This window comes from Pedobacter psychroterrae (assembly GCF_004331695.1).
GTDB classification, from domain to species: domain Bacteria; phylum Bacteroidota; class Bacteroidia; order Sphingobacteriales; family Sphingobacteriaceae; genus Pedobacter; species Pedobacter psychroterrae.
The window spans coordinates 1-57,671 of sequence record NZ_SJSL01000004.1 but is presented as its reverse complement, the minus strand read 5'-3'; the positions used below and the strand labels follow the sequence as shown (position 1 = coordinate 57,671).

49 protein-coding genes and 1 pseudogene are annotated in these 57,671 nt (G+C 42.8%); 15 read left to right on the top strand and 35 right to left on the bottom strand.

Annotated features, from left to right (window positions below; genetic code table 11):
• Positions 1-186: 186 nt before the first annotated feature.
• Positions 187-1,707, bottom strand: coding sequence for a malate:quinone oxidoreductase (locus EZ437_RS15330; RefSeq protein WP_225869598.1), 1,521 nt, complete (start codon positions 1,705-1,707; stop codon positions 187-189).
• 104 nt (positions 1,708-1,811) lie between these two features.
• Here EZ437_RS15330 and EZ437_RS15325 point away from each other — a divergent pair, with 104 nt between their 5' ends.
• The 3 genes from EZ437_RS15325 (at position 1,812) to EZ437_RS15315 (ending at position 3,422) form a co-directional block, all read left to right on the top strand.
• Positions 1,812-2,285, top strand: a complete 474-nt coding sequence (locus tag EZ437_RS15325; RefSeq protein ID WP_131596942.1) for a DinB family protein — start codon at positions 1,812-1,814, stop codon at positions 2,283-2,285.
• Between the two features lie 93 nt (positions 2,286-2,378).
• Positions 2,379-2,906: a superoxide dismutase family protein gene (locus EZ437_RS15320; RefSeq protein WP_131596941.1), complete on the top strand. Its 528-nt coding sequence runs from the start codon at positions 2,379-2,381 to the stop codon at positions 2,904-2,906.
• Between the two features lie 57 nt (positions 2,907-2,963).
• Complete coding sequence (locus tag EZ437_RS15315; RefSeq protein WP_131596940.1) at positions 2,964-3,422, top strand: ferritin-like domain-containing protein; 459 nt, start codon at positions 2,964-2,966, stop codon at positions 3,420-3,422.
• A 24-nt stretch (positions 3,423-3,446) separates the two neighbouring features.
• Here the strand turns inward: EZ437_RS15315 and EZ437_RS15310 are convergent, their stop codons facing one another.
• Entirely contained in the window at positions 3,447-3,650 is a 204-nt protein-coding gene (locus EZ437_RS15310; protein ID WP_131596939.1) for a KTSC domain-containing protein, read from the bottom strand.
• A 92-nt stretch (positions 3,651-3,742) separates the two neighbouring features.
• Between EZ437_RS15310 and EZ437_RS15305 the strand changes: the two genes are divergently transcribed.
• A complete protein-coding gene (locus tag EZ437_RS15305; protein WP_131596938.1) occupies positions 3,743-4,360 on the top strand; it encodes a hypothetical protein in 618 nt (205 codons plus the stop codon).
• 46 nt (positions 4,361-4,406) lie between these two features.
• On the opposite strand, the gene EZ437_RS15300 is transcribed toward EZ437_RS15305, so the two are convergent.
• From EZ437_RS15300 to EZ437_RS15275, 6 genes are read right to left on the bottom strand one after another with little or no spacing between them, the layout of a single operon-like run.
• Entirely contained in the window at positions 4,407-6,392 is a 1,986-nt protein-coding gene (locus EZ437_RS15300) for a sialate O-acetylesterase (RefSeq protein WP_131596937.1), read from the bottom strand.
• Between the two features lie 29 nt (positions 6,393-6,421).
• Positions 6,422-8,629, bottom strand: a complete 2,208-nt coding sequence (locus tag EZ437_RS15295) for an alpha-galactosidase (protein ID WP_225869597.1) — start codon at positions 8,627-8,629, stop codon at positions 6,422-6,424.
• Positions 8,630-8,672: 43 nt separating this feature from the next.
• Positions 8,673-12,008, bottom strand: a complete 3,336-nt coding sequence (locus EZ437_RS15290) for a DUF5107 domain-containing protein (protein ID WP_131596936.1) — start codon at positions 12,006-12,008, stop codon at positions 8,673-8,675.
• Between the two features lie 19 nt (positions 12,009-12,027).
• The gene (locus tag EZ437_RS15285; protein WP_131596935.1) at positions 12,028-13,374 is read right to left on the bottom strand and encodes a sugar porter family MFS transporter; all 1,347 of its coding nucleotides are present in this window, start codon (positions 13,372-13,374) and stop codon (positions 12,028-12,030) included.
• Between the two features lie 60 nt (positions 13,375-13,434).
• A complete protein-coding gene (locus tag EZ437_RS15280) occupies positions 13,435-15,372 on the bottom strand; it encodes a glycoside hydrolase family 97 protein (protein WP_165500436.1) in 1,938 nt (645 codons plus the stop codon).
• A 4-nt stretch (positions 15,373-15,376) separates the two neighbouring features.
• Positions 15,377-16,405 carry an aldose epimerase family protein gene (locus tag EZ437_RS15275; protein ID WP_131596933.1) on the bottom strand — a complete coding sequence of 343 codons (1,029 nt, stop codon included), beginning with the start codon at positions 16,403-16,405 and terminating at the stop codon, positions 15,377-15,379.
• A gap of 165 nt (positions 16,406-16,570) precedes the next feature.
• On the opposite strand from EZ437_RS15275, the gene EZ437_RS15270 reads away from it, so the two are divergent.
• The gene (locus tag EZ437_RS15270) at positions 16,571-17,455 is read left to right on the top strand and encodes an AraC family transcriptional regulator (RefSeq protein WP_131596932.1); all 885 of its coding nucleotides are present in this window, start codon (positions 16,571-16,573) and stop codon (positions 17,453-17,455) included.
• Here EZ437_RS15270 and EZ437_RS15265 read toward each other — a convergent pair whose 3' ends face one another.
• From EZ437_RS15265 to EZ437_RS15165, 21 genes are all read right to left on the bottom strand, one after another.
• A complete protein-coding gene (locus tag EZ437_RS15265; RefSeq protein ID WP_165500435.1) occupies positions 17,456-18,673 on the bottom strand; it encodes a DUF5000 domain-containing lipoprotein in 1,218 nt (405 codons plus the stop codon).
• Between the two features lie 33 nt (positions 18,674-18,706).
• Complete coding sequence (locus EZ437_RS15260) at positions 18,707-19,930, bottom strand: DUF4959 domain-containing protein (RefSeq protein WP_131596930.1); 1,224 nt, start codon at positions 19,928-19,930, stop codon at positions 18,707-18,709.
• 42 nt (positions 19,931-19,972) lie between these two features.
• Complete coding sequence (locus EZ437_RS15255; RefSeq protein WP_225869596.1) at positions 19,973-21,862, bottom strand: RagB/SusD family nutrient uptake outer membrane protein; 1,890 nt, start codon at positions 21,860-21,862, stop codon at positions 19,973-19,975.
• Between the two features lie 45 nt (positions 21,863-21,907).
• Positions 21,908-25,198 carry a SusC/RagA family TonB-linked outer membrane protein gene (locus EZ437_RS15250; RefSeq protein ID WP_131596928.1) on the bottom strand — a complete coding sequence of 1,097 codons (3,291 nt, stop codon included), beginning with the start codon at positions 25,196-25,198 and terminating at the stop codon, positions 21,908-21,910.
• A 204-nt stretch (positions 25,199-25,402) separates the two neighbouring features.
• A complete protein-coding gene (locus EZ437_RS15245; protein WP_131596927.1) occupies positions 25,403-26,425 on the bottom strand; it encodes an Rpn family recombination-promoting nuclease/putative transposase in 1,023 nt (340 codons plus the stop codon).
• Positions 26,426-26,911: 486 nt separating this feature from the next.
• The gene (arsB, locus tag EZ437_RS15240) at positions 26,912-27,982 is read right to left on the bottom strand and encodes an ACR3 family arsenite efflux transporter (protein WP_131596926.1); all 1,071 of its coding nucleotides are present in this window, start codon (positions 27,980-27,982) and stop codon (positions 26,912-26,914) included.
• A 1-nt stretch (position 27,983) separates the two neighbouring features.
• Complete coding sequence (locus EZ437_RS15235; RefSeq protein WP_131596925.1) at positions 27,984-28,403, bottom strand: arsenate reductase ArsC; 420 nt, start codon at positions 28,401-28,403, stop codon at positions 27,984-27,986.
• Positions 28,404-28,429: 26 nt separating this feature from the next.
• Positions 28,430-28,999, bottom strand: a complete 570-nt coding sequence (locus EZ437_RS15230) for a DUF6428 family protein (RefSeq protein WP_131596924.1) — start codon at positions 28,997-28,999, stop codon at positions 28,430-28,432.
• A gap of 38 nt (positions 29,000-29,037) precedes the next feature.
• Entirely contained in the window at positions 29,038-29,367 is a 330-nt protein-coding gene (locus tag EZ437_RS15225; protein WP_131596923.1) for an ArsR/SmtB family transcription factor, read from the bottom strand.
• Positions 29,368-29,584: 217 nt separating this feature from the next.
• Positions 29,585-30,550, bottom strand: a complete 966-nt coding sequence (locus tag EZ437_RS15220) for a 2-dehydro-3-deoxygalactonokinase (protein WP_131596922.1) — start codon at positions 30,548-30,550, stop codon at positions 29,585-29,587.
• Positions 30,547-31,851 (bottom strand): MFS transporter, encoded by a 1,305-nt coding sequence (locus EZ437_RS15215; protein WP_131596921.1) that lies wholly within the window; start codon positions 31,849-31,851, stop codon positions 30,547-30,549. Before EZ437_RS15215 ends, EZ437_RS15220 begins: the two co-directional genes overlap by 4 nt.
• A gap of 11 nt (positions 31,852-31,862) precedes the next feature.
• The gene (dgoD, locus tag EZ437_RS15210) at positions 31,863-33,011 is read right to left on the bottom strand and encodes a galactonate dehydratase (protein WP_131596920.1); all 1,149 of its coding nucleotides are present in this window, start codon (positions 33,009-33,011) and stop codon (positions 31,863-31,865) included.
• Positions 33,012-33,036: 25 nt separating this feature from the next.
• Positions 33,037-33,690, bottom strand: a complete 654-nt coding sequence (locus tag EZ437_RS15205; protein ID WP_131596919.1) for a bifunctional 4-hydroxy-2-oxoglutarate aldolase/2-dehydro-3-deoxy-phosphogluconate aldolase — start codon at positions 33,688-33,690, stop codon at positions 33,037-33,039.
• A 20-nt stretch (positions 33,691-33,710) separates the two neighbouring features.
• Entirely contained in the window at positions 33,711-34,727 is a 1,017-nt protein-coding gene (locus tag EZ437_RS15200) for an SMP-30/gluconolactonase/LRE family protein (protein ID WP_131596918.1), read from the bottom strand.
• A 22-nt stretch (positions 34,728-34,749) separates the two neighbouring features.
• Positions 34,750-35,388: a hypothetical protein gene (locus tag EZ437_RS15195; RefSeq protein WP_131596917.1), complete on the bottom strand. Its 639-nt coding sequence runs from the start codon at positions 35,386-35,388 to the stop codon at positions 34,750-34,752.
• Positions 35,389-35,461: 73 nt separating this feature from the next.
• Positions 35,462-35,740, bottom strand: coding sequence for a sigma-70 family RNA polymerase sigma factor (locus EZ437_RS15190; RefSeq protein WP_131596916.1), 279 nt, complete (start codon positions 35,738-35,740; stop codon positions 35,462-35,464).
• Positions 35,741-35,886: 146 nt separating this feature from the next.
• Positions 35,887-36,405: a DUF805 domain-containing protein gene (locus EZ437_RS15185; protein WP_205942728.1), complete on the bottom strand. Its 519-nt coding sequence runs from the start codon at positions 36,403-36,405 to the stop codon at positions 35,887-35,889.
• Positions 36,406-36,564: 159 nt separating this feature from the next.
• Complete coding sequence (locus EZ437_RS15180) at positions 36,565-37,740, bottom strand: DUF4185 domain-containing protein (protein ID WP_131596915.1); 1,176 nt, start codon at positions 37,738-37,740, stop codon at positions 36,565-36,567.
• A 40-nt stretch (positions 37,741-37,780) separates the two neighbouring features.
• Positions 37,781-39,979 carry an outer membrane beta-barrel family protein gene (locus EZ437_RS15175; RefSeq protein ID WP_131596914.1) on the bottom strand — a complete coding sequence of 733 codons (2,199 nt, stop codon included), beginning with the start codon at positions 39,977-39,979 and terminating at the stop codon, positions 37,781-37,783.
• A gap of 38 nt (positions 39,980-40,017) precedes the next feature.
• A complete protein-coding gene (locus tag EZ437_RS21970) occupies positions 40,018-41,814 on the bottom strand; it encodes a M56 family metallopeptidase (RefSeq protein ID WP_131596913.1) in 1,797 nt (598 codons plus the stop codon).
• Positions 41,815-41,817: 3 nt separating this feature from the next.
• Positions 41,818-42,210 (bottom strand): BlaI/MecI/CopY family transcriptional regulator, encoded by a 393-nt coding sequence (locus EZ437_RS15165; RefSeq protein ID WP_131596912.1) that lies wholly within the window; start codon positions 42,208-42,210, stop codon positions 41,818-41,820.
• 159 nt (positions 42,211-42,369) lie between these two features.
• Between EZ437_RS15165 and EZ437_RS15160 the strand changes: the two genes are divergently transcribed.
• From EZ437_RS15160 to EZ437_RS15150, 3 genes are all read left to right on the top strand, one after another.
• Positions 42,370-43,623 (top strand): murein hydrolase activator EnvC family protein, encoded by a 1,254-nt coding sequence (locus tag EZ437_RS15160; protein WP_131596911.1) that lies wholly within the window; start codon positions 42,370-42,372, stop codon positions 43,621-43,623.
• A gap of 27 nt (positions 43,624-43,650) precedes the next feature.
• Positions 43,651-43,866, top strand: coding sequence for a DUF6965 family protein (locus tag EZ437_RS15155; protein WP_131596910.1), 216 nt, complete (start codon positions 43,651-43,653; stop codon positions 43,864-43,866).
• 592 nt (positions 43,867-44,458) lie between these two features.
• Entirely contained in the window at positions 44,459-44,788 is a 330-nt protein-coding gene (locus EZ437_RS15150) for a hypothetical protein (RefSeq protein WP_131596909.1), read from the top strand.
• Positions 44,789-45,219: 431 nt separating this feature from the next.
• On the opposite strand, the gene EZ437_RS15145 is transcribed toward EZ437_RS15150, so the two are convergent.
• Entirely contained in the window at positions 45,220-45,813 is a 594-nt protein-coding gene (locus EZ437_RS15145; RefSeq protein WP_165500434.1) for a hypothetical protein, read from the bottom strand.
• A gap of 309 nt (positions 45,814-46,122) precedes the next feature.
• On the opposite strand from EZ437_RS15145, the gene EZ437_RS15140 reads away from it, so the two are divergent.
• On the top strand, positions 46,123-46,569 hold the full coding sequence (locus EZ437_RS15140; protein ID WP_131596907.1) for a hypothetical protein: 447 nt from the start codon (positions 46,123-46,125) through the stop codon (positions 46,567-46,569).
• Positions 46,570-46,595: 26 nt separating this feature from the next.
• Here the strand turns inward: EZ437_RS15140 and EZ437_RS15135 are convergent, their stop codons facing one another.
• From EZ437_RS15135 to EZ437_RS15120, 4 genes are all read right to left on the bottom strand, one after another.
• A complete protein-coding gene (locus EZ437_RS15135; RefSeq protein ID WP_131596906.1) occupies positions 46,596-46,964 on the bottom strand; it encodes a DUF6717 family protein in 369 nt (122 codons plus the stop codon).
• Positions 46,964-49,630: a DNA ligase D gene (ligD, locus tag EZ437_RS15130; RefSeq protein ID WP_131596905.1), complete on the bottom strand. Its 2,667-nt coding sequence runs from the start codon at positions 49,628-49,630 to the stop codon at positions 46,964-46,966. Before ligD ends, EZ437_RS15135 begins: the two co-directional genes overlap by 1 nt.
• 409 nt (positions 49,631-50,039) lie before the next feature.
• On the bottom strand, positions 50,040-50,723 hold the full coding sequence (locus tag EZ437_RS15125) for an AbiV family abortive infection protein (RefSeq protein ID WP_131596904.1): 684 nt from the start codon (positions 50,721-50,723) through the stop codon (positions 50,040-50,042).
• Positions 50,724-50,777: 54 nt separating this feature from the next.
• A complete protein-coding gene (locus EZ437_RS15120; protein ID WP_205942727.1) occupies positions 50,778-51,653 on the bottom strand; it encodes an energy transducer TonB in 876 nt (291 codons plus the stop codon).
• A 333-nt stretch (positions 51,654-51,986) separates the two neighbouring features.
• Here EZ437_RS15120 and EZ437_RS15115 point away from each other — a divergent pair, with 333 nt between their 5' ends.
• From EZ437_RS15115 to EZ437_RS15105, 3 genes are all read left to right on the top strand, one after another.
• Positions 51,987-53,576, top strand: a complete 1,590-nt coding sequence (locus EZ437_RS15115; protein ID WP_131596903.1) for a LamG-like jellyroll fold domain-containing protein — start codon at positions 51,987-51,989, stop codon at positions 53,574-53,576.
• A gap of 52 nt (positions 53,577-53,628) precedes the next feature.
• Positions 53,629-55,176 (top strand): glycoside hydrolase family 76 protein, encoded by a 1,548-nt coding sequence (locus EZ437_RS15110; RefSeq protein ID WP_131596902.1) that lies wholly within the window; start codon positions 53,629-53,631, stop codon positions 55,174-55,176.
• Positions 55,177-55,351: 175 nt separating this feature from the next.
• Positions 55,352-56,341: an SH3 domain-containing protein gene (locus tag EZ437_RS15105; protein ID WP_131596901.1), complete on the top strand. Its 990-nt coding sequence runs from the start codon at positions 55,352-55,354 to the stop codon at positions 56,339-56,341.
• A 90-nt stretch (positions 56,342-56,431) separates the two neighbouring features.
• On the opposite strand, the gene EZ437_RS21645 is transcribed toward EZ437_RS15105, so the two are convergent.
• Positions 56,432-56,575 carry a hypothetical protein gene (locus EZ437_RS21645; RefSeq protein ID WP_165500433.1) on the bottom strand — a complete coding sequence of 48 codons (144 nt, stop codon included), beginning with the start codon at positions 56,573-56,575 and terminating at the stop codon, positions 56,432-56,434.
• Between the two features lie 114 nt (positions 56,576-56,689).
• Between EZ437_RS21645 and EZ437_RS15100 the strand changes: the two genes are divergently transcribed.
• The 3 genes and pseudogenes from EZ437_RS15100 to EZ437_RS15090 form a co-directional block, all read left to right on the top strand.
• The gene (locus tag EZ437_RS15100; RefSeq protein ID WP_131596900.1) at positions 56,690-56,926 is read left to right on the top strand and encodes a transposase; all 237 of its coding nucleotides are present in this window, start codon (positions 56,690-56,692) and stop codon (positions 56,924-56,926) included.
• Between the two features lie 35 nt (positions 56,927-56,961).
• Positions 56,962-57,411 carry a hypothetical protein gene (locus EZ437_RS15095; RefSeq protein ID WP_165500432.1) on the top strand — a complete coding sequence of 150 codons (450 nt, stop codon included), beginning with the start codon at positions 56,962-56,964 and terminating at the stop codon, positions 57,409-57,411.
• A 20-nt stretch (positions 57,412-57,431) separates the two neighbouring features.
• A pseudogene (locus tag EZ437_RS15090) lies at positions 57,432-57,671 on the top strand (hypothetical protein); the annotation flags it as partial.

The following is a 57,671-nucleotide window of genomic DNA, read 5'->3' as shown; positions in this document are numbered from 1 at the left end:
ACTTGGGACAGATTAACCTTAAGGCAATATTGAGTTCTGAGGCATCACGTTCTCCACACGCTTTCAACGCGCTCTTTACCCGCTTTTAACACGTTTCTATACCTGGTGAAATAGTGTCGAAATCTGTTAACTAACAATTAACCTTCCAGGCACCTATAAACCCAATATGAGGCCATTCAGAGCCTACTATACAGCCTTAAGCTTCAACGATATGGTTGTTTCATTCCTGATCTGTTCTGCCAGGCTGGCATTTTCATTTAACTTCTGGCCATAGGAAGGAATCATCTGACGTAGTTTTCGCTGCCACTGAGCACTGTTAGCCTGTTCGCCAAAACAGCGGTTCAGCAAACTAAGCATAATAGATACTGCCGTAGACGCACCAGGTGATGCACCAAGTAAAGCAGCTATGGAACCATCTTCAGCAGTTACTACCTCAGTTCCGAATTCAAGTATTCCGCCGTGCTCATCATCTTTCTTGATCACCTGCACACGCTGGCCCGCAGTCTCCAGTTCCCAATCTTCCATTTTCGCAGTAGGCAGGTACTCTTTTAATGCTTCCAGCCTGTCTTCTGGCGATTGTCTGACCTGTTCTATCAGATATTTGGTGAGCTGAATGTTGTCAAGACCGGCAGCGATCATTGGCCTGATATTGCCTATTTTAATGGACAACGGCAGGTCCATCAGTGAGCCGTGTTTTAAAAATCTTGTGGAGAACCCGGCATAGGGACCAAACAGTAATGCTTTTTTCCCATCTATCATTCGTGTGTCCAGATGAGGTACAGACATCGGTGGGGCACCTACAGAAGCCTTGCCGTATACTTTGGCATTGTGTTTTGCTATTACTTCAGGATTGGTACATTTAAGCCATTGTCCGCTTACAGGAAAACCGCCAAATCCCTTTCCTTCGGGAATGCCTGATTTCTCAAGCAGTGGTAAAGATCCTCCACCAGCACCTATGAACACAAATTTGGCTGAAACGACCCGCTTTACACCGGTTTTCTGATTCTTTACTTTCACATCCCAAAGGCCGTTCTTTTGTTTCAGCTTACGTACTTCATGATGAAAATGGAGTGATACGTCTTCCCGGCTTTTAAGGTCACCGAACATCATTCTTGTCAGTGAGCCAAAGTTCACATCCGTACCTAATGTCATATTGGTAGCTGCCACTTTTTCAGACGCTTGTCTTCCTTTCATCACAAGGGGCATCCAGTCTGCCAGTTTCAATGGCTCTTCAGAATATTCCATACCTTTAAAAAGCACGCTTTGCTGGAGTTTTGAATGTCTTTCCCGTAAAAAATCTACGTTTTCTTCTCCCCATACAAAACTCATGTGGGGAATGCACTTGATAAAAGTTTCAGGAGCACCTACCAGTCCCTGTTTTATCAAATAAGACCAGAATTGCTTGGATACCTCAAATGATTCGGCAATTGATACTGCTTTTTGTGTATCTACACAACCATCAGCCAGTTGCGGTGTATAATTTAATTCACAAAATGCAGAATGCCCTGTTCCTGCATTGTTCCATGCATCTGAACTTTCAGCAGCCACTACATCCAATCTTTCAAAAATTTCTATACTAAGGTCTGGTTGTAATTCTTTGAGCAACACTCCCAGGGTGGCGCTCATAATGCCTGCACCAATCAATACTACGTCTACAATTTTATCAGAATTACTAGAATTACAGGTCATTTTTGAAATTTTGTGCAAAAGTACGATTCCTCTTACACTTTTCTAGCTATACACTCAGTTCTATTTTGATTATATTGCGTTTTGTTTACAAATAACCGGGAATCTAAAAAATCTAACTAAAAATGAACCCTGCTTACATTTATAAAATACAGTCTCTTAAAAAAATCAGATCCATAGGCCTTCAGATTATGCAGGATCTGTCTCTTGAACAGTTGAATTATGTGCCGCCAGGGATCAACAACAACATTATCTGGAACGCCGGGCACCTGATAGCAGCCCAGCAAGGAGTTTGCTATTTGAGGGCGGGCTTGCCAACGATGATCAGTACTGATTTTTATAGTGCATATAAGCCCGGAACCCAGCCCGTCGCAGCTCTTGGCGAGGAGGAAGTTGGCTATATCAAAGAATTGCTGCTTACATCAATTGACCAGTTTGAAGCCGACCTTGAAAAAGAATTGTTTGGTAACTACATGCCCTGGACTACCAGATATGGCGTGGAGCTAAAGAATATCGATGAAGCGGTAGATTTCATACCTTTTCATGAAGGCATGCATTTGGGGTATATGATGGCACTCAGGCGCTTGAGCACTAAATAGCATGCCAGGCGGAGGATGGTAGTTCGGGTACCTTCTCTCAAACTTAATCGCGTGTATTTTGTTCATATGGATATAAAACTTAAATATAATCGTATGAAAAATTATTTAGCAATTGCAGTGCTGATTGTTTCAGCAGCAATGACATCCTGCTCGCCCGGCAAAGGAAAACAGGTGGCTCATGCACCCTTGGCTACTACTGCCGACGGGAAAGAAATTGGCTCAGCGCAATTTTTTCTGCTTGATGACGGAAAGATCAAAATGGATCTGGAGATCAATTTCCCAGCCCGTGCTGATAGTACAGTAGCCGTTCATTTCCACGAACATGGTGATTGCGGTAATATGGGTGAAAATACTCACGGTCATTGGAATCCCACCAAAGAAGCACATGGGAAATGGGGATCTGCGGCTTATCACTCCGGAGATATAGGCAATATAACGCTCGATAGTAAAGGTCATGGCACTGTCTCCGTAACGACAGACAGGTGGAGCATTACTGAAAATGAGGTAAATAACATTATTGGACGTGGCATCATTGTTCACGGCGGAACGGATGATTACACCACACAGCCTACTGGAAACTCTGGTCCGCGTGTTGGTTGTGGCGTTATTGTAAAAGATTAGAAATCAAAAACTTTTCATTTTTTTCCGTGTTAACTTATCACATCAATAACTACAAACATGGAAAACAACGCAGTAAACAGAGAAATCCTGAACGACCTTATCGAGATTAACAATGATAGAGTTGCAGGTTACGAAAAAGCAATTGAAGAATTAAAAACGGAAGACAGTGATCTGAAACCGCTATTTGTGGAAATGGTTGGACAAAGCCACAAGCTTAAAGCAGCATTGGCACAGGAAGTACAGGTGCTGGGTGGAGAAGCTGAAACAGGCACTACGACATCTGGTAAGATATACCGCGCATGGATGGATGTTAAAGCAGTATTTACTGGCCACGACCGTGAAACAGTTTTAAACAACTGTGAGTTTGGAGAAGACGCAGCGCAAAAGGCCTATAGAATGGCTTTAGCTACAGAAGGTTTGTCAGCACACCTTAATTCGCTTGTGTCTGAGCAAAAAGCAGATTTAAGAACTTCACATGACCGCGTAAAAGCACTGAGAGATCAGGTTGCTAATTAAATTATTGACCTGCAGTGGATGTATCTACTGCAGGTTTATTTCCTCAAATTCGTAATTCCCCTTAATGTACTTATTGAAATAACCGCCCTTTGATCTTGCGGTATTTAAAGTTAAATACACTCCCTTAGGTACATCCATATAATAATAGATCTTTCCCGACTGAAACTCAATCATCAGGATTTTGTTCTCTTCATCATACGCAATTTTAGCTATTACTGTAGAAGGCATGCTGTTGTACTTAGTTACCGAAAATTATCGCTAAATTTAATCACAACTAAATGATTATTTGGCTGTTTATATAATTAACTAATCTCAATGTCATGAAAAATAGAACGTTAATAGGAAGTCTGATGCTTACCATCTTTATGATAAGCGGATGCAGCAATACCAAACTGCTCACTTCGTGGAAAGCACCTGATGAATCCGCTACCGCTTTCAAAAAGGTTCTGGTGATTGCATTGATGACTGATAAAGACAGGAAGCTCAGAGAGAACGTAGAAAACGTGATTGTAAAAGATCTTCAGGCCCACGGAATTAATGCAGGTTCCGCCCTGGCAGAATATGGCCCTAAAGCTTTTGATAGCAAGGATGAAAGTGCTGCGATAAAAACAATCAGTGACAGGGGATATGACGGTACATTTACGATTGCGCTGCTTGATAAGCGTAAAGAAAAAAGGCATAATCCGGGTATGATTACTTACAGACCTGTCAGGTTTTGGGGTTACTATAATTCTATGTATGCCCGGGTATACCAGCCAGCCTATCAGTCGGTAAGTAACCAGTTTATCCTGGAGGGTAACTTTTATAACATAAATCCCGATAAACTGATTTATTCGGCACAGACTAAAACCGTTGATCCTTCCAGTCCGCTTTCTCTGGCAACAATATTCAGCGCTAAGCTTTTCAACGATATGAAAAGCAAGGGACTGATTAAATGATTTCAGATGTAATAAAGAAGGGGAATCAATTGATTCCCCTTCTTTATTATTTTGCTGTGATATCTCTCCAGTTGTCTGTCTTAAAAGGCGAAGCCGGCAGATCTGCGCCATTGTATAAAGTACTTGGTGGGTTATTTGCCCATGCGTACCTTACTGCTACGGGACTTGCCACCTCATCGCTGCTTACAATGACCTTATTGCCCTGTATGGTTGCGTTGGCCCAGTGAAACTTCTGGTCCGCCCCTGCTATTTCAAATCCTTTCAGTTCAGTCCCGTTTTTAATTTTTAATCCCCCGTCAGTAGAAGTAAAGCTTAAGGTGATAGTCTTTCCGCTGATCTGCTGCGATTGATATACCGGGCCTGAAAATGGAATTTTGAGGCCATAAGTTTTAGCCAGTGCAGCATAGGCCAAACGTATTCCAACATCCTGTTTGTTTTTAGGATGGATGTCTTTTTCTTCACCGGCATCAATGATCACGGCCATGCCTGTGTTTTTCAAGCTAAGGGTTTGCTTTTGTGCATCTCTCAGTTCTGCCCATTCTGAATTTACAGGTTGCGCCGTGGGTGCCATAAAATTGGCCAGTTGTACAAAATAGAAAGGAAAATCACCGATACCCCATTTAGTCCGCCAATCAGTAATCATGGCAGGAAAAAGTGTACGGTACTGGTTGGCCCGTCCTGCATTGCTCTCTCCCTGGTACCAGATTGCTCCCTTGATCGGAAACTGGATATAAGGATGGATCATTGCGTTGTATAATACCGTAGTCCTGTTAGGGCCGTCGCTTGCCGCAGGCGGAGGAGGCACATCTTTCATGCTCAAGCCTATCTGATATTTCCAATCCCCGTTCAGTGAAATGACCGGTCCATCCTCAGCTACAATGGACATGTTATTGTTATCAGGGTAAATTCCCCCACTACCAGCGCCATCAAATATCCTTACTACCAGTGCATATGTACCTGCTTTTACTTTATTGCCAGAAATGGTATAGCTACGCGGCACGTTAAAGCCTTCAGTATTTCCAATCTTTTCTCCGTCAAAGAAGGTGACATCATTGTCGTCAATTGCACCGAGGTTGACTTTCACCGATTTTCCTTCCCAGGACTGTGGAATGGTAATGTTTTTTCTAAACCAAACTACCCCGTCGAAGTCTGACATGCCTGCATCTTCCCATAGTACCGGAAGCGACATCGTTTTCCATGAAGCAACATCTGTGGAACTGGCTACCCATAACGGTTTGCCTTGTACAATTCCTGCATCTTTTGCCATTACCTGTTGACTCCAGGCCGCCAATTTCTGCTCCATGGTGCCAGTGCCTTTATCGGCATTCTGAATCTGCTTTACGGCTTCTACAAAATCAGGAAGCTTATTTAATGTCTCTGCACTTGTCCAGGCTTCAGCAATTGTACCGCCCCATGAGGTATGGATCAGTCCGATGGGAATGCCTGTCTTTTTAGTGACTTCTCTTGCAAAGAAGTAAGCCACAGCCGAAAACTCAGCTATATATTTAGGGTTGCATTCTGTCCAGCCGCCGTTCGTCACCTTCGCATCGTCCAATGGCGTATTGCTGGTCACATGTACCCCTTGCAGCAACCTGATCTTTGGATAATTTGCATCCTTGATTTCCTGCTCATAATTGATGACCTTGCCCCAGCCCGCCAGTGGTTGTTCCATATTGGACTGGCCTGAACATATCCATACATCTCCTATCAGTACATTGTTTAGCGTGGTCGTTTCTCCATCTGAGATGGTTACACTATACGGCCCTCCATACGCTGGTGTGGCCAGCATGACTTTAAAATTTCCATTAGCATCAGCTTTGCCGGTATAGGTCTTTCCATTCCAGGAAGACTTGATCGTAATGGTTTTTCCGGCATCAGCCTTGCCCCATATAGGCGCATTGGTTTTCTGCTGAAAGACCATATTGTCGCTGAATACAGAAGGTAAGACTACCTTGGCTTCAGCAAGTGTATGGAGAAATAATGAGCCCAGCAATAGCCCGCCCGATAAGAGTTTAGTGCGTTTGATGTTCATACAAAATAAGGTTTACGGATATAAACTTACTATTTTATTTCATCTATTTGCAATATCACACTTGTTCTTCCGGAGCTAATTTGCGGATTAAAGCCAATTTTCATTAGAAAATCACCTGTATATGTTTTAGTTGCATCAATGGAAGAATTGGTTCCCGGATATAAATTCACTTCTTTGATCTGGTATTTCTTAGCTGCATCCAATCCTTTTAGTTTAATCGGAAACTTGCTGCTTTCATCATAGCGATTGTTTACCAGGTAGTTAAAGATCACTCCGTTAGATTTTGAGTCGTTCAAATATAAGATCGAAGCCACACTGCCTTCCCTCGGACTGGCAAGCCTGTACTGATCGCCCTGCCAGATGATCGGCTTTAGGGTGTTATAGGTGTTTATGGCACCCTGCACATACTTAAGGTCATTTTCTTTTAAATGGCTCACTACAATATCAAAGCCCAGTTTGCCCATCATGGCTACATCAGTACGGTATTTGATTGGCTGTTTGCCCCAGTCAGTCACGTGGTTTGAGCTGCTGATGGCCGGATAGAAATAGGAATATTCCCACTGCATAAATATGCGCTCCAGCGGATCTGTATTGTCACTAGGCCAGAACTCAGTAAAATACTTTAGCGCTGCATAGTCTACACGACCACCGCCACCTGAACACAACATCATCGGTACGGTAGGATATTTGGCACGGATCTTTTCGAGTACCTTATATAAACCGCGCATGTATTCTATATAGAAATGGTTTTGGTTTTTAAGATAGGAAGAATGCGCATTGTAAATTACCGCATTACAATCCCATTTTATGTAGGCCAGTTCAGGGTTTTTGGTAAACAGATCGTCTACCACACCAAATACGAAATCCTGTACTTTAGGATTGCTCAGATCCAGCACCAATTGGTTTCTGAAATAGTATTCCTCTCTTTTATCTTGTTTTACAACCCAATCAGGATGTTTTTCGTACAACTGACTTTTTGGATTGACCATTTCAGGCTCTATCCAGATACCAAATTTTACTTCGTTGTTCTTTGCTTCTTTAACTAAAGATGAGATACCGTTGGGTAATTTGGTTTTGTTTTCCTCCCAGTCGCCCAGCCCAGCTACATCACCATTACGGGGATACTTATTGGCAAACCATCCATCGTCCAAAAGGAATAAATCAACACCTAGTTTCTTCGTGTCTTTCAGCAATTCAAATAGTTTTGTTTCATTGAAATCGAAATAAGTAGCCTCCCAGTTATTGAGTAAAGTCAGGCGGTTTCCTTTTCCGTCAAGGAGCTTATAGTTCCTGGCCCAGGTATGCATATTTCTGCTGGCAGTACCTTTACCTGTGCTGGACAGGGTATACAAGAATGCCGGTGTCTCAAATTCTTCATTGGGCTTTAGCGTATAGGCAGAAGCGTAATTATTGATCCCGGAGATGATCCTCAGGTTATTCTGATAGTCGAGCTCCAGATCTGTTTTGAAGTTGCCGCTGTACTCCAATGAACCATACAATACGGTTCCTTCATCTTCTGTGGCGGGCTTGTCCAGTGACACCATAAACACCGAAGGCATGAACAAATTTGTTCTTGTACCCAGTTTGGTATCCAAAGTCTTGATGCCATGTGTAATCTTTGATTCTTCAGGCTGCATTTCTTTAGCCCAGTCGCCGTGATATTGTGTCAACCAAAAACCATTTCCAGCCTTGAGATGAAGGTTGGCCGACGCATATTTTTGCAGCAGCACATTGCCTTTTTCTTTGTGTTTGATCACACTCCACTGCTCTACTACATCTTCCTTAAAGAAAGTCTTGTAGTATAGGGTTACGGTAAAGTCATAAACAGGATCTTTGAGCACCACAGTCAATAAAGATACGTTTGCATCTATTTTATTGAGGTTGTGACTTACATACTTGAGGTCCAATGAATTGTTGCCATCCGCATGGGTAACAGTAATGGCAGGTTCCATTAAATTTCTGGAACCGGAAGTGGTGTAGGCCGAATTTAGCTGGTTAGTATAATCACTTGTTTGCTTGTACGTAGCAGGAATCTGCTCGTATTCAGCAGCATTGCCCAGTTTTTTTCCAAAATAGATGACACTTAGGTTTTTATTGGCATCTGCCTGTAATACTACAGCATTGCTGCTGGTTTCAACTGGGATTGTCTGCGCCCAAACATTACCGGAGGCAAGCAGCAAGCAGCAAAGGGCAGAATAGCGTCGTAAAGTAGTGGTCATTGATTTTTCAAACTTCATCTTAAATTTATATTTAGGCCAAAGCCAAATTTAGCTTATTGTATTAAACTTTTTTATATTGAATTGGCATAATGCTATGGATTTTTGCCCCAAGGTGTTCAGCATCCAATTGCAGTGTCTCTGAAAATGCTTTATCAGCAGCCTCATGCTGTTCCAATCCTAAATATCCCAGTCCTTTCATAAACGAGCAATGCGCTTTATTTCTAATGTCGAGGTCATCTTCAAAAATCAGCATATTGGGCAGTGAGACAGCAAAGTAATCGATTTTGATGGCATCGTCGATGTGCTGCTCGCCATAGTTGACCAGCTTATTGAAAATCGATGCGGCTTTATCAGGCCTGTCCATTTTATTCCATGCCAGGCCCTGATAGAAGATCTTGTCGGGCTGCTGGTCATTGTAGAACACCGCTGCCGATGGCTCATCAAGTCCTTCACTTGCTTTGACAAAATAGCTATTTGCTGTTTCTGGTTCTCCAAGCCCTTCATAAGCAGATCCTAGCCAGTAAAAGATCTCATTTTCCTGAGCTCCAAACAGCTTACCTTCGCCGAGGTTATGCGGATAACTTTGCGCAGCATTTAAAGCTTCTATTGCATCGTTAAAGTCATTAGACTGGATTTTCTCTTTCGCAATTTCCACAAGACTAAATACGTATTGCCCGGATGCCTTTCCCTCTCCCCCTTCCCAGGGATGAAACTGTCTTTTGCTGATCAGTTCAAGCGCCTTATGATGCTCACCAAGAAAATTGTGTATCGCCACCCATTCCAGGTATACATCATCCCGCTCAAGTGCAGTTTCAAGGTTTGCATGTAAAAATGCTTTTCTTTTTTCTGGACTGTAATTCAGTCTTTTGTACAACTGATGCAGTTCCATGCACAACCTGTCGTCTGTTGGGTCCAGCTCAAAAGCTTTTTCAAAACAGGTCAATGCTTTTTGTTCGTCGTTGCGCTTATTAAAAAAAGCGATCCCTAAGTTGCGTAAAGCGGTCGGGAAATTGCCGTCCAGCTGTGCCGACAGCTCCCAATACGCGATTGCATCATCATACTGACGCTTGTCATAAAACAGGTTTCCAAGATAGTAAGGCGCTTTGGCATCTTCCGGATTTAAGCTGATGGCCAGCTTCAATACATTGATTTCTTCCAGTCTGTTTGGAAAGCAAAGATAAGAATCAGCAGCAGCTGCCAGTTTAAATTGTGCAGTTGCCGTTGTCTGATCATTCATTTTATAGTTCAGCCAGCCTAAATAGTAGTGAACCAAAGGATGCGTTCCTGTAGGTTTCACCCCATGTGCCAACAGGTCTGCTGCTTCTTTATATAATCCTGCTGCTGCATAGTCCAGTGCGTATTCTATAAAGTTTTGTTCATATCCTCTGGAAAGCTTCAGAAGCTCGCTTAATGCCGATGCGCTTTGTTCATTTTCATTTTGCATTGCATAGGCGGCAGACAGTTCATATAATGCTCCAAGATTAAACGGATCTCTTTCCAGTGCCTGTTTTGAAATGGTGACAGACTGGGCTGACTGACCCAGGTTGCGGTATGCGGCAGACTTCAGTACATATGATTTGCTGTTGCTTGCATTGCTGTCAATTGCCAGTGTAATGTGTTCCAGTGCAAGCTGATAATCAGCCCTGCTCAGATCTATCTGTGAAACGGCAAAGAAACCAGAATCTTTCCATGCCCTGCCCCAGGTAGCTTTATAAAATGACTGGTAAGCTTCTTCGTGCTTGTCCTGAAACTTAAGACATAAGCCCAGATTGTAATAAGGTTCCGTGTCGTACGGATTGGGATTGCGCTGTATACTGGTCTCAATGGCCTTTCTAAAATACCCTTCGCTCTTCGCGAACTGACCTCTTCTCAGGTACCATAGGCCCAGCGCATTGTTGCAGCGAAAGTCTTTGTCGTCTCTTCTTAGCGCTTCTTCATAGTACGGGACCGGACTGTAAGTAGCATGACGATATTGTTCCAGATGCTGGGCGGTAAGAAACAGTTGCTCGTTATTTTCCGTGTTCTCCGGACTCAATGCCGGCTTTGCAGGGGAAGGAATTTCGTTCTTTTTATTAGACGAAGGATCATACTTTATCAGCTCCTTGCCATTGGCTGCACTCATAGATAAAACCAGTTGATCTTCAGTAACATCCTGCTCAATAGCCAGTTCTTTGACGTACACTTCCTTAGGATCAATGCTCAATTGCTCACTATAAATCGTTTTATCGCCATGTTTTAAATGGAGCGTGATGTCTTTTTGGACAGAAGTCACATAAACTTTTATAATTACTTTATCACCGGTTTTATTGATGGCCAGCAAGATATCTTTCGTAGCATTTTTTACTACGCCAAGTTCCCTGTAGGGTAAGAAATACTGCGTAAATGACTTCTCCTCATTCGGCATCAGCCAGGTAAAATCGGGCTGGTTGTCGGTAAACATACCCGTCATCAGTTCTATATACGGGCCGTCTTCGTCGGTGAGGTTTCTATCCCATGCCTGTCCAAAATCACTATGTCCCCAGGTCCATTGTTTCTTGCCCGGTGATACATGGTGATTGGCTACATGTAACAGTCCGCCTTGCGTATCGTGCTCATATCCGCCTACGAAATCATAATCAGAATTGATGGCCATGTAGGAAGTCGGCACCGGAATGTTTTTATACATCGATATATCAGTGCCCGGTGAATAATCTACTTTATAATAAGTGCCGGTGGCAATTGGAAACGTAGATACATCCCGCTTGCCGTGGTCAAACACCGCATTTACATCAGGTGGAAATACAGACTGGTAATGGTCGTTCACTTTCACCGCAGGGTTGGCCCACCATAAAAATGTCTGCGGCAGGGCCGATCTGTTGAGCAGTTTAGCCTTGATCTCGATATAAGCCTTATCAGGATGCAGGGTAAAACCCGCCATGCCCTTTGTATGAAACATTTGCTCTACCTCGTTCACCCAGACTGTTTTACTACCGTCTTCATTTTCTTCAATCTTATAATCTACTGGATCAAAAGTACTCGGACGATGGTGCTGAGGCCAGTTGAACTCAATACCCCCTGATATCCAGGGACCAGTTAGCCCCACCAATGCAGGTTTGATGACCTGGTTATAATAGATAAAATGCCTGTCCTTGATCTTATCATAAGCCATCTGGATCCTTCCGCCCAGTTCAGGCAGGATCATGATCTTCAGGTATTCGTTTTCTATAAACAGTCCTGTATAGTCTTTATCAGTCTTTTCGTCCAGTATTTTCTCAATTACAGGGTTGGGATACACCACACCGCTGCTTCCCTGATAGATTCTTTTTTCAAAGAACATTGGGTTTTTGTTTGGCTTACCAATACCATAAGTTGGTATAGAAACCTGCGCTTCCCACACTTTTACGGGCATATTGTTCATCAGTGATACTATATTAAATTTAATGTCTAATTAATGTTTGTTCCAGCTCTTCCAGGGTCTGGCCTTTTGTTTCTTTAACCTTGCCTTTAATGAATAAGAAGCCAAGGAAACATATTCCTGCATACAGGTAAAAAGGACCGAACGTACCTAGTTTTTCTGCAAGTATGGGAAAGGTAAATACGAGTATGAAATAAGCTCCCCACAGGGAAATTACCGCCACAGATGATGCAGCACCCCTTATCTTGTTGGGAAAGATCTCAGAGATCAGTACCCATGTAACTGGAGCTATTGAGATCGCGTACATGCTGATCGCCAGCAATACAAAGATCGAAACCATACCTGCAGGATAATGATTTTGTAATAGGAAGGCGAGTATGAGGTACACTACAGACAGCCCCAATGAACCGATCAGCATCAATGGCTTACGGCCAAGTTTATCTACCTGCCACATCGCCACGATGGTAAATACCAGGTTGACCACTCCTATCGCTACGGTTTCAAAAAGCTGACGGTCCAGATTTGCCCCAACAGATTCGAAGATGGTGGATGTGTAGTTGAACACCACATTGATCCCGCAAAATTGCTGAAATACTGCCAATGTGATCCCAACCACCACTGCCGGCCTGACGCTTTTCTCAAAAACCGCTTTGTACGATAGTTTCTTAACCCCTACCAGCGACTTCTCTATCTCGGTAAACGTGGTGTTGACGAATGATTCAGAACCTAATTTATGTAATACCCTTCTTGCCTCTTCTTCTTTACCGGCTTTCAATAACCATCTTGGACTTTCCGGCAACCATAGCACGCCTACAAGAAATACGATAGAAGGCACTACGCCCAGGCCAAACATCCAGCGCCAGGCATCGGGTCCGGTATCGGCGATGAAGTAATTGACCAGATTGGTTACCAATATTCCTATTACTACTGTTAGCTGATTGATGGCCACGTTACGGCCCCTAACCTTTGCTGGTGAGATCTCGGCGATGTACATAGGACAAAGCATCGAGGCCATCCCTACTCCTATCCCTGCGGCAAAACGCATGATCACGAAGAGCGACAAGCTGGACGAAAAGGCAATACCCAGTGAAGAGAGCGCAAAGATGATAGCAGCAATCATTAAACCTGGTTTACGACCATATCTGTCTGCAATATTCCCTGCTACCAGGCATCCGGCAATACAGCCCAATGCCAGTGATCCGGTCAGGAAGCCCTCCCACCACGCATCAAGCATGAATTGTGTCCTTAAAAAAGGCAAGGCTCCTGATATTACAGCAAAGTCAAATCCGAATAAATAACCGCCCAGTGCGGAGATAAACGAGATACCAATGATGTACTTGTGATTAAAACTTAGTTGTTCTACACTCATTTAGTTTATATTTTGGTTTAATTTAAAGATGTCGGTTTTTTACCTGTGACAAATAGATTATTATTTCTTAAAGATGGACTTTTTTATCATTATTGCAAAGCCTCCGCCCGGCGCCATTTTGACCTTCATTTTAGTCCGGTTGGTTACTTCAATGGTCTGATGCACGTATTGCTCAGCATTGGTTGCAGCATCCGGGCCATCCGTATAGATGTCGGCTGTATAAGTGATGCCGGGTTTCAGGAAACTTAGGTCCAGTTCCAGGTCTTTCGGTTCCCAATTGGTCATTGCCCCTGCGTACCAGTCCTCGCCTTTTCTTTTGGCAACTATCGCATATTCGCCAATCTTAGCTGCCAGCACTTTCGTTTCATCATACACAGTAGGCACAGCAGAAAGGAACTGCATGATATCGGGATATTTCATGTACTCCACGGGTGAATCGGCCAGCATGGCAAATGGCTGGTCGTACAATACAAACATGGCCAGTTCATGGGCACGTGTGCCTTGTCCGGATGGTAATCCCGGATCAATGGGCTTGAATGCCGCTTTGGTTTTATTCCTCATCGCTCCCGGCGTATAGTCCATCGGCCCTGCCAGCATCCTGATAAATGGCATCAGCAGGTGATGGGCAGGATCGATGGTATAATCCCATTTGTCGGACTCCGCCCCCCTTACTGCTTCATAATTTACGATATTCGGATAGGTCTTTTCCATCCCTGTAGGCTTGCTGCAACCATGAAAATTGACCATCAGTTTTCTTTTGGCTGCTTCCTTTGCGATTGTTTCAATCCACTGCATCGCCAACTGGTCATCCCGGTCGAAAAAATCAACCTTAATGCCTACTGCCCCGATTGAAGCCAGGAAATCAAGATTCTTGTCCAAGTCTTTTAATAAGGTGGTCCCCACACACCATAAAAACACGCCGACGTTTTTTTCCTTTGCGCGTTTGATCACCCCCCTTACATCATTTTTCGGGTTGATCTTAGTCAGGTCATAATTGTCAGACCAGCCGGCATCGATCATCAGGTATTCCAGCTTGTTCTCTGCTGCAAAGTCCACATAGTAGTTGTACAGTGCTGTATTTCTGTTGGGCATGCCCGATGGGATATCCGCACCCGGCAACAAGGCATCATGCCACCATTCCCAGGTTGCTTTTCCCGGTTTAATCCAGCTGGTGTCTTTAAGTATAGACGGACTCGCCAACTTACGCACCAGGTGATTGTTTAGCAGGTCGCGGTCATCCACAGAGACCATGACTATTCTCCATGGAAAAGTTCTTTTTCCAGTGGTGCTGGCAAGAAAACCTGCGCGTTCCTTTACTACAGAAACGAAGTTGCCCCAACTGCCCAGTTCTGTTTTAGTTGGATATTGTGCCCAGTTGCCGTTATACTGATCCCCATTTTTCTGAACGTACATTCCCGGGTAATCAAACAAGTCAGATTCTGCAATCACTAGCTCTACACCCGAATCGTGATAGCTAAACAGCGCAGGTGTAGTGGCCCGTTTTCCATTAGCGATCAGTTCCGTAGACACGTACTTCACATATGGGCCTTCCCAGCTGGTATAATTGTCCGTTTCCTGAAGAAAAGCCGCGGGTGATTTAAGTAAATTAAACACTGCTTGTTCGCTGATCACTTTTACTGAGTCTTTAATATTTGTGATGAACCGGTATGCAAACCCTTCTTTATAAACCCTAAATACCATCGCATAATCGCCTTTAATACTTAGCGTTAATTCATTAAATTCCTTTCCGGAACTAGCAGCAGCTTTATTGATGGTTACCTTTTTTCCTAATTCAATATTTTGCAGTTTCATTGAAATAGCTGAAGTCAGCACAACATTCAATCCTTTATAAGCTACACTATAAGTGGTACTATCGCCTGTTAGTATACTGACTGAAAGCTTTTTATCCGGCGATTTAAGTTCATATTTCTTATCAATAGCCTGCGTATTAATACCCGCAAAGCAAATCAGGCAAAGTATCCCTGTTTTCAAGTTCATTTGGTTATTTTTTGGTGTTAAAAGCATAAGTAATCGTTTCTTCAAATACTTCTCCGGGCAGTAAAACAGTAGAAGGAAAATCAGGTTGGTTGGGGCTATCCGGAAAATACTGGCATTCCAGGCATAGTCCGTCAAATGGCTGATAGGTCACATGCCGGTTTCCCGGTACCTTACTATCGAGATAAGCGCCTGTATATAGCATTATTCCTGGATAGGTTGTATAAACAGCCAGTTCCCTGCCAGAATAGTGCTCAGTCAGCACAGCGGCAAGCTGCTGTTTTTTAGGTTCGTAGCAATCCAATACATAGCATACATTCAGGCCTTTTATGTGGGATTGCACTGCTGTCATCCGGTCCACTATCCGCGTATTTTGAAACGACAGCTGTCCTGCGTCAATGATCCGGCCTGTAGGGATATAGTCCGCGCCCGCTTCCACTATTGAACCGGATTGAATGGTTAACCGGTGGTCAAAGATCTTTTGTGCAGTGCCGGCAAGGTTAAAATAACAATGATTGGTAAAGTTTACTACTGTTTTTCTATCGGTGCACGCTTTAAATATTATCCGCAACTCGTTACCAGCTGTCCACTGGTAACTTATTTCGAAGTCAAGATTACCTGGATAACCACCGAACATATCCGGACTTAAATATTTGAATACAAGGCATCCATCTGTATAATTATAATTAAATACTTTATCATTAAACCCTGCCGAAGCACTGTGATTGGTATGCACGCCATCGTTAGGTTCCAGTAAATAATTTACCCCATCCAATGTAAACCTGGCATTTGCTATCCTGTTGGCAAATCTCCCTACCGTAGCTCCTATATAGCAATTGTCCTGAAGATAGCCTGCCAAAGAATTAAAGCCCAGGACTACGTTTTGCAGCTTTCCTTGCTTATCCGGCACATAAACAGACACTACTGTAGCACCGTAATTGGTCAGTTCCACATAGCTTCCATTGGAATTATCCAATCTAAACAGGTGGATCTCCTGTCCGTCCACACTACCCCAACGCTTTTTAGTTATATTCATTGTCAATATTTGGTCTTCATTCGTTTGTGAAATATAAAACTACGCTGAAAACCTCAGCGATAAAATGGATTATCCTTTGGAATGCATGGACTATATCTTCTTTTTGTTACTTATTCCGCTTCATTAAATTACTATCTTCGCTGTACCAACAGATCAGCAATATACATGGAAGAGCAGAAAAAGATTAAAGAGGGCTTTCTTGGTCAAAGAATGATCGTCCTGACCCCAAACATCCGGAAGAGCATTAAAAACAACCCATTAATCAACTCTTTCTACCTTACGGCTATAGGTTACTACCCCCATGCAGTAGGGCACGACAGGGAAAGGAAGACCGGATCTGCAGAGTTCATTTTGCTATACTGCATAGACGGAGAAGGATACATAGAGATGGATCATACTACCTATAATCTAAAAGCCAATACCTTCTTTATTATTCCTAAAAATATACCCCACCGCTATTACAGTTCCACAAAGAACCCATGGAGTATTTACTGGCTGCATTTTAGCGGCACAAACTCCAGAATGATCTATGAGCGTTCGCTGGTCGACAACCAGCACCAGGTACACGCCATTCCATTTGAAGAATACCGCATCCAGTTGTTCAACCAGATCTATTCCATACTGGAACACAGCTTTAGCGCAAAGGAAATGGAGATCATGAACTTCAGGCTGCTTTATTTTGTGACCTCACTGATCTATTATAAAGAAATAAACCCGACTGTATACAGTCAGGACGCGGTGAGTAATTCTATTACCTTCATGAAAGAAAACCTGAGTAAGCGACTGTCTATAAACGAACTAGCCGAGCAACAAAAAATCTCACTTTCGCATTATTTAAGGATCTTTAAGAATAAGACGGGCATATCCCCCATAGCTTATTACAATCAGCTTAAAATTCAGCATTCCTGTCAGTATCTGTACTTTACAGACAAGAGCATCAAGGAGATCTGTTTATTGCTCGGCATAGACGATCAATATTATTTCTCCCGGTTATTCAGTAAGCTGATCGGAACCTCGCCTTCTGAATACCGGAAGAAACATAAAAAATAATTACTCTTTCTTATAAAATGTAAGTTCCATTAAGTGCATGTAACCCTGTACACCCCATGTTTCTAACACCTTAAACCGTACATATCTGTAATTGGGTAAACCTGCCGGGAAGGTAAACTGCTCACCCGCTGCTGCAAAAGCGATGTCTGCCGCGCTGTTCTGTCCGGCTGGCTGGCCTGAAGGCTTGAATGAATTGAATGTGGTCAGTTTGGTCCAGCTTTCCCAGCTTCCGTCCGTATTCGGATTGTTGCTGCCCCACACTTCAAACCGTTTCAAATTGCCCACATTGTACAATGCAGACGACCTTTGCCATAGCCTAAAGCTGTTTAACGTAGTCTGCGCACCCAGGTCAATGCCGAACCATTGCGGCATGCCCGAGCCGCCGGTATGGAAGCCTGCACCCTGTGATTCTTCCTTCTTATTGTCCCACAGATACCTTAATTCCCAACCGTACTCAGAGCGGATGTCAGTAGGAAATGACAGCGCCTGAAACTTGGATTTATCCATTTCTACGATCCTGAAGATCTCAGGAAATTCGCTATAACTGTTTACAAAGAACGCGTCAGCCGCTGTTCTCTCTGGCTTAAAGGACGATTTATACTGGACTGCGGTGCCAAGCTTATAATTGGGGATGTTGATCGACATGGCATCTGACAGCAGCACCCGCTCCTCAGTAGCACCAGACACATTGGTGTATTTAATAACAGTAGAATAATTAGTGCTATCTGCCTTGGTAAAGTTCAGTTTAAGCGATCCGTCGCTGTTAAATTCAAACGGAGTAGATGGATCGTGCGGTCTGTTGGTCAGGCTGGCAGCAAAAGCCGGTCCGTAGACGCGGACATTGTTCAACTCCTGCCCTACAGATTTGTTGCCCGCTGCATCACGCGCCACGATTTTAAAGCTGTATACATATTCCATCAAACCGGGAACAGAAACACTCATCTTTACCGCAGGGTCATTGCTGGTAGCATTTACTACCATCGAGTCCACCCCATTGTTCCAGGTGATCAGGTAGCTTTTTACACTTGGGTCCGGACTTGGGTTCCAAAACAATACCGTTCTTAAATTACCGGCATGGTAGCCCACTTTGGTGGCCAGGCCCGGATAGGTGATTTCTTTATTGTCCAGATAGTCTTTATAATCCTCATTGTATTTCTTACAGCCAAGCACCGCAAGGCAGATACAAGAGATCACAGCAACGTTTATAGTGGTTTTCATTTTTGTCATTTTTAATTAACGATATACTGTTTTTTATAAAGGATTACCATATAAGGAGATCTCCATTGCATTTACATAGTCCTGTCCGCCCCATGTCTGCGTCACTTCAAAGCGCAGGTACTTCACAGCTGGCGCTATCCTTGGCATCGTAAAGTTGACCCCTTTGGCTACCAGCTCTTTGTCAGCTGCATTGGCCTGATTGGCAGGCAAGCCCGATTGTGGATTAGGAAACACAAAGTTGCCCATATTCACCCAGTCGCCCGCTACCGTGCCCGGCGCAGAGCCTACAGGCAGGTTCACATCAGCAGGATTGTCTTTTGTAGCACCCCACATGGTAAATTTCCTGGTATTCTGAAAGCCGAAAAAATCAGAAGGTCTCTGCCAAACCACAAAGCGGCTGATCTTGGCAGTTAGCCCTAAGCCAAATGTGCCGATCGTTTTTGGTGAGCTGATCGTATGCCAGCCATTGCCTTCGAGGCTCCCGTCAAAGAAATAACGAAATTCCCAACCATAGCCAATGGTTCCGTCGCTAGGCAACTTGTAAACAAAAAACTTACTTTTGTCCAGCATTGACTCAGATAAAGGCGTTACCGTCTTGAGCACCGTATCAGACTTGTTTCCAAACCTATCCATGGTATACACCCCTACTTTTTGAGGCGTTGGCGGTAAGCCCCTTACAGATACATCTATAGTGTCACCACTTATGTATTCCGGTTCATTTTCTTCATATGCCTTCGTAGTTTCATTGTAAACCAGGATGTGAAGCGAAACAGGCACTTTGTTTCCGTTCAATCCATAAAAGTTAGCCCCGCCAAAGTCAGGCGTAATCGCCAGGTTGGTGTTGATCAACTGGTAATTTGGGGTAGTTGGGCTTACCTTCACCGTCACCGGATCAGACTTTACATTGGCACGGCTTACCGCATACAGTGTCACTTCATACTCCTGCGCCCTTGCAAAACCGTCTACGGTAATGGTATCGGTATAATAGCTGGCTTTAGTTTCCCTGGTCCTGTTGTCGTTGATGTTGTACTGCGCCAGCACATATAGCAGGTTTTTGGAATCAGGCAGTTTGTACGTGATCTTAGCCCCGCCGTTAAAATTCTCTACACTTACATTGGTCACTACTTCTGGTTTGGTCAGGTCATCAGATATCACCTCGATATTCGGATCGCCTTTTTTACAGGAAGCCATTACCAGCAACGCAAACATCGGGGCCAGTAAGTAAACCAGGTATTTTCTGGAATTAATATGTTTCATCTTAATATTTTTAAATAATTAATTATCAAATGATTAAAGTCGTTACCAGAACGGATTTTGCACCAGGTTCTCATTAACCACTACCTCTGTATTTGAAATTGGCCATAGGTAATCTTTCACGCCAAACACCGGAATAAGTACCGTCTGCGGGCGATAATAATCTACCGCATTCCCCTCCTGCACATTCCATCCCTGCAATGGCCTGCTCAGCACTTCCTGCAGTTCCTTCCACCTGCGAAGGTCCCAGCCCAACTGGCCTTCAAACATCAGTTCTATCCTTCTTTCATGGTGGATGATGGCACGTAATTTAGCCTTATCAGCAGGATCGTTCGGGTTCTTTGCGTAGGCAGCCCAGGCCTGTCTTACACCGAGCAATCCGGCACGCTGTCTTACTTTATCAATATAGGTATACACTTCTTCCGTTGGCGCCCCCAGGCTTTCGTTCAATGCTTCTGCGTACAGCAGGTACAGTCCGCTCAGGCGGATAATCGGCATTCTATAAGGCTGATACACCTGACTTTCATCCAGTACCGAAAGATAATTTGCCAGTTTCTTAGGCCAGTATCCAGTTACGTTCGTTGCAAACGTACTTTTTGGTCCCGCTATCGCAAACGCTCCGCGAGCCTGTACGTAGTACGAGTCGCTCTCATTCCTTTTACCATTCCCAAACCACAGACCACCGTCAAATGCTACGTCTGCATAAAACCTCCGCTCCCTGTTGAAATGCCCTTTGGCAGTTTGGTATCCGCTCTGGATATACGATTTGGTCGCATCAGTTCCTGTCTGCGGGGTATTTCTGCCGGCATAATCCCAAGTTTTATCTTCATTGATAGGCACGCCATTATTGGTATAAAACAACTCAACTGTGGAAATCGGAACAGCAAAGTTAGAGGGATGCTCATTACTGAACGCGATCGCTTTGGTACTCAGTTTAGGGATCACATATCCCTGGTAGTCAAAAGTGAACTGCGATGCCATGATCAGTTCAGGGTTCTCTTCCCATTTCTGGGTAATCACTGCCCGGAGTGTCAGTTCTTTTTTGATATCATCAGAAACATTTTCTACCTGATCTGCCGGAACCGCAGTGTATAGTCTCCCGCCATGCGACTCAAACTCAAGGATCGCTGCCTTACATGCTTCAGCAGCTTTTGTCCATTTAAGCGGATCGTAGGTAGTAGAAAACAGGTTGTTGCCGGCTTTATCTTTAAAAGAAGCGTAGTCAGAATTGCCGTTAAACAGCGGACTGGCAGCTGTAGTCAATACTTCAGCTTTCACGGCCATCCCCATAGATTTGGTGATCCGGCCAAATTCATTGATGCGGTTATCAATTACCGGTGGAAGATCAGGAATGGCCTCATCCAGCAGGCTAACCACATAGTCAAATGACTCATCTACTGTAGAGCGCTTTGCTTTGGTAGCTTCAATTGGTCCGTCAACCGCCCGGTTCTCTTTCATCAGCACAATTGGCCCGTATAGACGGATCAAGTAATAATGATAATAAGCTTTCAGGAATTTCGTCTCCGCTATCCACCGCTTCTTTTCCGTTTCCGTCAGGTCTATCGGCTTATCGATGTTCTCCAGCATGATGTTACAGCGTCGAATGGCCTTGTAGATTTCCTGCCCGCCGTTGGTGCCATTCCAGTGGTTCAGCAGCGGATTGGATGAATTTTGCAAGCCCCTGATCAGCGAAAAGCCCGGCGAGGTAATCTTGTTGAAGGGATTGCCTTCAAAATTGGGATAGATGATCTCTGCAGAGGTGGTGAAGCCAGGATTGCCGACTACCTCCCTGCACAGGTTTTGAAAAGTACTGTAGCATCCGTAGAGGTAGTTTTCTGCTTCATTTCTATTAGAAAAGGCATAATCAAGCGTACCCACATTGTTGGGCACCACATCCAAAAATTTCTTACACGATAAGCTCGTTATGCTAAGCACAAGCAAACAAATCAATTTATAATAGCATCTCATATCTTTTTATAATTATAAATTCACATTTAGGCCCACGTTGAATACCTTCTGGATCGGGTAGGAAAATCCATTGCCCCCCAGTTCAGGGTCCCACAGCTTGAAAGGGCTCCAGGTCAGCAAGTTCATCCCGTTAAAGTATAACCTGGCATTGGCCAGTTTCAATGATTTAGCAATCCTTGAAGGCAGCGTATAGCCTACCTCCAGCGATTTTAACCTGATGAAGCTGGCATCTCTCAACCACCAGGTGCTTGGCTGTAAATTGTTTGCAATCATTGCATTGCTCACACCCAGTCTTGGGTAAGCAGCATAGAGGTCCTGGTTTTCCTCCGACCAGTGGCTATCTGCAAATTCCTTCAATACCTGAGTATTGCCATCTATGTAGGCTACATTACGCTCCACAAAAGGACTTATTTTTCTCGGATCCATAAAGAATGATACCCTTCCCTGTCCCTGGAAGAAAGCCGAAAGGTCAAATCCCTTAAAGCCTGAAGAGAAGCCAAATCCGTAAACAATTTCAGGAGTTTCAGGATACCCTAAAAACACCATATCCAGATCATCTATCCTTCCGTCACCGTTTACATCCCTGTATTTGATATCGCCGCCCTGTGGCAGGATTCCGTTAATGTTGTTTCCGTATGCATCCTGCGTAGTCATCACTTGCCTTGGCGAATTGCGGGCCTCGTTGTCATCCACAAATAACCTTTCGGCGATGTAACCAAAACCGCGACCGATAGGCTGACCCATAAAATGTCTCCAGCTCTCCGCATAATTTGGCTCTTCTATATAAGTGTATTTATTGGTAGAATAAGTAAAATTTCCCCTAACTGAAGCCCAAAGGTCATTGCTAAAGGTCTGTTTATAATCGGCCGACAAGTCAAGGCCCTTTGAGTCAACTACCCCAAGATTGGTGCTTACAGAAGTTTCAAATCCTTCCGTAGCCGGAATGTTTCTTTCACGTAAGATATCATAACGGTGGTTGGTGTATACCTCAGCTACGATGTTCAGGCTTTTCAGGAAGGTAACCTCCGCTGCCAGGTTGGTCTGTCTGGAAGTCTCCCAGGTGATATTTGAATTGGCATAACTCCTGATTGTCACGCCATTGAGCTGGTTTTGGTTGTTGACCCCAAACTGTGCATAGTTGCCTCCGTTCAGGTTTACGTCACTCAGGTAGAAGAAACGCTGACTACCAATCGCATCGTTACCCACCAAACCATGGCTGGCGCGGATCTTCAGGCGGTCTACAACACCATTTGGCTTCCAGAAGCTTTCATTAGAAGCTACCCATGATACCCCAACGGTAGGGAAAAATCCGTACCTATGGTCAATAGAGAAACGCTCAGAACCATTATAACCAAAGTTGAACTCTGCAAAATACCTGCTCTTATAAGAATAGGTAGCCCTTCCTGCCAGGCCTAAGTTTCTGAATGGCAATGAATATGGTAAAGTCGTCGTTTGTGTTCTCGGATCTTTCGCACTTGAATAGAGCGTTTGCTGAGCCGTACCGATAAAGGTAGCATTGATGTTGTGGTCGCCCAGTTGCTTATTATAATCCAGAGCTCCCTGCAGGTAATAGAATGAATTGGCATTAGGCTCATTCCTGTTGTACACCAGATATTCAGTCGGCACATTGTTGGCCACATTGTTTCTTGGGTTTAGCCAGGTTAGCGAATATTCATTCGTCAGCTTATCATACCCTGTAGCACTGTAGAAATAAGGCGAATACGCCAGTTGCGAATCAAAGTACGAATACCTGTTGGTGTTGAATATCCCTCTCATTTTCAATCCCTCAGTGATGAAACCAAAATCCTGGTTCAGCTCTACCTGGGCCGACATACGCGACTCTGACGAGTTTTTATGTCCCCTTAGCAACTGTGCATAAGGATTTCCAGAGGGATACCTGATGCTGTTGTTTGCCGTACCATCTGGTCCGCCCACGTTACCAAACAAGATGTGGTTGGCCCTGGCGTTTGCAGCATCAGCAGGATAATATGCCGGAAATAAAACCGGACTGGCATGCATGGCCACATTGTACAAATCAGAAGCAAACGATCCATCTGCCGTGATGGGCCCATTGTATTCGCTGAAAGTACCGGATAGCCTCACGATCATTTCCGTAGTTTTTGAGAGGTTGATGTTTACATTCGAGCGCAACTGGTAATTCTTGAAATTAACGTTGTTGTCGTTGTTGTTTCTGATATCGGTTTTCAATACGCCATTGTCGATGTTATATGATCCTGCTACATAATATTTGGCAGTGGCACCACCACCGCTTATACTCAGGTTATTGCGCTGTGTACTGGCCCTGTCTTTAAACAGCATATCCAGCCAGTCTACCGCCGGGTACACATATTCATTGCTGCCTGGCGCACCCGCCATCGTAGCCCTGGTATTATTGATCTTAGTCTGCGTAAAAGGCAAAGGCAACTTAGGATCCCGCGTCAGTGAAGCCTCATTGTACAGGTCCATGTACTGTAGCGGATCTACCAGTTCGAGTGTGCTGGTAGATTGCGACATAGAGTACTCAGTCCGGAAGTTGATTTTCGCACTGCCCTCTTTACCTTCTTTAGTACTCACCAAAATAACCCCATTCGCACCCCTTGCCCCATACAACGCAGTGGCGCTGGCATCCTTAAGGATCACGAAGCTGGCGATATCATCCACCTGCAACCGCGCCAGGTCATTTGCAGTCAGCTCCACATTGTCTATCAGGATCAGGGGCTCTCTTTTGTAGCCGAACGTGGTTACCCCCCTGATAAAGAAGGAAGCATTGTCCTGTCCAGGCTGCCCACTTCTTTGATATGCAATGATACCGGCCGCCTGTCCGGCCAATGAAGCCGTCAGGTTACTGGCAGGGATTTTTAAGTTGCCGGGTGTAATGCTAGTTACCGAGCCTACCAGTGCTTCTTTTCTTTCCTTCTTACCAAAAGCGGTAATCACCACCTCACTCGCCTGAATGCTGTTTTCACTCAGCACTATGTTTAGTGTTTTAGTATCAGCAGTTACGGTTACCGTTTTCTCCAAATATCCGATATAGGATATTTTCAGTAAAGTCCCCGGTGCAACATCGATCACAAATTTTCCATTGTTTCCTGTTATAGCACCATTCTTTGCGTCATTTGCCGCAACAATACTTGCTCCCGGAATGACTACTCCGGTAGAATCTGTTACTGTACCTGTTACTGTGATTTTGGGCTGTGTCTGCGCATGGGTGTCATTACTTATTGCTATAAATAGTATAACTAACAATGCACTTAGCAGGGGTAGAACTCTGCCCGTTTTTTTTCGGGTAAAAAATTTTCTCATACTTAAGTTATAATTGGTTATGTAAACTTAGCGTTATGAGAAATGCTTAAAAATGGATAAAAATAAAAAATAAATGGACAATACTATCATTATTGATGGGCATTCAAGCTACCGGTATATACACTGTCTGCCACTTCATTATCGGGTGTAGAAATAAAAGAAATATAGGTTTCCATGTGTTGTCTCTGTAATACTGCAGCTATACTAGATCAATGCATCAATTTGTTCCTTTGAGAGCTTAGTATACTTGACGATCCTTTCAATATTAACCCCATCTTGTTTCATTTGCAAGGCAATCTCCTTTTTCTCAGCTAAAGCCTTTAATCGTTCTTCTTCACGACCTTCTTCACGACCTTCTTTAAGACCTTCTTTAAGACCTTCTTGACGGCCTTCTTGAGAGGCGCTTTCTCGTGCCTTTTCTATTTGAAAATCCATTACATTTTGGTTATCCCATTTTACTTGTTGTGCAGTTCTGTACATATTTCTTTCCTCCTTAGTTAAGCTGGCGTATTTAGCCAAATAAAAAAAATTAGATAATTCTGGTGCCGTCAAAAAATCCGGTTTTGCGCTCATTTCTGCGGCATGTTTTAATGCATAAATCCACTGATCAAGTGCTGACTTCAGATCAGCTTCTTTTTTAGCAAATTTCTTGACCTCGATATAGATGAAATGGAGTTTGTCATAAAAAGGCGCTCCTGTTTTAGTATAGCATAGTGAAACATTATGCATGTAAGCACCACCTTCTATATCCGGTAGGCAAAATTGTTCCAATAGAGAAATGGAATATATTTCTTTCAGATTATACTTCCATTCTTTATTTCCTTTTGGGGCTTGATCACTGATCAACCTACTGGTATAAAACAGCGATCGTTCTTTAAAATACTTTTGTTCCTGCCTTTGTACCTCCACCAAAAAAGCTGTACCATCTACATCGGTACAAAGAAAATCAAATACGGCAGTGGCATCCTCTTTTATTTCCCCAGGATATTCGTTCTTACCATAGCTGATAGTTTCGATCTGTCTTTTACCCGCTAAAATTTCATTAAGAAAAGCCTTTACAACTTCCTTGCTCGTTTCCGAAGCAAAAATCCTTTTAAAAGCCCAGTCTTCAAATGGATTGATATAAGTTTCGGGCAAACCAATGGCTTTACTTTCATATACACCAGACGGCTCTTTAACGACGACATCTAATAGATCTTCTTCTGATTTTCCAAGACTTTGCTCCATGACTCATTTCCAAATAATAAGTTAAACCAAATATAGCAACAATAATCAAAACAACCAATATTATCTCTTAAATAAAATATAATATCAAAATACAATATTTTGATATTATTTGCAATATTTTGAACAACCTTTAGCTCCCTCCCCTCAATCTACTTATATACACTTCCGTAACCCCAAAGTAATCTGCCAGTTGCTTTTGCGAGTATACAATTGGTCAATGCCTCTGCCTCATGCGCAGTCACTTTCAATGTCAGGAAATCTGCTTTAAAAAAAGGAATATCACCGAGCCTTTGATAAAATGCAATAATTTAAATGCGGAAAATGCCTATTGCATTTCTGATGGCTTCCTCTACCGGGCTGCACGATCCGCTGCCACGGATATCAAACCCACTCCTGATTAATAGCGGCGGTTGTGCCATAAACTTAGGCACCTTGCCACGGTGCAGCTGCGTAGCATGACAGATATATAAACTTACCTGTGATCTACTAAGGTTTTAACAGAAAGTATTTTTTGCGGAACCAGAAGGCAACGTTAACGAGCGCAATCAATGCTGGTACTTCTACCAACGGTCCGATGACACCGACGAATGCCTGGCCCGAGTTGATTCCGAACACACCAATAGCAACTGCAATTGCCAGTTCAAAGTTATTACCGGCAGCGGTAAAGGCAATCGAAGTGCTTTGGGAATAATCGGCACCCATTTTCTTGCCTGCAAAAAAGCTAACAAGGAACATCAGCGCAAAGTAGATTACCAGCGGTATTGCAATTCGGACTACATCCATTGGTATTTGCACAATAAGCTCACCTTTCAGGCCGAACATGACCACAATAGTAAAGAGCAATGCAATTAAGGTGATTGGAGAAACAAAAGGAATAAACTTCTGCTGGAACCAGTTCTCGCCTTTCAATTTGATTAAAGCGAACCTGCTGATGAATCCGGCAGCGAAAGGAACACCAAGATATAGACCTACACTTTTAGCAATTTCTCCAATGGTGATATCCACATCCAGTCCCTTGATACCAAATAGCGGCGGTAATACGGTAATAAAAAAATAAGCATAAATGCTGTAGAGCAACACCTGGAAGATGCTGTTCAGTGCAATAAGTCCGGCAGCATACTCCCTGTTACCTTCGGCAAGTTCATTCCATACCACTACCATCGCGATACAACGGGCAAGGCCGATGAGTATCAGGCCAATCATATATTCCGGATAATTGTGCAGAAAAGTAATGGCAAGTATAAACATTAGTACCGGCCCAACGACCCAGTTCAGTAAAAGAGAGGTGCCAAGTACTTTCGTGTTGCCAAAGACTTCTGCCATCTTTTCATACCGGACCTTAGCAAGCGGCGGGTACATCATCAGGATCAGGCCAATAGCAAGCGGCACATTTGTCGTGCCGCTTGAAAATGAGTTTATGAAGCCTGCTGAGGAAGGCACGAAGTAACCGATACTGACTCCAACAGCCATCGCAAGGAATATCCATAGCGTGAGGTACCGATCTAAGAAGCTTAGCTTCTTTCTTTCTGTTGCCGGAGCGCAGTGATTCAGTGACATATTAATTCTTCAGGTTTTCGTTAACAAACGTCTGTGCATACTTTCTGATCATTTCACGCACTTCCCTGAACTCTTCCATAACCTCTTCATCGGTTCCTTTAGCTTTTGCCGGATCAGGAAAGTTGTAGTGCAGCTTGACAGCATTAGTTGGAAAGTAAGGGCAGCTTTCTTTTGCATTGTCACAAACGGTGATCACAAAGTCAAAGTCTATTCCTATGTATTCATTCACATTATTTGAGGTATGACCTGAAATATCTATCCCATCTCTTTTCATGATCTCGATGGCTTTTGGATTGACACCATGCGTTTCAATGCCTGCGCTGTAGATCTCAGCGGCGTCACCCGCGAAATGTCTTAAATAGCCTTCGGCAATCTGACTGCGGCAACTATTGCCGGTACATAATACGAGTACTTTCTTCATTTTTATAGTAAAGTTTAGTGTTTTAATTAACAGCAGCCGGAGCCTGGTTCACAAGTCTGACCTGCACCTGCAAGGTTCAGCATTAGCAGTTTTGGCTTTTCCTGCTTCGCCGCTGGTGTGCAGCATTCCTCACCTGATTCTGTTGTTCCGCAACTTCCTCCACGACCAATGGCTTTGCACTGTGTGAAGTCAGGGATCAGGTTAACGATCAGGTTATCTCCATCGATGATGAATTCGCCGGGGTACATCTGCCTGGTATCAAAAACTGAATTACCAAACTCTATTTTCACTGTTCCCAGGGGATTGAGTGATAGTGATTTTTCGACGATTTTAACAATAGATAATGCTTTACTGACCTGCATTGCCCTTTCGCTATCCTGTACGGATGGTTCCCAAAGCTGTACAATGATTTCCGTCCAGATATTCATTTTGCCACCACAATCCACAGAAACAATTGGTGCCTGCTTGATTTCAGTGATGTGATAAGATGCATCTACCCATTTGCCTTCAGCATACTGGAATTGCAGGGTTAGATCCGGATGCTGTTCTAAAGTGGCTTTAAACGTTTGCCAGTTGGTGAATTCTGTGGTTTCCATAATATTGCAATTTAACGATTGATATAAGTAAAAAAAGGTTAGCAGCAGGTGGTCTCGCCTTTATATGAAGCTAAAAATCCTCCAAGCTCTTCTTCCAATAATTTCCATGTCTTAGGATTGATGCAGTAGCAAACGCTAACACCTTCAATAGTTCCCTGAATGATTCCCGCTGTTTTCAATTCTTTCAGATGCTGCGAAATCGTAGCCTGAGCCAGACCAAGCTCACCTACCAGATCACCGCAGATACAGGTGTTTGATATAATGATCCTTTGCAGGATGGCGATACGCGCTGGATGAGCAATCGCTTTCAATAATGTGGAAAGCTGGTTTTGCTCGTCGGTGAATATTTCTGATTTTGTAAGTCCCATAATTTTATATCGCAATATTACGATACTTATTTTTAAGCTGCAAGTATTAGCGAGATTTTTTTACAAAAAAAATGTTATTACCCGCCATAGAAAGAATCTATTTGATGGTATCGAGCCTTAGACTAGCATGTGCTGGATCCTGAAATAAATTCAGGATGACGTGGGTGTGTTTAAAATCATCTAATAACTTGGTAACCACAACCCTATTGTGTGTTTTTTATGTAGTCAAAAAAACAACCTGCTGACCCCTGATCAATGCTTCATCAGCATCTATTACCTCCACGATCTTGATCCCAAGTTCCGCACAAGCTTCTGAATACAGGGAAGTATGCTGTCCGGTACTGACTAGATATAACGGGATGGACTTGTCTAAATCCTTTAGTTCGGCCCCGATAAGCAGACCACTTAAATAATAGTAATTTAATTTCGAGGAGATTTGCCCGAGTACCTGACGGGTACGAACTAGGAAACTGGCATGTAAAATATTATCTGATGAGCCTGCAGCCACGCCTTCTTTAAAATGCTGCTTGCAATCGTGATCTTCCAGATCACCGTCTGACTTCACAGATCCTGAAAGTACACTGTGCCCAGATAGTAAGTCAAAAAACTCACCGGTCATATAGGTTTTGAAACTTCGTAGTTCACATCCTTCAATTAATATATGTTTAGGGTGTGTTCCGGGCATTAGTAACTGTACTGCCCTATCGATATCGTCCAAATAATGCGCGCAGCCCAATACCTTGGTCTCCTCACCCCGCATTACATCATTGGCTGTACAGGCTCCGGAAATAACAATAAGCGGATTATCAGGACTATGCTCCTGAATAGCCCTGATGTTAAGATCAGAACCGTTTAAAGCAAAAGGAAGCTCCTTATATGGAATGTCGACCAATCCAATGGTAGATGATGCCATTCCGGACAGCAGAACAGGTATTCCTGTCAAACTTAGTCCATAATTTTGCAGATCTGCTTGTTGAATTAGCTCATCAATCCGGGTCTTGATGATCCCCACATAAAATGCCTGTCGATCTACCGAATCTTGCTGTTGCAGCCAAGCCCGATAAGTATCGGCAATCCCCTGCTTATTTTTTATGTCTGCCAGGACTTTCAGCCCCTCTGCTTCAATAAGCCTCAACCGGAAAGAACTGGTACCCCAGTCGCAACTTAAAAAATGATTCATCATATCACCGGATCAGGACTGGATTTAATACGTTCTACATTGCCCACCAGGAATAGATAAGAACACGCACCTGCCAACCCCATTAGTGCCACAAATACCAGCGCAGGCGCAAAATTGCCGCCACTTGCTAAAAAGCCGATCACAATAGGAACAATTATACCGGACAACTGCCCAATAAAATTAAACACCCCTCCAGTAATATCAATCAAATGTTTCGGCGCCAGCGTGGATACAAAAATCCAGGTGATAGATGCAAAACCAACCCCAAAGAAGGAGAGCGACATAAACAGGATGATCAGTGCCGGACTATCCACATAATTGGCACCCAATATCAGTACCGATATCAACAGGCCAATGATGATGGGACGCTTGCGTGCCTTTGCAGCTGATACGCCTTTTTTTATCAGGTAGTCGGACAAAAATCCCGAACTCAATACACCTACAAATGCTGCCAGGTAAGGTACAGAAGCCCAATATCCGGATTTGATAAAGTCCATACCACGATAGTCTACCAGGTATTTCGGAAACCAGGTGAGGAAAAACCACAGCGTTGAGTTCACTGCAAACTGCCCGATGTAAATACCCCACAGCTTACGGTGCGACAAAACCTCTTTCAAATCCGTCCACTTAAATTTCTTCCTTGAACTATCTTCTTCTGCTACTTGCTTATCCAGCATACCGCCTCCTTTTTCTATCAATTCCAGCTCTGCCTCATTGACTCGCTTATGCTTCATAGGATCGCGATAGAATATATACCACACAATTCCCCATAGGATACCCACCAGACCCGTTACCACAAATAGGCCTTTCCATCCCACATAAAACTGTACTTTGGACAGTACTGGCATCAAAAATGCCAGCCCCAGAAACTGACCCGACGTGTAAATGGCAATGGCCGAAGCCCGTTCATTGTCGGGAAACCAGTTGCTCACTACCCTATTGTTAATGGGAAAAGCCGGCGCCTCAAAAACGCCCGTGGCCATCCGCAAGCCAAATAAAGTTACAAACCCTCTGGCAAAGCCCTGAAATACTGTAGCCACCGACCAGGTGATCAGACTGAACGCATACAATACCCGCGGACTATATCGCTTGACCATAATTCCCCCCGGAATCTGAAACATAAGATATGTCCAGCTAAATGCTGAAAAAATAAGCCCCATCTGCATCGAAGTAAATTCAAATTCTTTACTGATCTCTGAAGCGGCTACGGCCAGATTGCTCCTGTCCATATAGTTGATAACCACGTTTACAAAGATCAGAAACAGGATCTGGTACCTGATTTTGCTTGGTTTTGTGTTATTCATCTTGATCTCGTTTACCATTCTGCCACACTGCCATCTGTATGTCGCCACACCGGATTGCGCCAGTTATGTCCTATCGTCGCCATTTTGCGCACATGGTCTTCATTGATTTCTATTCCCAATCCTGGTTTATCAGGAATGTTCACGTATCCATCTTTGTATTCAAATACGGTCTTGTCAGTCAGATAATCCAACAAGTCGCTGCCCTCATTGTAATGGATACCCAGGCTCTGTTCCTGGATAAAGGCATTGTGACAAGTCGCATCCACCTGCAGACAGGCTGCCAGGGCAATCGGTCCCAACGGACAATGCGGCGCAGCCGCAACGTCAAATGCCTCAGCCATAGAAATGATCTTTTTACATTCGGTAATCCCCCCGGCATGCGATACATCGGGCTGGATGATATCTGCATATCCCTGTTTCAACAGGTTCTTAAATTCCCACCTGGAAAACATACGTTCCCCTGTTGCAATCGGGATCGCCACATGGTTGGCGATTTCCCTAAGGTCTTCATTGTTTTCTGATAATACCGGTTCCTCGATAAACATCGGACGGAAGGGCTCCAGTTCCTTAGCCAATATCTTGGCCATCGGTTTGTGTACTCTGCCATGAAAATCGATGCCAATTCCGAAATCCGGGCCACCAGCCTCCCTAACAGCGGCAATCCGGGCAATGGCCTGGTCAATCTTTGCGTAACTGTCTACATACTGCAATTCTTCAGTCGCATTCATTTTAACGGCCAGAAAGCCCTGGTCTTTCATCTTTTTTGCTTCCAGCCCCACTTCTGCCGGACGGTCGCCGCCTATCCAGCTGTATACTTTCATCGTATCGCGGGCTTTGCCACCCATTAGTTGGTAGATCGGCGCATTGTAAAACTTGCCCTTGATGTCCCACAGTGCCTGGTCAATACCCGCTATTGCACTCATTAAAATCGCCCCTCCACGGTAAAAACCCGCACGGTACATCACGTTCCAATGATCTTCTATATGCATCGGGTCTTTGCCGATCAGGTATTCCATCAGCTCATCTACGGCTGCTTTCACAGTCGCAGCCTTGCCTTCTATCACAGGTTCACCCCAGCCTATAATTCCTTCATCAGTTTCTATCTTTAAAAATAGCCAGCGCGGCGGTACCTGAAACAACTCGTAACTTCTAATCTTCATGGTTAAATCGTTTAAATTTGGCTAATTAGTCAGTCCTTCCGATATTGTTTTGGTCGGAATAGTGAACAGCTTGAACAAATGCAGCGGCTTTATCAGTCAGCGCAGCAAGGTATTGTTCGGTTATTTTCTTTTTGGTATCCACAAGTGCGCTGCCAATGCCAAAACCTACAGCGCCTGCTTTGTGGAAATCTGCAATATTCTCGAGAGAAACGCCCCCTGTAGGCATCAAAGGGATCTGAGGCAATGGACCGGCAATGTCTTTCAGATACGCAGGCGAACGGGCAGGAAACACCTTAACGATGTCCGCACCATTTCTATAAGCAGTGAAGATCTCCGTAGCGGTATATGCACCAGGGATACTGACAACACCCAGATCACGCCCCGCCCCAATCACTTCTATATCCATAACAGGCGATAAGATAAACCTGGCGCCCGAATCTACCGCTTTTCTAAGCGTTTCCACATCCAGCACCGTACCTGCACCAATGGTCATTCTGTCACCAAAATGCGCGGCCACCTCTCGGATGACCTGCAGCGGCTCAGCAGAGTTCATCGTGATCTCCAGCAGACGGATACCTCCGGCATAAAGCGCTTCGGCTATTTTAAGCACATCAGCCGGATCTGCTCCACGGATGATGGCGATAATTTTGTGCTCAAGTATTTGTGATATTGCTGACATACTTACGTTAATTGCAATTTCTACCGGTTAATTTCTATTTTTAGCAGATAATCATCAGCTGTGACAAACAAGGTTTTATAATTGTCGGTAAAAGCGCAATTAGACGTTCTTCCGGTAATTTTGATCCGTCCCAAAGCCTTGCCTTCGCTATTGAATACACAGATGCCACCCGAACCAGCTGCAAATACATTACCCTTCTTATCGATCTTCAAACCGTCAAAGGCCCCACCTTCTGCACCATAGGTATCCCGGGTGTTAATAAAGATCCTGCCATTCTGGAAGTCGCCCTTTTTGTCAATATCGTAGACATATAAATACGGTGTATTGCCATCTGAATTAGCAACCAGCACACGTTTTCCATCGGGAAACAGCGCAATGCCGTTGGGTCTGCTTAGTGTATCCGTCATCAGCGTCACCTTACCATCTTTTACTTTATACACACCATGATAGGACAATTCTCTCAAAGGATCATTGACCCCATTCTCTAATCCATAAGGCGGATCTGTGAAATAAATCGTTCCATCACTAGCAACACTGAGGTCATTCGGACTATTGAATTTCTTACCTTCATAACCACCTGCCACCGTAGTGTACTGTGCCTTTGGCTCAGCCAGCGGAGCATCCATACGCGCAATGCGCCTGTCGCCGTGCTGGGCAATCAGCAGCCGCCCTTTATCCAGAGAAAGCCCGTTAGAGCCCAGTTCCTGACCCCGTGTGCCCGACTGCGTGTAACCTGAGGGCTGCAAATACACTTCCTTTCCTTTTTCGGCCGTCCATTTATAAATGGTATTTTTCATCACATCAGAAGCCAGCAACATCTTATGTTTCTCTACCCATACCGGTCCTTCTATCCATTCAAATCCACTGGCGATGACTGCTATTTTAGCCCCCGGACTGACCAACACATCAAATGCAGGATCGAGACTTTGGAGGCTGCCCTGTGGAACCGGAGCAGTTGTTTGGCCCATAGAAGGGCTAACATAAATAAATAAAGCACCTGCCGTCAGACACAGCGATATAAGGCCTTTGAGTTTCATATGATATATATATATCAGAAGTCTACACTGACTCCTTGTTCAAAAAGTAATTGATTTCCAGGTATTTCCTGTTAACCTGCTCTTCTCCTTTTTTCAATTTAAATTCCTTCAACACCCCTGCTACTTTAATTTTCTTGTGTTCAGGTAGCTTTTCTGCATTTTTTGCGTGTGCGATCAGAAAAGTCTCAGACGATAGCTCATCCTTCATCTTGTAAACATCAAAATGGTCAATGATTGGTATCGGAATAAAAGTCATCGCCTTGCCGGTACTGATCGGTACGAGTATAAATCCTGTTAGCTCTGACTTAGATTCTATTAAGGTGGGAAAGCCAGTGATGATCGCATTAGAAGAAATTACGCCTTTACTGTCTGCTTCTGAAGGCAGCAGTTCCTGAGGCTTATACTTTTGGTAACTGCGTTGTAAGTTCTCATCCATTTTTGAAATCACATCGGCCTTTGCCGTTGCGTCCAGACTGGAAATAGACAGTTCAAAAAAGAGCACCGTTTTCTGTCGGTCGTTAAACAATCCGGCTACCTTCCCTATTTCAGCCTGAGAAATTACGCCATCTTCTGCCTCGGTAAAGAAATTATAAAATCGTCCTCCATTGTCCAAAGAAAGGATCGCCTCATCAACTTTTATATATGGTTCTATTAGTTTCATATGCTAATCTGGTTTTAGCTGTCATAAATCAACTGCTACATTCAAATATAAAAGAAAACCCTTCAATAAGCTGTTATAAGGTAAGAAAAAAGCTCTTCAAGCCTCCCTTGATAGTTTTTAAGGCGCGCCCCATGTGCGACTCTACCGTATTCTCCGAAATATTAAGTTCTTCGGCTATCTGCTTCTGGCTCATTCCCTCTTCTCTGCTCAGTTTATAAACCAGCCTGCACTTTTCATGCATTGAATCGACCAGTCTCTGTAATCTTACCTTCACCTCCTGAAATTCCAGCCATTCCTGGGTTGTCAGTATTGTTGCTACAGTAGTTTTTGTCTTGAATCCCATCCTTTCCATTCCTTATTTCGCCATCTTGAGTTTGAAGCCGCAAAGATAGGAATGTTAAACTTACTGGCTATTGGAGTTCCAACAACAAATAGTCATAAAGTAAAAGCGGCCGCCTTTTATTAAGACAGCCGCTTTTACTTTATAGTTTTCCAGAATTAAAAAGACTGATCCTTTGGCTCAAATCCTTCAAATCCAAAGTCTCCTTTAGGATTTGGCCCCCATTTATTCGGTGTTAATTGTCCATCTGTACACATTAGTACGATTAACCATATTGCCCCCACGATAGGGATAAGTCCGATGAGTATAAACCAACCTGATTTGCCAACGTCATGCAGTCTTCTAACGAAAACTGCCAAACTGGGGATAAGAACTATCAAGTTATACAAGAGATATATGTATCCATAGCCCATACTCTGTGAATGGCCACCAAAATCCACATTGAAAGTTGTGCCCAGTATATTATCAATAATCGATGCGATAATTGCAGCTATAATGTTAAAGAGCACGAACATCCAGTATTCCTTTCTTCGGGACCTGCTGCTAAAATCACTGTAGTTTCTTAGAACTTTTAAATACCATTCCATAATTTTTCTTTTAAGGTGTCTATATTTAGTTAATGGCATGGCTTCAACTGAGAGCGCAATACCTGTATCAAATATATTATTATTATTCAATCCATTAAAAAGGATTTTGTCAAATTTAATTCACCTATTGCAAAGGACAACTCCTGACTTGCTTTGGTTTGCTTCTGCGTCTCGTCACCCTATAGATACCATGAGGCAATACTGTCTGAGCCTCGAACAAGTCTTTTGTAATCTCAAAACGTGCCAGTGCTACTGAAACTTGACTTTTATGAATCTCGGACGATATAACTGTGGATATACATTCAGGTCTTTAAAGAAATCAAAAGAGTTGATGTTGTAGCTGATCAGCAACTCTCCTTCTTTCGATAAACTAGGATGTGCCTTTGCATTGTAAGAAAAATAGCTTTTCTGCGTTAGCGAAGGGCTGGTGTCAAATAATTTGATCACTGGTCCAAATGGCCCTTTTGGTGATGCCCCGATTCGCATTGCGACACTCCTGCCCATCCCATTTTGCTGAAACACCAATGCATAGCGGCCATCTTTCAAGGCGGTAAGGCTCAACTCATTGGATACTTGATCGGTTACAGTAGCCGCTTTATGCATATCTGATTGCCAGTTAGTGCCATCAAAGAACCTCCATTTGCTGTAATCTTCAAACTCCTTTGGCAATACCCTTGCTACAAGGAGGTTTTTGGCCTGTCCTTTTACGCCATAGATATATAAGTAACCATCTGGCTGTGGTGCCCCTGCTTTGGCTGTATTGACATAGATACCGGCTCCGTAAGAGCCTGTTTCTCCAGTGGATTTATCGAGGTAGAAAGGTGTATCCTTCTGATCGTAATTTGAAAAAGGTGGTTTCTGGCCTTCGGCAATTTTTATGAGCGTATTTCCTACTTCCGAAAATCCAAAAGTACCGTCGCTCACCGTTTTAACCCGGTATCCAAAGATGTATACCGCATTGTTAAGCTCCTGGTTTACAAAGCCATCTCCCAGCCAATAGTAATCAGTGGAACCGGTGTTGGGAGTTTTCGGATGGAAGACTGATTCCGGTTTTCCATCTTTCATATCCCAGGAAAAGATGATTTTATCGGCTACTGGTTCTTTTCCTTCCAGTATAGCCACAGAATTATGGATCATTTTTGATCCAGGCTGCAGCTTTCCATCAGAGATTTCCCCAAGCATACTGTCGCTAAAGATGAAAAGCGTTTTGTCTTTTTTGCCGGCAGTTTTGGACTCAGCGCCATTGAGGGGAATACTATAGATTCCATCGCCGCCAAACCAGCCCGAGCTGCGGGTAAACAGTTTAGACCATTCGTCTTCGTCGCTGACGGTAAATTTGATATTGGTAAGGTCCTGTGCTCCTGTCTTGTTAAAAAACAGGCCGAGTGGTATCGCGAGTAGGGCAGTTAATGTTCTGGTGTTCATTTTAATAAATGTGTTTAAAACAAACTTACTGAAATAATCACTAATTTTTTACCCTGTTTCGTTCACTTTCTGCCCCATTGGCTTCATGCTTAGAACGGGAAGCATAAGCTTTACCAAATGTGTAATTGAAGGATAGTACCACGTTTCTGGAGTCAGATTTGTTGATCCAGTCTGCATCTGTCTGGGCCAGGTTACTAATGATCCCCGTATTGATCCTGCTGTAAAAGAGGTCGTTCAAACTTAGTTTCAAGGTAGATTTTGGATTCAGTTTCTTTTGCAGCGCTGCATTTGCCGTCCAGATGCGACCGAGGATAAATTGTGCACTGTAAATCCGGTTGCGATAGTTGCCGCTCATTTCTCCGTCCCAGCCTTTGCCTAAAGTGAGGCGCGCATTGGCATTGGTAAAAGTATAGGTGCCGCTAGTATTGAGCTGGCCTGTGTAGAAATCACTTTTAGTAGTGATATTGGTGAGCTCGGTATATAAATTGACATTCAGCCACTTAAATGGATCTAATGAAGCATTGAAAGAGATACTTTTTACAATCACCTTGCCAAGGTTGGAGGGCCTGCTGTAATAGGTGCCATCGCGGATTTCTATGGTTTCGTTGACTTCATCATTGGAATTGGAGTAGCTGACAGTAGTGGTATAATTGTTCATCAGGGTATAACCCAACTCCATACTATGCACGTATGCCGGTCGTAAAAAGGGATTGCCTAAGTAGTAAGTGAACTTGTCAAGCGGCGAAAGAAATGGATTGAGATCCTGATAGTAAGGCCGGTCTATACGGCGGCCGTAGTTAAAGTTCAACTGGTGATTGCTGGCACTGTCCAGCTTATACATCAGGTAAAAGGTCGGGAACAGGCTGGTATAATTCCTGCTAAAAGCAGAGTCCGGCTTGATCTGGTTGCCCAGTTGGTGACCGTCCGACTGGGTGTTTTCTGCCCTTAGCCCGGCCTGTACTGACCAGCGCTTAAACTCCTTGTTCAGGTTGAGGTAAGCTGCACTAATCGTCTCTGAATAAAGAAAATGATTGCTCTTGTCATAGTCCGGTTGGGTAACCTGGTTGAGGGTATAATTATAGTCGGCGGTGTTGTCCGTTTTCGTGTAACTTGCTTTCAATCCTGCAGAGAGCTTCACAGCTGATTTCAGTGGCAGGGAGTAATCTGTTTTAAGAGCATAAATATCAATATTGGCGGGCAGGCGTCCATTCAGTATGTCGTTAGATTTCAGACTGTTGTCAGGATAGAAGCTAAAATTATCGTACTGCTGATCCGTGCGGTTGCGGAAGGTCAGGTAATCCGCATCTGCAGTAATACTATGACCAATCGTGTCAAACTGATGGCGGTAATTGAGGTTGACCCCACCATTATTAAAGCGGATTTCATCTACATTTTTGGCCGTTATAATGGAATCAAGCTGCTTTTGGGAATTGAGCAGGTTGCTGGTATTGTTGTTGGTCTGGGTAGATGATCTATTCATACCGGTAAGGACGATTCCCCATGTGGTGCTGGCAGACTGATAGTAATCTGCGCCGGCCTTTAGATTATAGGTATTGCCGGTTCGGTCAAAATAGCTGTTCTGATTGAAATAGGATTTCGGACTGTTGTCTGCATTTTTATATATGCGATTGATGTCCAGATCAGTAAAGCTATTGTTGTGATTATTGCTAAGGTTTACAAAATAATTTACCTTGCTGTTTCGCATGTTGAAATTGAAGCTATTGGGCGAACGGAATAGCTGCCCCTGGTTTGGGCTCAAGTTTAGACCGCCATTAAAACCCCTTGCCGTACCTTTCTTTGTCTTGATATTGATCACCCCTGCATTACCCGCTGCATCATATCTGGCTGGTGGATTGGTAATGATCTCCAGCTGGTCCAATGAGGAAGCAGGAAGTGACCGGAGGTAATTGGCCAGGTCTTCTCCTGAAAGATAGGTAGGCCTGTCATCTATGAAGATCACCACCCCTTGTTTGCCTTTTAAACTGATGTTGCCGTTCTGGTCTACCTGTACGCCCGGAGACTTTTCCAGTGCCTCCAATGCACTCGCACCGGCGTTGGAGATCAGGGCGTTGACATTGACCACTACCCGGTCCATCTTGCGCACAGAGAAGGCCTTTTTGACATTGATCTTTACTTCCTCCAGGTTTTTGGTCGTATCTGCTTCCTGACTATGTGCAAAAATCGGGGCAATACCTATGCACATGGTCATAAGGACCATTAGTTTTCTGATCGGTGACATGGTTTATTCGGGTTTAAAAGCGCTAAATGGGATGTTGATTAGTCGGTATTTACAGTAGTGGAGATGGTGCCCCTTTTATTTTTCATGTATTTTCCCATGTATTTTTTATGGACTGCGTCTGATTGTTTTACCCCGTTGATGGTGAGTTCCTCCGTATTCATTTTGTAGGTAAAGTTCTTGGTATCTTTCAATAACCCATCTTTAACCAGATCAGCAGTCATATCCGGTGCTTTTGGAGCGCTAGGTGCAGCTGGCGCTGATGGGAAGTTGGGAGCATTAGGTGCTGAAGGAACCCTTGGAGCCCTTGGGGCCTTTGGTGGTGTTGGTGCATTAGGAGCCTTCGGAGCTTGAGGGGCTTTAGGCGCTACGGGCTCCTGAAATTTATCAGAATTACTTACATGTTTTCCCACATCCTCAGCATATCGCTCTGCGTCTCTTAAGTACTGCAGCTTATCTTCCTCATATTTTTTCTTGTCTTCTGCATATTGTTTTTTATCTGCGGCCTGCCTTGCTCTATCGGCTGCGAAGCTGGCTTTGTCTCTTTCAGAGGCTATGGCATGTTCAATCTTCTCATCCAGTTGCTCTTTCTGCTCGTCGGTGTTTGTATTGGTATTACTGGATATCGTAGTTCTTTTAGTAACTGAAGTATTTTTGTTGCGCCATTTCTTTGAGGTGTCCTGAACTACGCTAATAGGCTCCATTAAGGAAACATCCGGTCCCATCATAGGTTCGTCAATCATGCAAAACGGCTGACCGTCGGTGATAAATGGATTATTTACTACAACATGGCCTACTTCCTTATGGCCAGCTACCTGATTGATATTGTTAAATGCTGCCGTAACTGTCAGTGCAGAGATCAGCGTAATGGTTAATATTGTCTTTTCCATCTTATTAAGTGTTGAATTGTTATCAAATATCATGCGGTTTACCCGCTCCTTTAGGTGGTTCTTTTTACCGGTTATGGCCATTGCGTACGATGTATGATCTGTACGGAATTCCTGGCAGGCTATAAGTGCTTTGATGTACTGGTGCTTGTTTTCTATACAGTGCAAAGCCAGGTCATCACAGCAGTTTTCGCGTTCCTCCCGGATCAGCTTCGATATCCACAAAACCCCGGGATTGAAGAAAAACACAATCTCGATCAGGCTCTGGATGATGTTGACCAAATAATCGTTGCGTTTTAAATGGGCCAGTTCGTGACTCAGTATGGCTTCCACTTCTGCGGTAGATATGCCGTTGAGCATTCCGATAGGCATCAGGATAACCGGTTTGAAATAACCTGCTATCATGGGAACTTTGGCTATGCCTGACTGGAAAATACTGATCTTTTTATTGATCCCCAGCTTTTTAGATAATTCTGCAACCTTGTTTTCCCAGAATTTTCCGGCTATAAAAAGTTGGGTACGTTTTAGATAATAAATAGAATGAAGGCCAACCATTAGTTGAATACACTTAGCGCATATTATTAGAAACCAGATCAGTACAATCTGATTAGCATACGAGCTCCACAAACTAACAACTGAATTGATATTGGTCATGAAACTGCTTTCTGTTGCTACGGGGGCTGGAGAATTGGTTTGTTCAGCTATTAAATGCTGCGGAGCAATCTGAGTATTTGAACTGTTTACAGCAGCTATTTTACCAGTCAGCGACTGATAAAACACAAAACCTACGGCCAATACGAATACAAAGAGTAAGGCAGTCAGCAAATTGTAACGTGTGGAAGCGTTACTTTTTTTAGTAGCTACGATTACAATACCTGTCGCCAGAGCGAGAACAAGGCCCATCCATAAGGAATGAAGCAGGGTAAGATAGATGGCATTTTGGACTTCCATGACTTATTTATCTAATTTTTTAAGCATTTCTTTGATCTCTTCAAGGTCCTCTTTAGAGGTTTCACTATTGCCCAACACCTGCATTACCAGTTTAGAAGCAGAACCACGATATAGGGTATGTACAAACCGGTTGAGCAATTGGTCTTTGGTTTTATGTTCGGCTTCTACCGGAATATAGATGTGCTTCATCTGGCTTTCGTCACGTTTCAGTATCCCCTTCTCTACCATGATCTGCATTTGTTTTAAGGTAGAAGTATAATTCACATCGCGTTGCTCATTGAGCTTATCGTTGACGAAACGTACAGTGGCCGGGCCAAATTCCCACAATACCTGTAGGATTTCAAGTTCTGCCCTGGTTGGTTCTGGAATAGAAATATCTGCTTTGTTATGATTCATAAATCAAAGGTAGGATAACTTTCGTACGAACCAAGGAATATTTTAAATATTTTATTGAAAAGGCAATAAGTATACTGTAATACAGACACTTAATATTATACACATTTTCTATTTTAGTATTAGTTGAGCTAGCTGACAAATTTTTAATAATTTTGTCGCATGAAGCTAAAGAGATTGCTTTTCATCCTTTTATTAATAATTGCTACACCGAATTTATTTGCACAGAGCAGTTCAGAACTTAAAAGAAAGAAACAAGCCTTACAACGTGAAATTGAATTACTACAGAAGAATGCGAATAAGGCGGCGACCAATAAAAAGCTAACTTTAAACCAGATCAACAACCTGAATGCACAGATCGGGTTGATGCAGAACAAGATTGAGGTAATAAATTCGGAGATAAAAGGTCTGGATAACCGGATCCATGAAAATACCAATTCAGTAAAAAACCTAAAAGGACAATTGGGCAGTCTGAGGAAGGAATATGCCAATATGATCCGTTTTGCGCAGAGAAACAGAAATTCATATGAGCGTATGATGTTCATTTTCGCCTCAAAAGATTTTTATCAGGCTTATATGCGGATGAAACATATCCAGCAGGTTGGGGCGTATCGAAAAAAACAGGCAGGATATATAGAAGTAAAGGAAAAGAACCTGAAATATGAAATAGTTATTCTTGATAAAAACCTGAAAGAGAAAAGCCATCTCGTGCAGGAACAGCTATCTGAAAAAGATAAACTAGGGCAAAGCAAAAATAAGCAATCTCAGGCACTGACTAAATTTAGCAAGCAGGAACAGCAACTGAAACAAGATATTGTACTGCGTAAAAAGAAGCAGGCAAGCCTGGACAGGGATATCAGCACCGCCATTGCCCGTGAGATTGCTGCGGCAAGAAAAAAAGTAGAGGAAGAGGAACGAAAAGCTGCTGCAAAAGCTAAAGCAGCAAATAAGCCAAAGCCCGTGGTGGCCAAAGCAAAAACAAGTGCGGAATACTTGACAGCAAGTCCTAAAGCTGCTAAGTTATCATCAGATTTTGAGCGCAATCGGGGCTCGTTGCCCTACCCTGTTAACGGAACTATAACAGAAAGGTTTGGTAAGCACATGGAAGGACAGGCAACGTATGTGAACAATGGTGTAAATATAGAAACGTCTGAAGGAGCATCTGTAAAAGCAGTTTTTAATGGCGAGGTACGGTCGGTGGCCTGTCCTGGTGGTACTTGTTATATCCTGATCAAGCATGGCCAGTATTTCACAGTATATCAGAATTTGAAATCTGTAAGCGTTAGCGTGGGCGATAATGTGACTACCAATCAAGCTATTGGCGTGGTAGCCAGTACTTATGGACAAAATATGCTGCAGTTTCAGATCATCAGAAGTAAAGACTTCCTGAATCCGGAAGGATGGATCAGAAAATAAATTTTACCTTTTCCTATCTTTGTATTTATGACAGTTGAAGAATTAGAAGCCGCATTTATAGGGATTGATTTGCCTGAAGAAGCAGAATTGTACCCTGGTGTTATCGTCAGGGATGTTCCCAAGTTTATAGCCAGTCATATTGCAACTATAAAAAATGCAAGTAACGCACGCATGTCTGATGCGTTCGTTGATAGATTGGTACGATTATTGGATATTATCGAGCAGCGTGATAAAGCTGAATAATGCAGCTTCACTGATTTTAGTGGTTTTGAACAATTTACAGGTGTTTTTCAAATAATTGTTCAATTTATATAGGGTCGGTAGAAATATCTTGAGTAAATTTGCATTATAGTAGGCTATTCGCAATGGAAATTATGCAGTTCATTGAAATAAACTGGATTTACAATCAATATTTTGAGATAAATGATTGATTATTTGAGTAATTCAGTTTTATATAGGTATTAAAGCAATGGATTGATGTTTTATAATAGTCATTGAAGTGTTAAAAACTGTTAAAAAGATGTGTGTATATTTTACACTATCATATAAAAATAGTACATTTGTATCGTTGATCAATTGAAGAGATTAACATTATAACTTGAAAACATCTTCCCGCTCAGGGAAATTAGTAACAGACGCTAACTTGGGCATAAGGGGAATTTAAAGAAAAACCCGTTCATACAGGTTTATATTTGGTTAGAATAGAGGAGAGCTCGGATGAGTCGCCTCTTTCTTTTTTTATAGGGGTTTTGTTTTCTAAGATCGTGCAATTACAGGCAGCTGTCCTTCATTTCGTGCTTTTTGCTATACATCAGGCATTGAGTATATTTGGGCTATGAAAAAGGTTCTCTATGTAATATTCTGTTCAATTTTATCATTTGGATGTGGTTTTGGAATAGATACACCTAAACCGACATATATTGGTATCTGGAATAGTAAAAATCCAGAAATGCATCTCGATATAAAAAATATTGATGGCTATGGAGATAGCGTTACTTATAAAGTATCCAAAATCGAGGGGGTAGATTACCTCACAATATCAGATAATGGAACTGTTTCCTCCTTTAAAGTTCAGCGACTATTGGGCACCACTTTATTTTTAAAAGGGCAAAATGGTAAATCTATCATCTTATTAAAAACATTTAAGTCCTCCTGGAGATATTAAACAAATACTGGGCACACTACATTTCATTTAAATTTATAGAGCCACTACTACCCTCTCCCTTCCCTGCTTTGTAATGATCTTTCATCAAATTTATTTGTTCGATCAGTAAATCGTTTGTCTCTTGTTGCAGCCTAATCTGATTCTCCTCATTCTCCACAATAGTATTGATCTTCTAATACCACATGACTACTTCCCTGAGTACCAGTAATATCAAAACATAAAAAAGAAAAGGAATTACCGTCCACATGAGTTCGGTAAAAAACATTAGGTTTACATATTGAATTATTTAGACACCCTAATATATTACTATTTGCATGATTAATAATATATTAGAGTATCTAATATGCATAGCATTTTCGTGAAATTATAAATAAGGACAAGCATCTTCAATCCAAGACAACATTTTAAGCAAGTTGATTGACAGCTTGATCTTACTTTTTGTTGTAGAAGCTCCTATCTATTAATGTAAATTTCCCTTTTGATGTTAAGGAAGCTCTTACTGACTGCTCATCCTGGTTATCAGTGATAATGCAGCTTTGTAGATAGTCAAACAGATACAGAAAATAATCATCACCTATTTTACGATAAGAACCAGTATCTAGACGTCTTAAACTAACATACAGTCCGTTTGCCCTCGCTAATATCTTGACCTCATCAATATTATCAACATTACCGATGAATGATTTAAGTGACTCGTCAGCACGGATGATTTCGACTGTTTTATCCTTACGAAATGCTATAATGTAGTTGTAGCACAATCCAGGCCCGCAACTTAGCAAAAATCCGCTTTCACTATAAATTTTTCTTGCACGCCTTGCATATTTCTTGTCACCGGACTCTGCTACAACTTGCTCCTGTCCATGTTTTAAATAAGCATTCGTATGAACACATCTCCAGTATAAGTATTCGCTCTCTGGAACTATTTTGTCAAACTTTAGATCATTTGAGGCAAAGGGAGTAAATTCCTTTAAGTCGAAATTGCTTTGCTTGGTCTGAGCGTAAGCGGCAGTTGTAAAATACAACATGAATATTAAAAAGTATTTCATAAATAAAGCCAAGTAAACAATTTATATTTTAAGCATTAGCAGAAAGATTTAAAGAAAAAGGTATTACAATTAAAGAGGATAAAATGAAGCGTTTAAAATTCATGTTATTAAGTTTGGTTATACTAATATAATAAATAACATACTAAACCACCTTATGGAAAATAGTTTAAGGATTTTATATTCCACTATTAAAGCGTATCTTGTAAAGGCTATTTCAGTTATGAAGTACTTACTTAAGTTTTTTTTACGTTGTGGCTCATACCAGTTGCTGTGCTTATCTTGCCAAATATGACCTTTAACGACTATATAATCGACAAATTAACATTTTACAAAGTCGTATTCTCTATTTTTTATGCGCTATGTGTGATAAACGCAGGTGATAAGCTTGCTTTTCCTATGCTAATTACATTTATCTTTTACTTCCCAGATTCAAATGCTACGGGATTTAGTATAGCAGGCCTATCAAGTCTCTTTTATCTTTTTTATACAGGATTTTACCATTCTGACAAAGTCTGGAATTATAAATGGACAATTGTCAGTGCTTCAGCGCTCATTTCCATGTTAAGCATGCCAATTTATTGTGCATATATTCAGCGTAGTCCTTTTAGTTTCACAACTATTGGGATAGCATTATTAATGGGAACGCTGATTATTTATGGTTCCGCGTTAAAGCTAAAATTGGTCAGGTCCGAAATGGCGTCAACCGATGAAATTGCCTATGAACCGGATGAATAGTTTAAATGAGCGAAGGCAGATAATTTTTATTTATTGATATATCTCTGATCTGAATAACTCAAATATATAACTGATGGCAGTTCATGAAAAACATAGTTAGTCACCTCGCACAACCACATAGGGTGATTAATCGGCTCGCCCTTGTGTGTTTCCATGATGTAATTACCTCCACCAACCGACGCTGAAAGATCTTCTACAAGCATAATCCTGTCTGCACCTTCAAATGGTTCGTCACTCATCTCCAAATAGCATTCATCTGAATAACCAGAGACTTTATCAAGCATCGTATCAGCACCTTCTACCATTTCCAGATCATCAATATTGCCACCCCATTCGGGCAAATCAATGTACCACCTGCTATCTGCTGTCTTATAAAATCTAAATGTTTCTTTCATTATCCGAATAGCTCCTTTGCTTTCTTGATCGTCTTTTCCAGATCAATACCCTTGCCCAACACTCCTTTAAACAAATCTCCTTCACTTTTCAACCGGTCTGGAGCATTGAATATATGAAAATCCTGCATCTTTAAACCTTTTTTTACTTCATCCCAGTGCAATGGCATAGACACTGTGGCACCTGGCTTCGGTCTTAAGGAGTATGGCCCGGCTATCGTGGCACCCGGCCTGTTCTGTAGGAAGTCCAGGTACATTTTCCCTTTTCTATTGGCAATCATGCGTTCCAAACTGGTGAACTTAGGAATCCTTTTATGGACAATATTTACTAGGATACGGGCGAACAGTTGGCTTTGATCATATGTATACTTGGCCTGCAATGGAATATAGATATGCATACCCGTAGATCCGGAGGTTTTGCAGTACGCTGGCACATCAATTTCATCAAGTACATCTTTAACCGCCAAAGCTGCCTCTACTACCTGGTCAAAGGTATTCTTGTCAGGATCCAGGTCAATCACACAATAATCGGGACTGTCTGGTGAGGAGATCCTGCTAAACCAGGGGTTCATCTCTATGCAACCCAATGAAGCCATCCAAAGCAAAGTAGCTTCGTTATCTCCTACCAGGTATTCCTTTTCTTCATCGCTGTCTGATGTGGTATATGGAAATGTTTTGGCCCAGTCTGGCGCAGTATCTTTCACATTCTTCTGATAGAAACCCTTGCTGTGAATGCCGCCGGGAAAGCGATTGAGCGACATAGGACGGTCTTTTAAATAAGGCAGGATAAAATCGGCGATTTTGTAATAGTAATTGAACATATCTCTTTTACTGATCTTATCTTCAGGCCAGTACAATTTACTCAGGTGTGTGAATTTCAGCTCGTGGCCTTTGACTTTACGTACCTGCGTTTCGTCTTTAGGGTTAAGCAATGTTTTGCGATCCCCATCTTTTGGAGGTTTTATTGCTGCTGAATGTTTATCAGGTTTTTTGTCCCTGGTCGCCTCGCTAACTTCGGCTTCTACTTCAGCAATAACTTTTTCAGTTGAGGCTGCTTTGTCGCGTATTACCTCACGTGCTTTTTTATCTGTCCGCATTCCCTCAAAAGATGGGTGACGAAATACACCGTCTGCAGTTACTTCCGAAAAGGCTACTTCGCACACCAGTTCCGGCTTTAGCCAGGTCGCTTTGGCTTTAGGAGGATTTGGCCGAAAACGGGAGGGCTTGTTTACATCCGGGATTTCTTCAAATGGGCTATCCTTGACAATCAATGGCTTGAACTGTGCCATCATCTCTTTTTGTACTTTATCTGAAAAGCCGGTGCCTACCTTGCCTACATATTGCAGCGCACTGTCTTCGTATACGCCCAGCAGCAGCGAACTGAACTGTTTATTAGTATCTTCATTCTTAGTATACCCTGCTATGATCACTTCCTGTCTTTTATTGATCTTGACTTTTACCCATTCTTTTGATCTCGCGTTCAGAGAATAGGTGCTGTCTTTGCGCTTGGCGATGATGCCTTCCAGGCCCATCTTTTCTGCGGCATGAAAGAACTCGATCCCATTGGCATGGAATACTTTGCCCAGACGGATACGGTCATCATCGGTGGGGAGTACTTGTTCCAATATCGCCTGACGCTGGCTTAGGGGCAGATCCATCAGGTTCTTCCCTTCATACCAAAGTATGTCAAACACATAATAAACCAGCGTACCATCGGCCTCACTTCTCCAGTTCTGCAGGTCGCCGAAGTTAGACACCCCTTTGTCATTGAGTACAATCACCTCTCCGTCCAGCACTGCATTGATCTTAAATTCCTGCAACAGCTCATAAATGGGATAAAACTTATCATTGAAGCTCTTGTTGTTGCGCGACGTAAGTTCAACTTTTCCATTGTTTACAGAAGCGAGCGCCCTATAGCCATCCCATTTTACCTCGTATTGCCAGTCGCTGTCGTCAAAAGGGGCATCCACCAGTGTAGCCAGCATTGGTTTTATTACTGTAGGGATTTTTCCTTTGGGTGCTTTTTTAAGCAGAGCAGGTACGTCGTCAAATTTGGTTTCCTCAGTTTTATCACTATGCCATACTTGGTCACTGTTCTTCTCTACCTGCGCAATGGTCTGCGCTGACAACACCGACTTATCCTTCTTTGTAATATCCTTTACTGATGCAAATTCATCTTTGTGTTTGATGAGCAGCCAGCTATTCTCGGCCATACCATGTGTTTTCACCAGGGCAAACTCTCCTTCTAATTTTTCTCCATGCAATTTGATCTTTAGCGACCCTTCTTTTAATTGCTTCAGCAAATGCTTTTCCTGTGCTTTCTTTCCTTTAATCTCCTCAATAGGTTCATAAGTACCCTGATCCCATACGATTACTGTACCGCCACCGTACTCGCCTTTAGGTATAATACCTTCAAAATCTCTATAGTCAAACGGGTGATCTTCAACCATCATTGCCAGTCTTTTGATTTTAGGGTCGGTAGATGGGCCTTTGGGCACTGCCCAACTCTTCAGCACCCCTTCCATCTCCAACCTAAAGTCGTAATGCAGACGTGTGGCATCATGTTTTTGAATAACAAACATCAGCTTGTTCATCTCTGTGCTCTTCCCTGATTTAGGTTCTTTGGTTTTGGTAAAATCCCTTTTGGAAACGTATTTCTGCAGACTCATGGCAAATATTTAGGTTAACTTAATCCTTCAACAATCCATCATGCAGTATGGTTTTTTAATAAGATTTGGTATAAATAGAAAATAACGAAAATAAATATTGCAATTTATTTGGTTTATACGTTTAAACTTACATATGTTTGTAACACAATAGGGATGATTATAGAGGGGGGAGATTAATTTCGACCTCCTTTATTTTTTTACAGTAAAATCTTCTGGGGAACTTCTGGTTCCATCTTCATGAGTACCATCTACATCTGGGCCTAAATATTAGTTTTTTACCTGATTTCAGGTGATGACATTAAAATGTGTATCTTTCAACTTGAATAATCATCGTTTCTACTCCGTTTATAAAAGGTAACCAGTGAGGAAAACGTGGGTTCTACTTTTGTTTTATATTACCTGTCGATGTTTAGGTAAGCACATTTTTTCTTTGAAAAGTATCTTCCAGCAATAAAGCAATCTCTTTATTGTCCATCTGTTCACGAAATTCTTTGATTTCTTCTTTGGCTGCGTTGAGCAATTTATGATGAAACAGGTAAAACTCATACCTGAACGCATATACATGGTGGTGTGCTTGGTTGTATTCTGATTTTGCTACCTGCAAGTCAGGCAGTACCAGTGCATTTTTAAAGTCCACATACATACATCTCTGCTTCAGGCCGTCTACCTTTTCCCACCAGTTCAAATTATCCCTTCCTTTTACTATGCCGACAAACTCGGCGATCACCATGTTAAAAAGGTATTTTAATGTATACTGTTCTTTAGATTTGGGCAAATTCAGAATCTCTTTTATACCGATCCATACAGAGAAAAAATCTTTTAGTATGGTATGTCTGGCGTTGTTCTTTGAGAATAAAATATCGTATCCAATGGCATAATTTACATCGATCTCTTTGCTTTTAAGCATAAGCACAGTGGCTTTGACCAGTTCTTCAGCCCCAAGTATTAAATGGGCAACGGCATTGGGAAATTCATTGATGGTAGCAATGTGGTGCGCGACTGCAAAATGGCGCTCCGCATTGTCAATTAGTGATGGAAATACCTCTGCACATTCTTTCGCATTCAAGCTGTCAAATCCCCGCTCCTGCTCCATAATTATTCTTCCATAAATGAACTGTTCTATTTAAATGCAAAATACTAATTTAACTTATAAGCTAAAGGAAATGGGAATATTATATTTTACCCGTACCGGTTTACCATTTTGTACACCCGGTTTCCACTTAGGCATGTTAGCTACCGTCTCCACTGCTGCTTCGTCACAACCACCCCCTATTCCCTTTTCCACTTTCACATGCGCTACAGAACCGTCTTCTGTGATGACAAAAGAAATAAATACCTTGCCGCTGATACCCTGATCTTTTGCCTCTTGCGGATAATGTAAATTGTCGCGCAGGTAAGCGTATAATGCCGGCATACCATCACCGAACTGAGGAGGAGTATCTATAAAAGTAACTGGCCGGGCATCCTTACGCTCCGCAGATGTCGGATGGGTGAATGGCTGTTCGATTTTAATGACAGAAAAGATGTTGGGATCTTTAGAAGAATAAATGAGCTTCACCCTGTCATACTTTTTGATATGTGCTTTTTTATTATCCAGATCCTGATAAACCTCCTGTCCATCTGCACGATAGGCTAATGTGGCCAGCTTACGATCCCTGCCTTTCGTACTATATCTGGTATAAACATTTACAATCTGACCTTGCGTGATGACTCCATATTTTTCTACTTGCTGGTTGATGTACATGACACGCAATTGTTGGGCGCCCATTATTCCTGCAACAGCAATCCCAACAGACAATACCAATAGCATAAAATAGCCAAATTTATTTTTTTCACCTACACTGATCCAGGTAAATACGATAGCCAAAATCAAAACAACTGCCAGGGCACCTATATATGAAGCGTTTCCCCAGGGAAATACAAACACTCGGCAATAAAAGCAAGCAAGGAGTAAAATGACATATACAATGGTGGAGACTATTTTATTAGTCGGGTTTAACAGTTTGGTTTCTTTGATGTCCATATATGAAAGCGATAATTATGGTCCTAAAATAATAATATATCCATAAACTCGGATAAGATAACTGATATGCTAATTTGATATTGGTAAACCGTTTTATCAATTTATATCATATAAATTGTTTCGTTAAAGAATATTTTATACCTTGGATTTCCTAATAAGCCAAATATTATGATTGACGAGCCTCAAAATCCAAGACAACACCTTGTTAACGCTGTAAAAAAGCAACCCTCCCAGATCAATAGTTAATTGAACTTCAAGAATGGTTATTGCTAAATTAAAATAGCTAAATCGTTATAGTGTCCTGCAATCTATTACTAACCAAATAAATCAATTATGTTTAAAAAAAATCATGCCCTCATTGCAATCATCCTTTTTGTGTGTCAGCTGTCACTCCCGGGCTGCTCCAAAGAAGAGCCCACCTTCACTATCGTCGAACTGGCCCTGGATAAATCCAGTGTGGCCCTTACCCCCGACAATACCACAAGTGTTAATATAGTCACCGGCAATGGTGACTACACTGCGGTATCATCAGATGACAACATCGCTAAGGCGGTTATCTCAGGAGACGTCATCACCATCACGGCAACCAGCAAACAGGAAAGAGCCAATGCAGTGATTGTAATAACAGATAAGGCCTTTAAAAGAACTAGTATTGATGTAGAAATAGCCAAAGTGTTTGACTTGACACTCGATAAAACTGAAGCAGCACTGGAAGTCGGGGTAGCAGGTAAAAATGAAGCAGAAGTAACCATCAATACGGGAAACTTTGGATACAATACTGAACTGCTTACCAATTCAGCCCAGTTTGTAGAACTCGATAAATCAAAACTGGAATCTCATGGAAGATTTAAAGTAAAGGCCACAGCTGCAGGTATAGCCAAAGTGAAGATTACAGATGCCAAAGGCAAGGAAGCGACCATCACACTCAACATCACTGCTCCATCCGGTCTGGCCGTTGATAAAACCTCCATCACTTTAGATGCAGTTCAGGGAAGCGACATCGTTACCGTAAGTTCAGGGAATGGCGGTTATAAGGTTGCTGTAACCAATCCGCTGGTAGCCAAAGCTTCTGTAAATGGAAATGCCATTACCATAAAAGGCAAGATCAATGGAACGACTACAGTCATCATAGAAGATAAAAAAGGTCAGAAATCGACCATTAATATTACGGTTGCAGGTCCTGCGTACGCTATGAACCTGAGTGACCAATACTTTGGCTATGCTAATTTCAGCGACATTGCTATTGTAGATAAATCGGTAACTACCCTAAAACAGGTAACTTTCGAAATGACCTGCAAGATGGACGGGTACCGCGGACTGCAAACTTTTATGGGACTGGAAGGTAATCTGCTGATTAGGGGTAAAAACGATGATTTCCGGCCTACTCACCCACTTCAAATAGTTGGTCTGGGCGATAAGATCACTTTGGAAAGTACCAAAAGCTTTAACCTGAATGAATGGATGAGCATTGCCTTGGTGGTAGACTGCGAAAAAACAACCGTACAGGAAAAGTATAAGCTGTACATAAATGGCGTACAGGACGTACTGATTGTGGCCAGACAGGATGAAACACATTCAGTAGTAAACCTGACCAGCAGTTCAGACGGCAACAGGTTTGAGATAGGACGTGCATTCGGACAGGATTTCAGGGCCATGAAAGGCGCTGTATCTGAAGCGAGGGTCTGGACAGTAGCACGTAGCGGCCAACAGATCAAGGACAATCTATGCGGATTAACAGGAACCCAAACCGGACTGCTTGCCCGCTGGAACTTTACTGCTGGTGTGGAAACTGGTCATATCCAAGACAGCAATGGTGGCAAATATGAAACCAACCTGATCCTTGCCAATGCTAAACTTGGCGGAAACTACACCCAGGTTAAGGTTCCTAAAAGTGTTTTTGTAAGCAAAGGATGCCCTAACTAATCAGCAGATGATCAATTACAACCCATCTATACACCCTATAAAGAAATTATCAATGAAAAGAATTCCCCTCATACTACTCTTCATCTATGCTACTGTACTGGTCTCCTGCAAAAAAGATGGCATAATAGCACTACCGGAAGACACCATTGGAAAAACTGTAAAACCAGTTTCCAAACTAAAAGCGGCTGCTACAAGCAATGAAAAGGAACTGGAAATAAGCTGGACCAACCCTGAGGATGAGTCCATCATCAAAGCAGAGATCGCCTATAGGCCCACTACTACCGGTGCAAGCGCCAGCCCAAACCCTGTTATGATCAATGTAACTTCCGGATCTGAATCCAAACTGACCATCCGTGTTCCTGCTACCATTAAGTATACCATAACTGTGGTGGTGATCAACAAAGCAGGGATAAAATCAGCTCAGACCACTGCTGACGCTACACCATACAGTCCGGCAGTGGCAGACCTTGCTCCCATTTTTCTGAAGCGTGCGGATACCCTTATGACATCCATGGTAAAATTGTACCTCGACGGCATGCCCAGAGATATCTGGAGCGCCAGTTACCCGCGGGCTTCCGGCTATTGGGATGGCGCAGCAGTAATATGGGGTCATGGAGGTGCGTTCTCCGGCTACGCTGCATTAAAAGAAGCGGCTGAGCACTATCCAGCATATAAAACAAAAATTGCCAGTCTGTATGACAACAGGTTGTTAAAGGGAATTGATGACTTCCGCAACACTAGAAATGGCAGACCTGAGGCCTACGCAGTATATCCCGGAGACGGCGACGAGCGGTTTTATGATGACAATATCTGGGTTGGAATTGACATGGTAGACCTATACATGCTCACAAAAAGCCCTGTATATCTGGCCAGGGCCAAGATCGTATGGAACTTTATCCTTGCTGGTACTGACGCTAAAATGGGCGGTGGAGTATACTGGAAAGAGGATGGTAATTCTAAAAACACCTGTTCCACTGCTCCTGCGGCCGTATTGGCAGCAAAGCTATATCAGGCAACCAATGAAACCACTTATTTAAATAGTGCAAAAAGCTTGTACACCTGGGTAAAAAATACACTGCAGGACCCGTTAGACTACTTATACTGGGACAATGTACACTTATCTGATGAGGGCAATCCAAACTCTGCGCTGGTTATCTCCAAAGAGAAATACGCTTACAATTCTGGTCAGCCAATGCAGATTGCTTCCCTTTTATACAAGATCACTGGTGAAGCGCATTACCTGACCGAAGCTCAGAACATTGCCAAAGCTGCTTACAAAAAGTGGTTTATACCATTCAATTCCTACACATTGGGAGAGTCATTCCGTATTCTGGAACCCGGACACGTATGGTTTCAGGCAATCATGTTCAGAGGCTTCATAGAGTTGTATAAGTTAGATGGAAATACGACCTATGTCAATGCTTATAAAAAGACAATGGCCAATGCATGGTTATCCGGCGCCCGCAATAAAACCACCCATCTGATCAATGGTGATTTCAGAGGTGGCGGCGCAACGCAAACCAGCTATGACATCTTGCATCAGGGAGCCTGTCTGGAAATGCTGGCACGCCTGGCTTCACTGGAGCATGAAGGGTTGTAAGAGGTAGTTTTCTTTAATTCCTAAAAAATCGCTGTGTATCCTGCCAAGATGCACAGCGATTTTGTTTGTGAACTATTTTTTATGAACTAATTGAATCTTGATAATTTAATTAAGGTCTTTTTTTATTTGAATATTATTTAAGATATTGTATATCAGTAAACAAACCAATCAAACCATGACCACCAAACTAGGATTCACCAAAATGACAATCCAGGAATTTGCCACCTGGATCAAGTCAATTCATGTTGCACGTACCATCAACACCATACAGCAGCATCATACTTACATTCCCTCCTATACTGACTTCAGAGGCACAAATCATTTTGAAATGCAGCAGAGCATGAAAAACCACCACATTAACAGCAATGGATGGAGCGATATTGGTCAGCAGTTCAGCACATTTCCTGATGGGTCGATCTTAACAGGTCGTTCGCTGGAGAAAACACCGGCCTGTATCTATGGACAAAATGCCAATGCTATCTGTATTGAACATGTAGGAAACTTTGACCTTTCGGGCGACACCATGACTCCCGCACACCGCGATACCATCATCCAGATGACCGCAATCTTGTGCACCAGGTTTAATCTGGCTGTTGACACAAACAGAATTGTATATCATCATTGGTTTAACCTCGAGACTGGAGCTCGCAATAATGGAACCGGAAAAAACAAAACATGCCCCGGCACAAACTTCTTTGGCGGAAATAAGGTGGCACACTGTGAAGCGAACTTTTTACCTCTGGTAGCACAACAGATCAGTGGTCAGCCAGTAGTCCCTCCTACTATTGTAACAAATCCTATAAAATATGCATGCGTAAATACCGCCAGTCTGAATGTTCGTATAGCCGCTAATGCTTCTTCTGCAAAAGCCGATAGGGACCCGGTTACCTTAGGCGCCTTACTGAGGGTTTTCGCTGAGCAAAACGGCTGGTACAAGATTTCGTCCAGCAAAGATTACTGGGTGTCCGCAACCTACACCTACGAGGTCAAAAGAGCAATTGTAGATGCCAATTCGCTAAACATTAGAACTGGTCCCGCGGCTACCTTTGCTAAAGTCGGCAGCTATACCAAAGGGCAAGAGCTTTTTATAGAAAAAGAGCAGAACAACTGGTGTAAAATAAATATGGAAGCTAAGTGGGTGAGTAAAGATTATCTGGTTTTTTGAGAGGTGGAAATAACCCATAGCACTATTTTTTGTAGCTTTCTTTCCTGCTCCTGGATGCATGTAGCAAAGAAAGAAAGCTACAGAAATTCTCTATTTCACAAACCAAAAAGTCAGGAATGCCAATTCTTTAGTCGTAAGATTAAGCTGCTTTACGGCGTGAAAAAAGTCATCTTCCGACAAGATTGACAAATCACTTTTATCAACTGATGCAGAGGTGTATAAAACTTCGTTCATATGCTGCTCTTTGATCCTCTGTGTAACCCTCCCAAAAAATCGGACTGTGTAAAAGGCGAAAATTCGTAACTTTAAAACAGTAAGATGAAAAAGTCAAAAATTACCTAAGCACAGATCGTAGCAGCGATCAAAGAACATGAAGCAGGTAAAACAGCAGCTGATATCTGCCGTGGTCTTGGCGTACACCAGGCCACGTTCTACAATTGGAAGAAAAAATATTCAGGGATGGATAACCAGGAGCTCCGTCGGCTCAAAGAGCTGGAGGAGGAAAACCGAAGGCTGAAGCACATGTATGCTAAACTTGCTCTGGATAATAAGATACTGAAAGACGTGTTGTCAAAAAAGTTCTAAAGCCCTGCCAGCGAAAGGATATGGCTGCTTATGTGATGGCTGAACATCATACAAGCATTAGCAGGGCTTGCAAGGTAATTTGCCTGCCTAAGTCCATGTATTATTATAAAAAGGTTAAAGATGATAGCGCAACTATTCTGAAGCTCCAGGAACTGGCGGAGAAACATCCTACAGAAGGACAGGATTTGTATTATAGTCGTATCCGCAGAGAAGGACTAGGATGGAATTATAAACGGGTGCGCCGTGTTTATCTGATGTTAGGTATGAATCGTGGCAGGAAGGTACGCAAACGAATTCCTGAGCGCGTTAAACAACCATTGTTGCAACCTGAGGGACCTGGAGAAACCTGGTCATTGGATTTCATGAGTGATGTACTCACCAATAACAGAAAGTTCAGAACCTTTAATGTAATAGATAATTATAACCGACAGGCCATCGCAGTGGAGGTGTCTATTCCTAAAATTGCCTTACCAAATTCGGACTAACCATTTAACTTTATATTACTATGGAAAAACCGAGAAAAGGGACACAGACAGGGACATTTGTTACCTATGAGGATTCTTTTAAAATTGCCGTTGCCCGGGAATACCTTGAAGGCAAACTGAGCCAGGCGCAGCTTGGCCGTAAGTATGGGCTTAGCAGCGGCGAAGTAGTTCGCTATTTCGTGAACTGGTACAAAAAGTACATCAGCCAGGCCGAGGTTTGGGAGTCGGGCAGCCCGCTTGCGTCAAATGCTGATCAGGGT

Coding starts and splice junctions, on each gene's coding strand:
- EZ437_RS15310 (WP_131596939.1), bottom strand. CDS start 3,650: ATGCCTTCTACAGTAATAGCTAAAATTGCGTATGATGAAGAGAACAAA.
- EZ437_RS21970 (WP_131596913.1), bottom strand. CDS start 41,814: ATGGAAGTCCAAAATGCCATCTATCTTACCCTGCTTCATTCCTTATGG.
- EZ437_RS15160 (WP_131596911.1), top strand. CDS start 42,370: ATGAAGCTAAAGAGATTGCTTTTCATCCTTTTATTAATAATTGCTACA.
- EZ437_RS15165 (WP_131596912.1), bottom strand. CDS start 42,210: ATGAATCATAACAAAGCAGATATTTCTATTCCAGAACCAACCAGGGCA.
- ligD (WP_131596905.1), bottom strand. CDS start 49,630: ATGAGTCTGCAGAAATACGTTTCCAAAAGGGATTTTACCAAAACCAAA.
- EZ437_RS15225 (WP_131596923.1), bottom strand. CDS start 29,367: ATGGGACTTACAAAATCAGAAATATTCACCGACGAGCAAAACCAGCTT.
- EZ437_RS15095 (WP_165500432.1), top strand. CDS start 56,962: ATGGCTGAACATCATACAAGCATTAGCAGGGCTTGCAAGGTAATTTGC.
- EZ437_RS15235 (WP_131596925.1), bottom strand. CDS start 28,403: ATGAAGAAAGTACTCGTATTATGTACCGGCAATAGTTGCCGCAGTCAG.
- EZ437_RS15140 (WP_131596907.1), top strand. CDS start 46,123: ATGACCTTTAACGACTATATAATCGACAAATTAACATTTTACAAAGTC.
- EZ437_RS15285 (WP_131596935.1), bottom strand. CDS start 13,374: ATGAGTGTAGAACAACTAAGTTTTAATCACAAGTACATCATTGGTATC.
- EZ437_RS15320 (WP_131596941.1), top strand. CDS start 2,379: ATGAAAAATTATTTAGCAATTGCAGTGCTGATTGTTTCAGCAGCAATG.
- EZ437_RS15135 (WP_131596906.1), bottom strand. CDS start 46,964: ATGAAAGAAACATTTAGATTTTATAAGACAGCAGATAGCAGGTGGTAC.
- EZ437_RS15215 (WP_131596921.1), bottom strand. CDS start 31,851: ATGAATAACACAAAACCAAGCAAAATCAGGTACCAGATCCTGTTTCTG.
- EZ437_RS15120 (WP_205942727.1), bottom strand. CDS start 51,653: ATGGACATCAAAGAAACCAAACTGTTAAACCCGACTAATAAAATAGTC.
- EZ437_RS15110 (WP_131596902.1), top strand. CDS start 53,629: ATGAAAAGAATTCCCCTCATACTACTCTTCATCTATGCTACTGTACTG.
- EZ437_RS15145 (WP_165500434.1), bottom strand. CDS start 45,813: ATGTTGTATTTTACAACTGCCGCTTACGCTCAGACCAAGCAAAGCAAT.
- EZ437_RS15105 (WP_131596901.1), top strand. CDS start 55,352: ATGACCACCAAACTAGGATTCACCAAAATGACAATCCAGGAATTTGCC.
- EZ437_RS15300 (WP_131596937.1), bottom strand. CDS start 6,392: ATGAACATCAAACGCACTAAACTCTTATCGGGCGGGCTATTGCTGGGC.
- EZ437_RS15245 (WP_131596927.1), bottom strand. CDS start 26,425: ATGGAGCAAAGTCTTGGAAAATCAGAAGAAGATCTATTAGATGTCGTC.
- arsB (WP_131596926.1), bottom strand. CDS start 27,982: ATGTCACTGAATCACTGCGCTCCGGCAACAGAAAGAAAGAAGCTAAGC.
- EZ437_RS15190 (WP_131596916.1), bottom strand. CDS start 35,740: ATGGAAAGGATGGGATTCAAGACAAAAACTACTGTAGCAACAATACTG.
- EZ437_RS15175 (WP_131596914.1), bottom strand. CDS start 39,979: ATGTCACCGATCAGAAAACTAATGGTCCTTATGACCATGTGCATAGGT.
- EZ437_RS15305 (WP_131596938.1), top strand. CDS start 3,743: ATGAAAAATAGAACGTTAATAGGAAGTCTGATGCTTACCATCTTTATG.
- EZ437_RS15155 (WP_131596910.1), top strand. CDS start 43,651: ATGACAGTTGAAGAATTAGAAGCCGCATTTATAGGGATTGATTTGCCT.
- EZ437_RS15125 (WP_131596904.1), bottom strand. CDS start 50,723: ATGGAGCAGGAGCGGGGATTTGACAGCTTGAATGCGAAAGAATGTGCA.
- EZ437_RS15150 (WP_131596909.1), top strand. CDS start 44,459: ATGAAAAAGGTTCTCTATGTAATATTCTGTTCAATTTTATCATTTGGA.
- EZ437_RS15250 (WP_131596928.1), bottom strand. CDS start 25,198: ATGAGAAAATTTTTTACCCGAAAAAAAACGGGCAGAGTTCTACCCCTG.
- EZ437_RS15295 (WP_225869597.1), bottom strand. CDS start 8,629: ATGAAGTTTGAAAAATCAATGACCACTACTTTACGACGCTATTCTGCC.
- EZ437_RS15290 (WP_131596936.1), bottom strand. CDS start 12,008: ATGAACAATATGCCCGTAAAAGTGTGGGAAGCGCAGGTTTCTATACCA.
- EZ437_RS15200 (WP_131596918.1), bottom strand. CDS start 34,727: ATGAAACTCAAAGGCCTTATATCGCTGTGTCTGACGGCAGGTGCTTTA.
- dgoD (WP_131596920.1), bottom strand. CDS start 33,011: ATGAAGATTAGAAGTTACGAGTTGTTTCAGGTACCGCCGCGCTGGCTA.
- EZ437_RS15315 (WP_131596940.1), top strand. CDS start 2,964: ATGGAAAACAACGCAGTAAACAGAGAAATCCTGAACGACCTTATCGAG.
- EZ437_RS15265 (WP_165500435.1), bottom strand. CDS start 18,673: ATGAAAACCACTATAAACGTTGCTGTGATCTCTTGTATCTGCCTTGCG.
- EZ437_RS15195 (WP_131596917.1), bottom strand. CDS start 35,388: ATGAAACTAATAGAACCATATATAAAAGTTGATGAGGCGATCCTTTCT.
- EZ437_RS15220 (WP_131596922.1), bottom strand. CDS start 30,550: ATGATGAATCATTTTTTAAGTTGCGACTGGGGTACCAGTTCTTTCCGG.
- EZ437_RS15230 (WP_131596924.1), bottom strand. CDS start 28,999: ATGGAAACCACAGAATTCACCAACTGGCAAACGTTTAAAGCCACTTTA.
- EZ437_RS15115 (WP_131596903.1), top strand. CDS start 51,987: ATGTTTAAAAAAAATCATGCCCTCATTGCAATCATCCTTTTTGTGTGT.
- EZ437_RS15205 (WP_131596919.1), bottom strand. CDS start 33,690: ATGTCAGCAATATCACAAATACTTGAGCACAAAATTATCGCCATCATC.
- EZ437_RS15180 (WP_131596915.1), bottom strand. CDS start 37,740: ATGAACACCAGAACATTAACTGCCCTACTCGCGATACCACTCGGCCTG.
- EZ437_RS15280 (WP_165500436.1), bottom strand. CDS start 15,372: ATGAACTTGAAAACAGGGATACTTTGCCTGATTTGCTTTGCGGGTATT.
- EZ437_RS15260 (WP_131596930.1), bottom strand. CDS start 19,930: ATGAAACATATTAATTCCAGAAAATACCTGGTTTACTTACTGGCCCCG.
- EZ437_RS15325 (WP_131596942.1), top strand. CDS start 1,812: ATGAACCCTGCTTACATTTATAAAATACAGTCTCTTAAAAAAATCAGA.
- EZ437_RS15275 (WP_131596933.1), bottom strand. CDS start 16,405: ATGAATATAACTAAAAAGCGTTGGGGTAGTGTGGACGGACAGGAGATC.
- EZ437_RS21645 (WP_165500433.1), bottom strand. CDS start 56,575: ATGAACGAAGTTTTATACACCTCTGCATCAGTTGATAAAAGTGATTTG.
- EZ437_RS15270 (WP_131596932.1), top strand. CDS start 16,571: ATGGAAGAGCAGAAAAAGATTAAAGAGGGCTTTCTTGGTCAAAGAATG.